52 protein-coding genes (1 of these 52 running past the window's edge) are annotated in these 56,720 nt (G+C 65.5%); 31 read left to right on the forward strand and 21 right to left on the reverse strand.

Annotated features, from left to right (window positions below; translation table 11 throughout):
* Together GR167_RS20410 and GR167_RS10285 are read right to left on the reverse strand one after the other, a co-directional pair.
* A partial coding sequence (locus GR167_RS20410; protein ID WP_212769938.1) for a biotin carboxylase N-terminal domain-containing protein occupies positions 1-92 on the reverse strand: 92 nt, incomplete at its 3' end.
* Between the two features lie 216 nt (positions 93-308).
* Complete coding sequence (locus GR167_RS10285; RefSeq protein WP_160973410.1) at positions 309-1,439, reverse strand: alpha-hydroxy acid oxidase; 1,131 nt, start codon at positions 1,437-1,439, stop codon at positions 309-311.
* 197 nt (positions 1,440-1,636) lie between these two features.
* On the opposite strand from GR167_RS10285, the gene GR167_RS10290 reads away from it, so the two are divergent.
* The gene (locus GR167_RS10290; protein ID WP_160973411.1) at positions 1,637-4,066 is read left to right on the forward strand and encodes an ATP-dependent helicase; all 2,430 of its coding nucleotides are present in this window, start codon (positions 1,637-1,639) and stop codon (positions 4,064-4,066) included.
* A gap of 589 nt (positions 4,067-4,655) precedes the next feature.
* Here GR167_RS10290 and GR167_RS10295 read toward each other — a convergent pair.
* A complete protein-coding gene (locus GR167_RS10295; RefSeq protein ID WP_160973412.1) occupies positions 4,656-4,874 on the reverse strand; it encodes a DUF1127 domain-containing protein in 219 nt (72 codons plus the stop codon).
* Between the two features lie 303 nt (positions 4,875-5,177).
* On the opposite strand from GR167_RS10295, the gene GR167_RS10300 reads away from it, so the two are divergent.
* Positions 5,178-6,248, forward strand: coding sequence for an Mrp/NBP35 family ATP-binding protein (locus GR167_RS10300; protein WP_160973413.1), 1,071 nt, complete (start codon positions 5,178-5,180; stop codon positions 6,246-6,248).
* A 62-nt stretch (positions 6,249-6,310) separates the two neighbouring features.
* On the opposite strand, the gene GR167_RS10305 is transcribed toward GR167_RS10300, so the two are convergent.
* A complete protein-coding gene (locus GR167_RS10305) occupies positions 6,311-8,398 on the reverse strand; it encodes a DEAD/DEAH box helicase (RefSeq protein WP_160973414.1) in 2,088 nt (695 codons plus the stop codon).
* A gap of 189 nt (positions 8,399-8,587) precedes the next feature.
* On the opposite strand from GR167_RS10305, the gene GR167_RS10310 reads away from it, so the two are divergent.
* From GR167_RS10310 to murD, 9 genes are all read left to right on the forward strand, one after another.
* Positions 8,588-8,842: a hypothetical protein gene (locus GR167_RS10310; protein WP_160973415.1), complete on the forward strand. Its 255-nt coding sequence runs from the start codon at positions 8,588-8,590 to the stop codon at positions 8,840-8,842.
* A gap of 380 nt (positions 8,843-9,222) precedes the next feature.
* Positions 9,223-9,726: a division/cell wall cluster transcriptional repressor MraZ gene (mraZ, locus tag GR167_RS10315; protein ID WP_160973416.1), complete on the forward strand. Its 504-nt coding sequence runs from the start codon at positions 9,223-9,225 to the stop codon at positions 9,724-9,726.
* A 1-nt stretch (position 9,727) separates the two neighbouring features.
* The gene (gene rsmH / locus GR167_RS10320) at positions 9,728-10,717 is read left to right on the forward strand and encodes a 16S rRNA (cytosine(1402)-N(4))-methyltransferase RsmH (protein ID WP_160973417.1); all 990 of its coding nucleotides are present in this window, start codon (positions 9,728-9,730) and stop codon (positions 10,715-10,717) included.
* Between the two features lie 3 nt (positions 10,718-10,720).
* On the forward strand, positions 10,721-11,065 hold the full coding sequence (gene ftsL / locus GR167_RS10325; protein ID WP_160973418.1) for a cell division protein FtsL: 345 nt from the start codon (positions 10,721-10,723) through the stop codon (positions 11,063-11,065).
* Entirely contained in the window at positions 11,065-12,849 is a 1,785-nt protein-coding gene (locus GR167_RS10330) for a peptidoglycan D,D-transpeptidase FtsI family protein (protein WP_160973419.1), read from the forward strand. The genes ftsL and GR167_RS10330 overlap by 1 nt, the downstream gene beginning before the upstream one ends.
* Before the next feature lie 17 nt (positions 12,850-12,866).
* Positions 12,867-14,363, forward strand: coding sequence for a UDP-N-acetylmuramoyl-L-alanyl-D-glutamate--2,6-diaminopimelate ligase (locus tag GR167_RS10335; RefSeq protein WP_160973420.1), 1,497 nt, complete (start codon positions 12,867-12,869; stop codon positions 14,361-14,363).
* A complete protein-coding gene (locus GR167_RS10340) occupies positions 14,360-15,802 on the forward strand; it encodes a UDP-N-acetylmuramoyl-tripeptide--D-alanyl-D-alanine ligase (RefSeq protein WP_160973421.1) in 1,443 nt (480 codons plus the stop codon). Before GR167_RS10335 ends, GR167_RS10340 begins: the two co-directional genes overlap by 4 nt.
* A 2-nt stretch (positions 15,803-15,804) precedes the next feature.
* Positions 15,805-16,887 carry a phospho-N-acetylmuramoyl-pentapeptide-transferase gene (gene mraY / locus GR167_RS10345; protein ID WP_160973422.1) on the forward strand — a complete coding sequence of 361 codons (1,083 nt, stop codon included), beginning with the start codon at positions 15,805-15,807 and terminating at the stop codon, positions 16,885-16,887.
* A gap of 147 nt (positions 16,888-17,034) precedes the next feature.
* Positions 17,035-18,438, forward strand: a complete 1,404-nt coding sequence (gene murD, locus GR167_RS10350) for a UDP-N-acetylmuramoyl-L-alanine--D-glutamate ligase (protein WP_160973423.1) — start codon at positions 17,035-17,037, stop codon at positions 18,436-18,438.
* A gap of 78 nt (positions 18,439-18,516) precedes the next feature.
* Here the strand turns inward: murD and GR167_RS10355 are convergent, their stop codons facing one another.
* The gene (locus tag GR167_RS10355; RefSeq protein ID WP_160973424.1) at positions 18,517-18,705 is read right to left on the reverse strand and encodes a hypothetical protein; all 189 of its coding nucleotides are present in this window, start codon (positions 18,703-18,705) and stop codon (positions 18,517-18,519) included.
* Positions 18,706-18,943: 238 nt separating this feature from the next.
* Here GR167_RS10355 and GR167_RS10360 point away from each other — a divergent pair, with 238 nt between their 5' ends.
* On the forward strand, positions 18,944-19,588 hold the full coding sequence (locus GR167_RS10360) for a dienelactone hydrolase family protein (protein WP_160973425.1): 645 nt from the start codon (positions 18,944-18,946) through the stop codon (positions 19,586-19,588).
* On the forward strand, positions 19,585-20,244 hold the full coding sequence (locus GR167_RS10365) for a phosphoribosyltransferase (RefSeq protein ID WP_160973426.1): 660 nt from the start codon (positions 19,585-19,587) through the stop codon (positions 20,242-20,244). Before GR167_RS10360 ends, GR167_RS10365 begins: the two co-directional genes overlap by 4 nt.
* Positions 20,245-20,426: 182 nt before the next feature.
* Here GR167_RS10365 and GR167_RS10370 read toward each other — a convergent pair whose 3' ends face one another.
* A complete protein-coding gene (locus GR167_RS10370) occupies positions 20,427-21,608 on the reverse strand; it encodes a BaiN/RdsA family NAD(P)/FAD-dependent oxidoreductase (protein WP_160973427.1) in 1,182 nt (393 codons plus the stop codon).
* Positions 21,609-21,750: 142 nt separating this feature from the next.
* Between GR167_RS10370 and ftsW the strand changes: the two genes are divergently transcribed.
* From ftsW to recN, 13 genes are all read left to right on the forward strand, one after another.
* Positions 21,751-22,917 carry a putative lipid II flippase FtsW gene (ftsW, locus tag GR167_RS10375; RefSeq protein WP_160973428.1) on the forward strand — a complete coding sequence of 389 codons (1,167 nt, stop codon included), beginning with the start codon at positions 21,751-21,753 and terminating at the stop codon, positions 22,915-22,917.
* A gap of 100 nt (positions 22,918-23,017) precedes the next feature.
* Complete coding sequence (locus GR167_RS10380) at positions 23,018-24,115, forward strand: UDP-N-acetylglucosamine--N-acetylmuramyl-(pentapeptide) pyrophosphoryl-undecaprenol N-acetylglucosamine transferase (RefSeq protein ID WP_160973429.1); 1,098 nt, start codon at positions 23,018-23,020, stop codon at positions 24,113-24,115.
* Complete coding sequence (murC, locus tag GR167_RS10385) at positions 24,112-25,509, forward strand: UDP-N-acetylmuramate--L-alanine ligase (RefSeq protein ID WP_160973430.1); 1,398 nt, start codon at positions 24,112-24,114, stop codon at positions 25,507-25,509. The genes GR167_RS10380 and murC overlap by 4 nt, the downstream gene beginning before the upstream one ends.
* 243 nt (positions 25,510-25,752) lie before the next feature.
* Entirely contained in the window at positions 25,753-26,937 is a 1,185-nt protein-coding gene (locus tag GR167_RS10390) for an APC family permease (RefSeq protein WP_235915918.1), read from the forward strand.
* Positions 26,934-27,185, forward strand: coding sequence for a DUF2484 family protein (locus GR167_RS10395; protein WP_160973432.1), 252 nt, complete (start codon positions 26,934-26,936; stop codon positions 27,183-27,185). Before GR167_RS10390 ends, GR167_RS10395 begins: the two co-directional genes overlap by 4 nt.
* A 121-nt stretch (positions 27,186-27,306) precedes the next feature.
* Complete coding sequence (gene murB, locus GR167_RS10400) at positions 27,307-28,236, forward strand: UDP-N-acetylmuramate dehydrogenase (RefSeq protein WP_160973433.1); 930 nt, start codon at positions 27,307-27,309, stop codon at positions 28,234-28,236.
* An 86-nt stretch (positions 28,237-28,322) separates the two neighbouring features.
* The gene (locus tag GR167_RS10405; RefSeq protein WP_212769928.1) at positions 28,323-29,243 is read left to right on the forward strand and encodes a D-alanine--D-alanine ligase; all 921 of its coding nucleotides are present in this window, start codon (positions 28,323-28,325) and stop codon (positions 29,241-29,243) included.
* Positions 29,240-30,094: a cell division protein FtsQ/DivIB gene (locus GR167_RS10410; protein ID WP_370741303.1), complete on the forward strand. Its 855-nt coding sequence runs from the start codon at positions 29,240-29,242 to the stop codon at positions 30,092-30,094. Before GR167_RS10405 ends, GR167_RS10410 begins: the two co-directional genes overlap by 4 nt.
* Positions 30,095-30,098: 4 nt before the next feature.
* Entirely contained in the window at positions 30,099-31,433 is a 1,335-nt protein-coding gene (gene ftsA / locus GR167_RS10415) for a cell division protein FtsA (RefSeq protein WP_160973434.1), read from the forward strand.
* 481 nt (positions 31,434-31,914) lie between these two features.
* Positions 31,915-33,537, forward strand: coding sequence for a cell division protein FtsZ (gene ftsZ, locus GR167_RS10420; RefSeq protein WP_160973435.1), 1,623 nt, complete (start codon positions 31,915-31,917; stop codon positions 33,535-33,537).
* A gap of 209 nt (positions 33,538-33,746) precedes the next feature.
* On the forward strand, positions 33,747-34,667 hold the full coding sequence (gene lpxC, locus GR167_RS10425; RefSeq protein ID WP_160973436.1) for a UDP-3-O-acyl-N-acetylglucosamine deacetylase: 921 nt from the start codon (positions 33,747-33,749) through the stop codon (positions 34,665-34,667).
* A gap of 126 nt (positions 34,668-34,793) precedes the next feature.
* On the forward strand, positions 34,794-35,642 hold the full coding sequence (locus GR167_RS10430; protein ID WP_160973437.1) for an outer membrane protein assembly factor BamD: 849 nt from the start codon (positions 34,794-34,796) through the stop codon (positions 35,640-35,642).
* Between the two features lie 27 nt (positions 35,643-35,669).
* A complete protein-coding gene (recN, locus tag GR167_RS10435; RefSeq protein WP_160973438.1) occupies positions 35,670-37,322 on the forward strand; it encodes a DNA repair protein RecN in 1,653 nt (550 codons plus the stop codon).
* A gap of 203 nt (positions 37,323-37,525) precedes the next feature.
* Here the strand turns inward: recN and GR167_RS10440 are convergent, their stop codons facing one another.
* Positions 37,526-38,899, reverse strand: coding sequence for an FAD-binding oxidoreductase (locus GR167_RS10440; protein ID WP_160973439.1), 1,374 nt, complete (start codon positions 38,897-38,899; stop codon positions 37,526-37,528).
* Between the two features lie 157 nt (positions 38,900-39,056).
* Between GR167_RS10440 and GR167_RS10445 the strand changes: the two genes are divergently transcribed.
* Positions 39,057-40,667, forward strand: coding sequence for a chloride channel protein (locus tag GR167_RS10445; RefSeq protein WP_235915936.1), 1,611 nt, complete (start codon positions 39,057-39,059; stop codon positions 40,665-40,667).
* A 6-nt stretch (positions 40,668-40,673) separates the two neighbouring features.
* Here the strand turns inward: GR167_RS10445 and GR167_RS10450 are convergent, their stop codons facing one another.
* The 8 genes from GR167_RS10450 to infC all read right to left on the reverse strand — a co-directional run bounded on the left by GR167_RS10450 (position 40,674) and on the right by infC (position 49,118).
* Positions 40,674-41,141 carry a DUF2269 family protein gene (locus GR167_RS10450; RefSeq protein ID WP_160973441.1) on the reverse strand — a complete coding sequence of 156 codons (468 nt, stop codon included), beginning with the start codon at positions 41,139-41,141 and terminating at the stop codon, positions 40,674-40,676.
* Positions 41,138-42,430 (reverse strand): DoxX-like family protein, encoded by a 1,293-nt coding sequence (locus tag GR167_RS10455; protein ID WP_160973442.1) that lies wholly within the window; start codon positions 42,428-42,430, stop codon positions 41,138-41,140. Before GR167_RS10455 ends, GR167_RS10450 begins: the two co-directional genes overlap by 4 nt.
* Before the next feature lie 12 nt (positions 42,431-42,442).
* A complete protein-coding gene (locus GR167_RS10460) occupies positions 42,443-42,784 on the reverse strand; it encodes a DUF427 domain-containing protein (protein WP_160973443.1) in 342 nt (113 codons plus the stop codon).
* 62 nt (positions 42,785-42,846) lie between these two features.
* Positions 42,847-44,649: an aminopeptidase P family protein gene (locus tag GR167_RS10465; RefSeq protein WP_160973444.1), complete on the reverse strand. Its 1,803-nt coding sequence runs from the start codon at positions 44,647-44,649 to the stop codon at positions 42,847-42,849.
* A 192-nt stretch (positions 44,650-44,841) separates the two neighbouring features.
* Positions 44,842-46,716, reverse strand: coding sequence for a cobaltochelatase subunit CobT (gene cobT / locus GR167_RS10470; protein WP_160973445.1), 1,875 nt, complete (start codon positions 46,714-46,716; stop codon positions 44,842-44,844).
* 74 nt (positions 46,717-46,790) lie between these two features.
* A complete protein-coding gene (locus GR167_RS10475) occupies positions 46,791-47,060 on the reverse strand; it encodes a hypothetical protein (RefSeq protein ID WP_160973446.1) in 270 nt (89 codons plus the stop codon).
* Between the two features lie 289 nt (positions 47,061-47,349).
* Positions 47,350-48,351 carry a cobaltochelatase subunit CobS gene (gene cobS, locus GR167_RS10480; RefSeq protein ID WP_160973447.1) on the reverse strand — a complete coding sequence of 334 codons (1,002 nt, stop codon included), beginning with the start codon at positions 48,349-48,351 and terminating at the stop codon, positions 47,350-47,352.
* 212 nt (positions 48,352-48,563) lie between these two features.
* The gene (gene infC, locus GR167_RS10485; protein WP_442478244.1) at positions 48,564-49,118 is read right to left on the reverse strand and encodes a translation initiation factor IF-3; all 555 of its coding nucleotides are present in this window, start codon (positions 49,116-49,118) and stop codon (positions 48,564-48,566) included.
* Between the two features lie 186 nt (positions 49,119-49,304).
* On the opposite strand from infC, the gene GR167_RS10490 reads away from it, so the two are divergent.
* Complete coding sequence (locus GR167_RS10490; RefSeq protein ID WP_160973448.1) at positions 49,305-49,943, forward strand: hypothetical protein; 639 nt, start codon at positions 49,305-49,307, stop codon at positions 49,941-49,943.
* A gap of 79 nt (positions 49,944-50,022) precedes the next feature.
* Here GR167_RS10490 and GR167_RS10495 read toward each other — a convergent pair whose 3' ends face one another.
* From GR167_RS10495 to GR167_RS10515, 5 genes are all read right to left on the reverse strand, one after another.
* Positions 50,023-50,877, reverse strand: coding sequence for a ferredoxin--NADP reductase (locus GR167_RS10495; RefSeq protein ID WP_160973449.1), 855 nt, complete (start codon positions 50,875-50,877; stop codon positions 50,023-50,025).
* 78 nt (positions 50,878-50,955) lie between these two features.
* The gene (locus GR167_RS10500; RefSeq protein ID WP_160973450.1) at positions 50,956-51,366 is read right to left on the reverse strand and encodes a DUF934 domain-containing protein; all 411 of its coding nucleotides are present in this window, start codon (positions 51,364-51,366) and stop codon (positions 50,956-50,958) included.
* On the reverse strand, positions 51,363-52,106 hold the full coding sequence (locus GR167_RS10505; RefSeq protein ID WP_160973451.1) for a phosphoadenylyl-sulfate reductase: 744 nt from the start codon (positions 52,104-52,106) through the stop codon (positions 51,363-51,365). The genes GR167_RS10500 and GR167_RS10505 overlap by 4 nt, the downstream gene beginning before the upstream one ends.
* Entirely contained in the window at positions 52,096-53,763 is a 1,668-nt protein-coding gene (locus tag GR167_RS10510) for a nitrite/sulfite reductase (RefSeq protein WP_160973452.1), read from the reverse strand. Before GR167_RS10510 ends, GR167_RS10505 begins: the two co-directional genes overlap by 11 nt.
* Positions 53,763-54,065, reverse strand: coding sequence for a DUF2849 domain-containing protein (locus GR167_RS10515; RefSeq protein WP_160973453.1), 303 nt, complete (start codon positions 54,063-54,065; stop codon positions 53,763-53,765). Before GR167_RS10515 ends, GR167_RS10510 begins: the two co-directional genes overlap by 1 nt.
* 146 nt (positions 54,066-54,211) lie before the next feature.
* On the opposite strand from GR167_RS10515, the gene GR167_RS10520 reads away from it, so the two are divergent.
* Both GR167_RS10520 and GR167_RS10525 read left to right on the forward strand, forming a co-directional pair.
* Positions 54,212-54,673 carry an Lrp/AsnC family transcriptional regulator gene (locus GR167_RS10520; RefSeq protein WP_160973454.1) on the forward strand — a complete coding sequence of 154 codons (462 nt, stop codon included), beginning with the start codon at positions 54,212-54,214 and terminating at the stop codon, positions 54,671-54,673.
* Positions 54,670-54,966, forward strand: coding sequence for an Rdx family protein (locus GR167_RS10525; RefSeq protein WP_160973455.1), 297 nt, complete (start codon positions 54,670-54,672; stop codon positions 54,964-54,966). Before GR167_RS10520 ends, GR167_RS10525 begins: the two co-directional genes overlap by 4 nt.
* Before the next feature lie 23 nt (positions 54,967-54,989).
* On the opposite strand, the gene GR167_RS10530 is transcribed toward GR167_RS10525, so the two are convergent.
* A complete protein-coding gene (locus GR167_RS10530) occupies positions 54,990-56,171 on the reverse strand; it encodes a cytochrome P450 (RefSeq protein WP_160973456.1) in 1,182 nt (393 codons plus the stop codon).
* Positions 56,172-56,230: 59 nt separating this feature from the next.
* On the opposite strand from GR167_RS10530, the gene GR167_RS10535 reads away from it, so the two are divergent.
* Positions 56,231-56,720, forward strand: the 5' portion of a protein-coding gene (locus GR167_RS10535; protein ID WP_160973457.1) for a sensor histidine kinase. The gene runs 1,262 nt beyond the window's last position; only the first 490 of its 1,752 coding nucleotides appear in the window; its start codon is at positions 56,231-56,233; its stop codon lies beyond the right edge, outside the window.

Consider the following 56,720-nt stretch of genomic DNA (forward strand, 5'->3'; position numbering starts at 1 on the left):
ACGGTCTTCTTGCCCAGCTCGTTCGCGGCCCGCATGATGCGGATCGCGATCTCGCCTCGGTTCGCTATCAGGATCTTGGTGAAATCGGCCATGGAGGGTCCCCCGGTCTTATAGAGTGTGCACGAAACGTACACTTTGTCATGCTGCGATGCAGCGCTCGTCGTTTTGCGACATATCGGTAACAATTCCTGACCAATGTCAAGTTGCTTGGCGCGGCGATTAAGTTGCGCCCGATGCAATCAGTCGATTGCTTTGCAGGAATGCAAAACCGTTATCGCAAACGTGCCGCGCCACAGGCGGCGATACCTCTATGTCAGCCGTCCCGGCAGATCGGCAAGCCGCGCAACGCCCATCTGGCCCAGGTTGGACTGCAGGTCCTTTGTCAGCATATCGACCAGGTGATCCGGCCCCGCCGCGCCAAGCGCGCCAAGGGCATAATGCCAGGCCCGGCCCATCATCACGAAATCGGCGCCAAGCGCGAGGGCGCGGCAGATATCCAGGCCCCCCTCGATGCCGCTGTCGAAAATCACCGGCAGCGTCGTTTCGGCGCGGATCGCCGGCAGCACCTCGATGGTGGCGGGAGCGGCGTCGAATTGCCGCCCGGCATGGTTCGACACCCAGATCGCATCGACCCCGGCCTGTTCCAGCGGTTTCACGTCGCGCGCATTCAGCACGCCCTTCACCACCAGCGGCCCGTCCCAGCCGTCGCGCAGCGCCTTCAGGTAATCCCAGTCCGGCGAGGTGCGCAGCAGATACCCCGCATGTTCCGTCGATCCCAGCCCGGTGACGTTTTCGGCATAGCTGTCGATCAGCCGCATCCGCGGCATGCCGGTGCGGGCGGTGCCAAGCGCCCAGGCCGGGCAGCGCGCCACCTGCGTCAGCAGGCGCGGCGTCAACCGCGGCGGGCTGGTCAGGCCGGAGCGCACCTGCCGCTCGCGACGACTCGCCACCGGCACGTCGACGGTCAGCACCAGGGTGGAAAACCCCGCGTCGCGGGCGCGTTTGAGCATATCGGCGCGGATATCCGGGTCGCGCGGCGGATAGATCTGGAACCAGCCATTGCCATCGAGGCAATCGCCGACCTCTTCCGGCGTCCGGCTGGCCACGGTCGACAGCCCATAGGGAATCCCGTGCCTGGTTGCCGCCTGCGCTAGCAGACGTTCCGCCTGCGGCCAGAACAGCCCCGACATGCCCACCGGGCTGACCCCGAAGGGCAGCGGCAGGCGCTTGCCGAACAGGTCCACCGACAGGTCCGGTTCCATCTCGCCATGCAGGATTGAGGGCATCAGCTCCACCGCGTCCAGCCTTTCGCGGTTGCGCTTCTGCGCCGCCTCCACCCCGGTGGCGCTGTCGAGATATTCGAACACGAACCACGGCATCCGCTTGCGGGCGCGGGCCTTCAGGTCGCTGATGGCGGGATATTTCCGATGCAAATCCATCCCCGCATTTGGACGCTCCGCGCGGCAAATGTCCAGCAAACTCGTTGTTTCTTCTTGGCAAAAATACTCCGGGGGTGAATGGGCCAGCGGCCCAGAGGGGGCAGCGCCCCCTTGCCCTGCTTTTGGCCGCAGAAAACCTGGGGAACAGAATGAGAACGTCCCTTTATCTCGCCCGCCGCCCGCGCTAGATTGTCCACATGAGCAGTTTCGACGAACATGACGCCTTCGAGGGCGCCTCGCTGTCGGCCCGCGCCATGGCGGCGCGGCCGCAACCTTACCTTGACGAATTAAACCCCGCCCAACGCGCGGCGGTCGAGGCGCTGGACGGGCCCGTGCTGATGCTGGCGGGCGCCGGCACCGGCAAGACCAAGGCGCTGACCGCGCGGATCGTGCATCTGCTCAATACCGGAAGGGCGCAGCCCAACGAAATCCTCGCCGTCACCTTCACCAACAAGGCGGCGCGGGAAATGAAGGAACGGGTGGGCCGGATGCTGGGCCAGGCGGTCGAGGGGATGCCGTGGCTGGGCACCTTCCACGCGATCTGCGTCAAGCTGTTGCGCCGTCACGCCGAACTGGTGGGGCTGAAGTCGAACTTCACCATTCTCGACACCGACGATCAGATCAGGCTGCTGAAACAGCTGATCGCGGCCAACAATATCGACGACAAGCGCTGGCCTGCGCGGCAACTGGCGGGAATCATCGACCACTGGAAAAACCGCGCCTGGACGCCGGAAAACGTGCCGGGGGCCGAGGCGAACGCCTTCAACGGCCGCGGGATCGAACTTTACGCCCAGTACCAGACCCGGCTGCGCGAATTGAACGCCACCGATTTCGGCGACCTGCTGCTGCATGTGGTGACGATCTTGCAGCAGCATGACGACGTGCTGCAGCAATACCGCCGCTGGTTCAAATACATCCTGGTGGACGAATACCAGGATACCAACGTGGCCCAATACCTGTGGCTGCGGCTGCTGGCGGGCGGGCACAAGAACATCTGCTGCGTCGGCGACGACGATCAGTCGATCTATGGCTGGCGCGGCGCTGAAGTGGGCAATATCCTGCGGTTTGAAAAGGATTTTCCCGGCGCGCAGGTGGTGCGGCTGGAACAGAATTACCGCTCGACCGAACATATCCTTGCGGCGGCAGGCGGTGTCATCCGCGGCAACCAAGGCCGCTTGGGCAAGGAGCTTTGGACCGAGGCGCAGGGCGGCGAAAAGGTCCGCCTGATCGGCCATTGGGACGGCGAAGAAGAAGCCCGCTGGATCGGCGAAGAGATCGAATCGATGCAGCGCGGCACCCGCGGCATGCGCGCCTTCGACCTCGACGATATCGCGATCCTTGTGCGGGCCTCGCACCAGATGCGCGCCTTCGAGGACCGGTTCCTGACCATCGGCCTGCCGTACCGCGTCATCGGCGGCCCGCGCTTTTACGAACGGATGGAAATCCGCGACGCGATGGCCTATTTCCGGCTGGTGGTCAGCCCCGAGGACGATTTGGCGTTTGAGCGCATCGTCAACACGCCCAAGCGCGGGCTTGGCGACAAGGCGCAGCAGACCATTCAGGCGGTGGCACGCGCCCATGGCGTCGGCCTGGTCGACGGCGCGCGGATCGCGCTGGACAATGGCGATATCAAGGGCAAGGGCGGCGCCGCCCTGCGTCAGCTGGTCGACGGTCTGGCGCGCTGGCACGGCATGACCCGCGGCCCGGTTCTGGCCTTTGACGAAAACGACGACGCGGTGATCGATGACGGCGCCGCGCCGCAGGTTCGCTATGGCGAACCGGACCTGTCGCATATGGAGCTGGCCGAAATCATCCTGGACGAATCCGGCTACACCGCCATGTGGCAGAACGACAAGACGCCCGAGGCGCCGGGTCGGTTGGAAAACCTCAAGGAACTGGTCAAGGCCTTGGAACAGTTCGAAAACCTTGCCGGGTTCCTGGAACACGTCGCGCTGATCATGGACAATGACAAGGGCGATGACGGCGCCAAGGTGTCGATCATGACACTGCACGCGGCCAAGGGGCTGGAATTCCCCGCCGTGTTCCTGCCGGGCTGGGAGGACGGGCTGTTCCCGTCGCAGCGCTCGATGGACGAAACCGGGTTGAAGGGGCTGGAGGAAGAACGCCGCCTTGCCTATGTCGGCATCACCCGCGCCGAGGAGATTTGCACGATTTCCTTCGCCGGAAACCGCCGGGTCTTCGGCCAGTGGCAATCGCAGCTGCCCTCGCGCTTCATCGACGAACTGCCCGAGGAACATGTCGAGGTGCTGACACCGCCGGGGCTCTATGGAGGCGGCTATGGCGCGGCGGCGCCGGCGCGGTCGGGGATCGAAACCCGCGCGTCGGAGGCAGATGTTTACAACTCGCCGGGCTGGAAACGGATGCAGGAGCGTAGCTCCGCCCGCCCGGCCAGCCAGCCCAGCCAGTCGCGCGGGGCGCGCAGCACGGTGCTCGATCTGGAAGCGGTCAGTTCTCATACGGTCGGCGAACGGGTGTTCCACCAGAAATTCGGCTACGGCGCGATCCTGGGCATCGAGGGCGACAAGCTCGAGGTGGATTTCGAAAAGGCCGGGGTGAAGAAGGTGGTGGCGCGCTTCGTGACCGGCGCCGACGACGTGCCGTTCTGACGGTCGCCTGAAGCTTCAGCCTGCAAATCACATCTTCCTATCTGAACAGTTGCCCGGCGGCGCTGCCGGGCAAGGCCCGCCCGCGCGGGCGGGCACTTCTGCATCGATGATGCAGTCCTCGCCGGTGCTTCGGCCCGCACAACCCCGTTTTCTTCTGCTTTTCGAAATGCCTCCCCGCAGCCGCAACAACCCTGCGGACAATAAAAAAACGGCGGCGCCCAGGGAGGAGGAGGGGCACCGCCGTCTTTGGTCCGGCACCCTCAGGGAGGAGGAGAGAGGCTGCCGTATCTGGGGCAAGGCGCGGTGACCCTAAGGGAGGAGGAGAAGGGCCACCGCTCTTGCAACGATCGGGATCCAGGGAGGAGGAGAGGATCCCGTCGAATATGTGTGTCAGGCGCGACGATCCCCAGGGAGGAGGAGAGGGGACCGCCGCTCTTGACAACGCAACCTCAGGGAGGAGGAGAGAGGTTGCGCATCTCTTTGGACCATTCAGGTCCGAATTTGGTGCGGCGACATCAGGGAGGAGGACGATGTCGCCGCCAGTTCACAGAAGCGCCAGGGAGGAGGAAGGCGCGTCTGATCCGTGAATTCAGTGTTCGCCGTAGGCGTGTTCCCAAGCCACCGAGCGCAGTTGCGACCGGCACAGGCCCAGGTCACGCAGTTCGCGGTTGCTCAGCGACGCCATTTCGTTCAGCGTCTCGCGATAGGTTTTGTAGCGGGCGTAACGCGCGCCCACTTCGTTGAAGAAGGCGGCGACGCGATCGACGACACCGGTGTTGTTGGTGCGGATATCGGATGCAGTTGCCATGTTCATCTCTTTCGTATTCTTAGCTGCCCGTTGGGCCGTGTTCGTTCTGTTGAGCCATATTTGGACCTTTTGCTGCGACTGCACAATGACCGATGCTGCAATGCAGCTATGCACGAAATGCATACGCAATACTGACCTATTCTTCGGGGTGCGGAGTTTTTGACCAATCGGTAAGCACAGGGCGATTTGTCGCTCCCACTTTCGTAGGGTAATCGCGGGGAACTGGCGCATTGGGGCTTGTGCTCGGGGCTTGTCACTGCCGCAAAACCGCCTTCTATTGCGACGAATCGTAAGGAGAGAGTCATGGCAGTCACGCGGGAAGAAATAGAATCGGCGCTGGAACAAATCGAATTGCCCGGCGGCGGCACCCTGGTCTCGCGCGACATGCTGCGGGCGCTGAGCATCGAGGGCGATACCGTGCGTTTCGTCATCGAGGCCCCCAATCCGGACGCCGCTCGCGCGATGGAGCCGCTGCGCGCCGCCGCCGAACGCTGTGTCGCTTCGCTTGACGGCGTGAATACGGTCACGGTGGCGCTGACCGCGCATGGCCCGGCGCCGCAGAAGCCTGCGCCCAGCCTGAAGGTCGGCGGTCACCCCAAGCCGCAGGCCGAGCCGCTGAAACCGGCCGGCGTCGACCGCATCCTGGTGGTCGGATCGGGCAAGGGCGGGGTGGGCAAATCCACCGTATCGTCAAACCTTGCCGTGGCGCTGGCCAAGCAGGGCCGCAAAGTGGGGCTGCTGGATGCAGATATATATGGTCCCAGCCAGCCGCGCATGATGGGCGTCAACAAGCGCCCCGCCAGCCCCGACGGCAAGACCATCGAACCGCTGCATGCCCATGGCGTCACGCTGATGTCGATCGGGCTGATGCTGGACCCCGACAAGGCGGTGGTCTGGCGCGGGCCGATGCTGATGGGGGCGCTGCAGCAGATGCTGGGTCAGGTGAACTGGGGCGAGCTGGACGTTTTGATCGTCGACCTGCCGCCGGGCACCGGCGACGTGCAGCTGACCCTGTGCCAGCGCGCGGTGCTGGAAGGCGCGATCATCGTGTCGACGCCGCAGGACGTGGCGCTGATCGACGCGCGCAAGGCGATCGACATGTTCAACACGCTGAAGACGCCGATCCTGGGAATGGTGGAAAACATGTCCTTCTTCCAATGCCCCGAATGCGGTCACGAGGCGCATATCTTCGGTCATGGCGGCGTCGCGGATGAGGCCGAGAAGCTGGGCGTGCCGCTGCTGGCGCAATTGCCGATCGACCTGGATACCCGCCTTGCAGGCGACACCGGCACGCCGGTCGCCGCCGGGAACGGCCCGATGGCCGAGGCTTACGCGAAACTGGCCGAGCGGCTGATCGAGGGCGGCATGGCGTAAGGTGGCTACCGCTTCGGCAAGGTAGAAAAGAAGAAGGCGGCCCGCTGGGGCCGCCTTTTTTATTACTTCTTCCGCCGGGGCATCGCGTCGGGGCCGCGGTCGGGGCCCGCGCCGCGGCGCTTGGGCTTGCCCATGCGGGCAGACGGGTCGCTGGCGCCCTTCTTGAAGGTGGAAGCGGGGCGGGCGGCCGGTTTGGCACCGCCTTCGGGCTTGCCGGGCCTGCCGCTGGGTTTTCCACTGGGCTTTCCGCCGGGCTTTCCCTTATGGGGCGGTTTGCCCTTATGGGCGGGTTTGTCGCCGCCCGCGGGCTTGTCCCATTTCTTGTTGCCGCGCGGCTTGTCGGCGAAATCGCGGTCATCGGCCTTGGCGCGGGGTTTGCGCGGCGCGTGCACCTCGTCGTCGCGTTTGACGTAATTGTCGTCACGCTTCTTATAGGGCTTGTCACTCTTATAGGGTTTGTCGCTCTTGTATGGCTTGTCACGCGGGCCCTGGCCCTCGGGCTTGCCCCAGACGCGCTTGGCATGGGCGCCGGGTTTCGGGGCGGGGCGAGAGGGCAGGTCGGGGGCGGCGTCCAGCACGATCACCCGGATGCCCTGTTCCAGCACCGCCTCGGCGCCGATCTTGTCCATGAACCGATCCCGCGCGGCGGCCTTCATTTCGACGAAGGTTTCCTTGTCCTGGATGCGGATCGCGCCGATATCGTCCTTGTCGATCGATCCTGCGCGGCACAGCATCGGCAGCAGCCAGCGCGCTTCGGCGCGCTCGGACTTGCCGATGGTCAGCCCGATCCAGGCCGAGGGACCGAAGGGCGTGCGTTCGCGCTTTTCCACCTTTTCCGGCACATCCAGGTCTTCGGGCGCCGAATGGCGCGCCTCGTACAGCGCCAGGTAGGCCTTGGCGAGCTGTTCGGCGCTGAACGTGTCGGTCAGGGTCTGGATGAAATCCAGTTGCGCCTCGGGCGCCGGATCGGTCCAGACCGGATCGGCCAGCATCCGTTCGCGATCCTTTTCGCGCACGTCATCTGCCGAGGGCGGCGGGCCCCATTCGGCCTTAACCTTGGCGAAACGCAGCAGGCGGTCGGCCTTCTTGTGGCTGCGATGGGTGACGATCAGTGCCGACACGCCCTTGCGCCCGGCGCGGCCGGTGCGGCCCGAACGGTGCAGCAGGGTTTCCGATCCGGTCGGCAATTCGGCATGCACCACCAGGTCCAGCTTCGGCAGGTCGATGCCGCGCGCCGCCACGTCGGTCGCCACGCAGACCCGTGCCCGGCCGTCGCGCATCGCCTGAAGCGCGTGGCTGCGTTCGCTCTGGCTTAGCTCGCCCGACAGTGCCACCACCTGGAAGCCGCGGTTCGACAGTCGCGCGGTCAGCCGGTTCACCATCGCGCGGGTGTTGCAGAACACGATGGCGTTTTGCGCATCGTAATAGCGCAGGGTGTTGATCACCGCGCCCTCGGTCGCTTGCGGCTGGGCGGTGAAGGCGCGGTATTCGATATCGCTGTGCTGCGGCGTGGCCGAGGTGGTTTTCACCCGCTCGGCGTCGTCGCGCATGAAGCTTTTCGACAGCCGCTCGATCTCGTTCGGGACGGTGGCGGAAAACATCAGGGTGCGGCGGGTGTCCGGCGCGGTGCCCAGGATGAATTCCAGGTCTTCGGCGAACCCGAGGTCCAGCATCTCGTCGGCTTCGTCCAGCACCACGGCGCGGATCGCGGACAGGTCGATGCTGTCGCGCTGGATATGGTCGCGCAGACGCCCCGGCGTGCCGACGACGATATGCGCGCCGCGTTCCAGCGCGCGCTTTTCGGTGCGCATGTCCATGCCGCCCACGCAGGAGGCCAGAACCGCGCCGGTGCCCGCGTAAAGCCATTCGAATTCGCGCCGCACCTGCAGCGCCAGTTCCCGCGTCGGCGCGATGATCAGCGCCAGCGGCGTGGCGGCGAAGGGCAGGCGGTCTTCCTCCCCCAGCAGGGTCGGCGCCAGCGCCAGCCCGAAGCCCACGGTCTTGCCCGACCCGGTCTGCGCCGAAACCAGCAGGTCGCGTTCGGCCAGGTCGGGGCGGATCATTTCCTGTTGCACAGGGGTCAGCGTGTCGTAACCGCGCGTGCTCAGCGCCTCGGCCAGTGCCGCGGGAAGATCAGAAGGAAGCGTCATGTCGGAATAGTGTCCTTGGCGGTGGCGACAGTCCCGAAGGGCCGGAAAAGGGCGGGCCGCGTGAATAAGCCGTGCGACCTATCCGGTTTTGCCGGGAAAGAGAAGCGGAAAGTTCTGTGGCTGCCACTATAGGCACTTTTGGGGTGAACCGGGAAGGAAATCCGTCCGGGCGCCTGCATTTGGGAAACCATGGGAACGGTGCGGGATCTGTTGGTCCGTCGCGCGAAGGTGATTTGCTTTTGGGGCGCGACGGGCCGGAATGCCATGGGAAATCCCGGCGAATTCTCGGCATTTCCCATCGCGCGCCGCGCTGCAGGACAGGGTTTTGAGGTGTTGATGAAAATTTTTTGGGACTTTATGGGATCGCTCGGCCCTGCCAAATCGAAACTATATGTAGTGGTCTGGTTGGCTTTTGATTCTACCACTGCCAAATTATCGCCATAATTCAGCACTTTCCCTGACTGTCACATTGCTGCTAAAAGCATGAATCGCCGAGTCGTGGGGAAATTTCCTGTTGATTTCCATGAATTCCCATGGCACTTCTAGTTCACACGATGAGGACGGGAACAATAAGGGGCAACAAGACCCCGCGAAAATCCCAAGTCAGGTTTCATACAGGCACCCGCTTTCATCGAAATTAGAGAGATCCGGCGCGCGGGCGAGCAGACATCCCCCCAGGTGGCGCGCGCAGCTGGACACCCCGCGAGGCGGGACGAGGGCGGCGGATTGGGCAGTGGCAGCAGCTCAATCCGCCGTTTCGTTTTCCGGACCCGCGGGTAAGCGCCAACAAGCCTGGGCGGGCAACAAAGGGACGGGCCAAGACAGTGGGTCTGAGTTTCAGAGGCGAGTTCAGCCAGAAGGTTGACGGCAAGGGTCGGATGTCGATCCCGGCTGCTTTTCGCCGTGTGCTCGAAGACGGCGACCCGGACTTCCCGCAAAATCCCAATCCGCGCATGGTGGTGCTTTACGGCCCGCATCTGAAGGGCTGCCTGCACGCCTACACGATCGAGGCGATGGCCGAGATCGAGGCCGACATCAAATCCCTGCCGCGCGGATCGAAGAAACGCCAGATGGCAAGCCGGATGATCCTCGGCAAATCGCTGGAAACCGAGATCGACCGCGACGGCCGGATCGTGCTGCCGAAGGAACGGCGCGCGCAGATCGGGCTGGAAGGCGAGGCGACGATGGTCGCGATGGGCGATTATTTCGAAATCTGGAACGCCGATACCTATACCGCCGAAGAAGCTGCCGAGATCGACGAATTCCTGTCCGAACAGGACGAGGATTTCGATCCGTTGACGCTGCTGGATGGTGCGGAGGGGGCATAACATGACCGACACGGTCCCGACCCCCGATGACGCCCCGCATATCCCGGTTCTTCTGCGCCCGCTGATCAAGGCGGTTTCCCCCGTTTCCGGTACCTGGCTCGACGGCACGTTTGGCGCTGGCGGCTATTCCCGCGCCTTGCTGGACGCGGGCGCCGACAAGGTGATCGGCGTCGACCGCGACCCGCTGGCCTTTGAAATGGCTGCGCCCTGGGCCGGTCAGTACGGCGACCGGCTGGAACTGGTGCAGGGGGTGTTTTCCCGGCTGGACGAATACGCGACCGACCTCGACGGCGTTGTGCTCGACCTCGGCGTCAGCTCGATGCAGCTCGACATGGCCGAACGGGGCTTTTCCTTCATGAAGGAAGGCCCGCTCGACATGCGGATGAGCCAGCAGGGCCGGTCGGCGGCGGATATCGTCAACGAGGCCAGCGAAAGCGACCTGGCCGATATCCTGTTCCATTACGGCGAAGAACGCGCCAGCCGCCGCATCGCCAGGGCGATCCTGCGCGAACGCGAAATCGAACCGATCACAACCACCCTGCGCCTTGCGCAGATCATCGAGGGTTGCCTGCCGCGGTCGAAACCGGGGCAATCGCATCCCGCCACCCGCAGTTTCCAGGCGCTGCGCATCGCGGTGAACGACGAATACGGCGAGTTGATCGGCGGGCTGGAAGCCGCCGAACGGGCGCTGAAGCCGGGCGGACAACTGGCCGTGGTCACCTTCCATTCGATCGAGGACCGGATGGTGAAGCGGTTCTTCCAGCAGCGCTCGGGCGGCGGCGGACGCGGCAGCCGCTATGCGCCGGAACAGCAGGAAGAGGCGGCCCAGTTCACCCTGAAGACCCGCAAGGCGATCGGCCCGGACGATCAGGAACTGGCGGAAAACCCCCGCTCGCGCAGCGCCAAGCTGCGGGTGGGGATCCGCACCGAGGCCCCGGCGGGGCCGTGTGACCGCAAGGGATTGGGCATGCCGATGCTGAAAGGGAAATAAGCGATGCGCAGTTTCTTTTATATCGTGACCGCCCTGTCGGTGATCGGGCTCGCCTTCTGGGCCTATCAGGAAAATTACAAGACCCAGGCGGCTCTGGATCAGACCGAGGACCTGCAGGCCCGGATCGGCGCCACCCGGTCGCGGCTGGCGATGCTGCGGGCCGAATGGGCCTATCTCAACCGGCCCGACCGGTTGCGCGAACTGGCCGAGATCAATTTCGACCGGCTGGGGCTGCTGCCGCTGGCGCCGGAACAGTTCGGCAAGGTCGATCAGGTCGCCTATCCGGCGCAGGTTTCCAATTTCGTCATCACCGAACCGGTGGACGTGTCGTCGCGCGGGGGGATGTGATGATCCGGACACCGCTGCGCCCGCTGGCCCGTATCCTCGAAGCCCGTCAGAAGGGCGAAAACCCCGACGCGATCGAGCGTGAAAACATCCGCCTGCGGCACGAGGAAATGCGCGACCGCGCCCGGCAACGGGCCGAGGGCCGGCTGCTGGTGCTGGGGCTGTTCTTCCTCTGCGCCTTTTCGGCGGTGGGCGGACGGATGGCGATGCTGTCGGCGTCGGAACCGACCGAACCGCGCGCCAGCGCCGCTGGGGCCGGGATCGTGGCGCAGCGCGCCGATATCGTCGACCGGCAGGGCCGTATCCTGGCCACCAACCTGGAAACCTATTCGCTTTATGCGCAGCCGCCGCAACTGATCGACCCGCAGCATGCCGCCGAGGAACTGGCGCGCATCTTCCCCGATCTGGACCGCGATGAATTGCTGGAAGATTTCACCGGAAAACGCAAATTCCTGTGGATTCGCAAGAAGCTGAGCCCCGAACAGAAACAGGCGGTGCACGATATCGGCGATCCCGGCCTGATGTTCGGCCCGCGCGAAATGCGGCTTTACCCCAACGGCCATCTGGCCGCCCATGTGCTGGGGGGCGCCGGGTTCGGGCGCGAAGGCGTGCACGCGGCCGAGGTGATCGGGGTGGCGGGCGTCGAACGCCGCTTCGACGACATGCTGCGCGACCCCGCCAACGAGGGCAAGGCGTTGCAACTGTCGCTCGACCTGTCGGTGCAGGCGGCGGCCGAACGGGTGCTTTACGGCGGCATGAAGCTGATGAACGCCAAGGGCGCGGCGGCGGTTCTGCTGGATGTGCATACCGGCGAAATTGTCTCGCTCGTCTCGCTGCCCGATTTCGACCCGAACGACCGGCCACGGCCGCCGACCCAGGGCCACGCCGCCGACAGCCCGCTGTTTAATCGCGCGGTTCAGGGCGTCTACGAGCTGGGGTCGACCTTCAAGATCTTCGCCGCGGCGCAGGCGATGGAACTGGGGCTGGCGCAGCCCGAAACCGTGGTCGATATCCGCGGCCCGCTGCGGTGGGGGCGCTTCCGCATCCGTGATTTCCACAATTACGGCAAGGAATTGAGCCTGACCCAGATCATCGTGAAATCCTCCAACATCGGCACCGCGCGCATCGCGCAGGAAATCGGTGTTGAGCGGCAGAAGGATTTCCTCAAGAATCTCGGCTTCTTCGAGGCCACCCCGGTCGAGCTGACCGAGGCGGGCGGCGGCACGCCACTGCTGCCGCCGAAATGGTCGGAACTGTCGACGATGACGATTTCCTACGGCCACGGGTTGTCGGCGACGCCGATGCACCTGGCCGCCGCCTATGCCGCCATCGCCAATGGCGGCACCAAGGTGACGCCGACGCTGCTGAAACAGGATGCCCCGCAGATGGGCCCGCGGGTGATGTCGTCGCAAAGCGCCCGCGCCGCGCGGATGATGCTGCGCAAGGTGGTCAGCGAAGGCACCGCCAGCTTCGGCGAGGTGCCGGGCTACGCGGTGGCGGGCAAGACCGGCACCGCCGACAAGCCCAAGGAAAACGGCGGCGGGTATTACGAGGACCGGGTGATCGCCACCTTCGCCTCGATGTTCCCGGCGCATGATCCGCAATACGTTCTGGTGGTGACGCTGGACGAACCGTCGGAAAATTCCGGTCCCGAACCGCGCCGCACCGCCGGCTGGACCGCCGTGCCGGTGGCCGCCGAAATGATCCGCCGCATCGCGCCGCTTCTGGGGCTGCGGCCCGAGATTGAACCCGCCACACTGGCTGATATAACCCTGACATCGAACTAAGCCGGGAAAGGCGCACGATGGCAGAGCAGGGCAAATCACAAGGAAAGTCGCTGGGGGAACTGGGGCTGACCGCGCAAGGCGGCCGCAATCCCTTCATCGCAGGGCTGGCGGTGGACAGCCGCGAGGTGCGCAAGGGTTACCTGTTTGCCGCGCTGCCGGGCACCAAGGTGCATGGCGCGACTTTCGTTGAAACCGCGCTGGAACTGGGCGCCGGTGCCATCCTGACCGATGCCGAGGGCGCCCGGATCGCCGCCGACGCGCTGTCGCGCAGCGAGGCCGCGCTGATCGTCGCCGAGGACCCGCGCCAGACGCTGGCCTATACCGCCGCGCTGTGGTTCGGCGGGCAGCCCGAAACCATGGTTGCCGTCACCGGCACCAATGGCAAAACCTCGGTCGCCACCTTCGCGCGGCAGATCTGGACGGAACTGGGTTTCGACGCGGTCAACCTAGGCACCACCGGGGTCGAGGGCGCCTATCAGGCGCCGCTGCATCACACCACGCCCGAACCGATCACCCTGCACCGGATGCTGGCCGCCTGCGCCGATGCCGGCATCACCCATGCCGCGATGGAAGCCTCCAGCCACGGGCTGGCGCAGCGGCGGCTGGACGGGGTGCAGCTGAAGGCGGCGGGGTTCACCAATTTCACCCAGGATCACCTGGATTATCACGCCACGTTCGACGATTATTTCCACGCCAAGGCGGGGCTGTTCACAAGGGTTCTGCCCGAAGACGGCGTCGCGGTGGTCAATATCGACGACCCGCGCGGGCAGGACATCGCCGAACTGGCCGCCGAGCGCGGCCAGCGGGTGATCCGCGTCGGCCGAACGCCGCTGGCCGATCTGCAACTGCAGGGCCAGCGTTTCGACGCCACCGGGCAGGAACTGCGCTTCGGCTTCGAGGGCAAATCGCATCTGGTGCGGCTGCCGCTGATCGGCGGCTTCCAGGCCGAAAACGTGCTGCTGGCCGCCGGTCTGGTGATCGGCGCGGGCGCCGATGCCGACCGTGTGTTCGAAACCCTGCCGCATCTGGGCACCGTCCGGGGCCGGATGCAGCTGGCCGCGACGCGCGCCAACGGCGCCACCGTCTTCGTAGACTTCGCCCATACACCCGACGCGGTGAAAACCGCGCTGACCGCGCTGCGCCCGCATGTGATGGGCCGTCTGGTGGCGGTGGTGGGCGCGGGCGGCGACCGCGACCGTACCAAGCGGCCGCTGATGGGGCAGGCGGCGGCGGAAAACGCCGATCTGGTGATCGTCACCGACGACAACCCGCGCAGCGAAGACCCCGCCGCGATCCGCCAGGACGTGATGATGGGCTGCCCCGACGCGATCGAGGTCGGCGATAGGGCCGAGGCGATCCTGCGCGGCGTCGATGCTTTGGGGCCGGGTGACGCGCTGCTGATCGCGGGCAAGGGGCATGAAAGCGGCCAGGTGGTGGGCGACGTGACCTATCCGTTCGACGATGCCGAACAGGCCAGCGTCGCGGTGTCGGCGCTGGACGGGGGGATGGCATGACGCTTTGGACCGCAGATGAGGCCGCGAAGGCCACCGGCGGGCGCGCCACTTGCGACTGGCAGGCGGATGGCGTTTCCATCGACACCCGCACGATCCGCCCGGGCGACCTGTTCGTCGCGCTGAAGGCGGCGCGGGACGGGCATGATTTCGTGGCGCAGGCGCTGGAAAAGGGCGCGGCGGCGGCTTTGGTTTCGTATGTGCCCGAGGGCGTGGCCGAGGATGCGCCGCTGCTGATCGTGCCCGATGTTCTGAAGGGGCTTGAGGACATGGGCCGCGCGGCGCGCGCGCGGACCGATGCCAGGGTCGTGGCGGTCACCGGATCGGTCGGCAAGACCTCGACCAAGGAAATGCTGCGCACCGTTCTGACCGGGCAGGGCAAGACCCACGCGGCCGAGGCCAGTTACAACAATCAATGGGGCGTGCCGCTGACGCTGGCGCGGATGCCGCGCGACACGGATTTCGCGGTGATCGAGATCGGCATGAACCACGCGGGCGAAATCGCCCCGCTGGCGCGGATGGCGCGGCCGCATGTGGCGATGATCACCACCGTCGCCGCCGCCCACCTGGAGGCGTTCGAGAATATCGAGGCGATCGCGCGCGAAAAGGCGGCCATTTTCGACGGGCTGGAACCGGGCGGCGTGGCCGTCACCAATGGCGATCTGGATACCGCACCGATCCTGGAAGACGCGGCGCGCCAGCACGGCGCGCGCATCATCACCTTCGGCGAGGCGGCGCGCAATCACCACCGGCTGACCGAGGTAACCCTGGTCGATGACGTCACCGTGGTGCGGGGGCGGCGCTGGCGCAGCCCGATATTGTTCAAGATCATGGCCGCGGGGCGGCATTTCGCGGTCAACGCAATGGGCGTCATGGCGGTGATCCACGCGCTGCGGCTTGACCCGACGATGGCAGCCGCCGACCTGGCGCGCTGGCAACCGCCTGCGGGGCGGGGGATGCGCGAACGTATCCAGCTTGATCCGGTGACCGAGGATCAGGCGCTCGAGCTGATCGACGACGCCTTCAACGCCAACCCCACCTCGATGGCCGCCGCTTTGGAAGTTCTGGCCGCGGCGCAGCCGCGCGACGGGATCGGCCGCGTCGCCAAGGGACGGCGGGTGGCGATCCTGGGCGACATGCTGGAACTGGGCGACGACGAGATCGAGATGCACGAAGACCTGGCCGATCTGCCCTGGATTGCCGATATCGACGTGATCCATTGCGTCGGGCCGCGGATGAACCGGCTTTGGGCGCGTCTGCCCGCGCAGCAGCGCGGCGATTGGACCGAAACCGCCGGCAAGCTGGCCGAGCGGGCGCACCGGCTGATCGATGCCGGCGACGTGGTGCTGGTGAAGGGATCGAAAGGGTCGAAAGTGTCCAAGGTTGTTGACGCGATCCGAAAACTGGGCCATGCCGCGCCCCAATCTGAACAAGGGGCCTGAATATGCTTTACTGGTTGACCGGACTTTCGGACGGTGGCGACTTCTTCAACCTGTTCCGCTACATCACCTTCCGGTCGGGCGGGGCCTTCATGACGGCGCTGATCTTCGGCTTCATCTTCGGGCGGCCGCTGATCGACGTGCTGCGCAGGCGGCAGGGCAAGGGCCAGCCGATCCGCGACGACGGCCCCGAGGGCCATTTCGTCAAGGCCGGTACGCCGACCATGGGCGGGCTGCTGATCGTGGGGGCTTTGCTGACCTCGACCATCCTGTGGGCGCGGCTCGACAATCCCTTCGTCTGGCTGGTGTTGTTCGTCACGCTGTCCTTCGGGCTGATCGGGTTCGCTGACGATTATGCCAAGGTGTCCAAGCAGAACACCAAGGGGGTTCCGGGCAAGCTGCGGCTGCTGCTGGGCTTCGTGATCGCCGGGATCGCCGGGTACTGGGCGACCGTGTACCACCCCGAGGCGCTGCAATACCGGCTGGCTTTGCCGGTGTTCAAGGACACGCTGATCAATCTCGGCCTGATCTTCATCCCCTTCGCCATGATCGTGATCGTGGGCGCGGCCAACGCGGTCAACCTGACCGACGGTCTGGACGGGCTGGCGATCATGCCGGTGATGATCGCCGCCACCGCCTTGGGCATCATCGCCTATGCGGTGGGCCGGGTCGACTTCACCGATTATCTGGATGTGCATTACGTGCCCGGCACCGGCGAGATCCTGATCTTCGTCGCGGGGCTGGTCGGCGGCGGCCTGGGCTTCCTGTGGTACAACGCGCCGCCGGCGGCCGTCTTCATGGGCGATACCGGGTCGCTGGCCCTGGGCGGGGCTTTGGGCGCGATCGCGGTGGCGACCAAGCACGAAATCGTGCTGGCCATCGTCGGCGGTCTGTTCGTGGTCGAGGCGCTGAGCGTGATCATCCAGGTGCTGTATTTCAAGCGCACCGGCAAGCGGGTGTTCCTGATGGCGCCGATCCATCACCATTACGAGAAAAAGGGCTGGGCCGAGCCGCAGATCGTGATCCGGTTCTGGATCATCGCGCTGATTCTGGCGATGATCGGGCTGGCCACGCTGAAGGTGCGCTGAGGCTGTTGTTCAATTGTGCGCGCCCGTTGCGCGCGCGCAGTTTTGTCTCGTCGCGGGCCCTTGGCCCACTCCTCGGGATTTCGCGCTCCGCGCGGGAGTATTTGGGCCAAGAAGAAACGCGAAGATGGTGAGAGTTGGGGATAAGGCATGATACCTGTCACGGGATTTGAAGGGCGCAGCGTTGCCATTCTGGGGCTGGGCCGGTCGGGGCTGGCGGCGGCACGGGCGCTGCGGCTGGGCGGGGCGATCCCGGTCTGCTGGGACGACAACGCGCAGGCGCGCGGCCGGGCCGAGGCGGAAGATTTCGACATCCGCGACCTGACCCGCCTGGGCGCCTTCGACGATATCGCCTGGCTGGTGGTCAGCCCGGGCATTCCGCATCTGTACCCCGAACCGAACAAGGTCGTCGCCGCCGCCTGGGAGGCGGGCGTGCCGGTGGATAACGATATCGGGCTGTTCTTCCGTTCGCTGGGATCGGGCGACTGGGATCATTACGACACCCCGCCGCGGGTGATCGCGGTGACCGGGTCGAACGGCAAATCGACCACCTCGGCGCTGATCCATCACGTTTTGGTCGAAGCCGGCAAACCGGCGCAGCTGGCGGGCAATATCGGCCGCGGGGTTCTGGATATCGACCCGCCCGTCGATGGCGAGGTGATCGTGCTGGAGCTCAGCAGCTACCAGACCGACCTGGCCCGGGCGCTGACCCCCGACGTTGCGGTGTTCACCAACCTGTCGCCCGATCACCTGGACCGGCATGGCGGCATCGGCGGTTATTTCGCAGCCAAGCGGCGGCTGTTCGCCGAGGGCGGGCCGGACCGCGCCGTCATCGGGGTGGATGAAAACGAAGGCCGCTACCTGGCCAACCAGATGGGGCAGGGCGCGGCGGACGACCGGGTGATCCGGGTGTCGGCCGATAGCAAACTGACCGGGCCGGGCTGGAACGTCTTTGCCCGCAAGGGATATTTGAGCGAATACCGCAAGGGCCGTCAGGCCGGGTCGATCGACCTGCGCGGGATCACCGGGCTGCCGGGTGCGCATAACCACCAGAACGCCTGCGCGGCTTACGCCGCCTGCCGCACGCTGGGGCTGGCGCCACGGATGATCGAACAGGCGTTCCAGAGCTTCGGCGGGCTGCCGCATCGCAGCCAGACCATCGCCGAACAAAACGGTATCCGCTTCGTCAACGACAGCAAGGCCACCAATGTCGATAGCGCCGAAAAGGCGCTGCGGGCGTTTCCCAACATCCGCTGGATCTGCGGCGGTTTGCAGAAGGAAGGCGGGCTGGGGCCGCTGCTGGACGCTTTGGGATCGGTGAAGAAAGCCTATGTGATCGGCCGCGAGGCGGCGGGTTTCGCATTGCAGCTGGAAGGCTGCGAGGCGGAGGTCTGCACCACGATGGAGCAGGCGGTGGCCCGCGCGATGGAAGAGGCGGAAGAGGGCGACACCGTGCTGCTGGCCCCGGCGGCGGCGAGTTTCGACCAATACGACAATTTCGAACAGCGCGGCGAGGATTTCACCGCCTGCGTGAAAGCGGCGCTGGCGGGCTGAGCTAGGGGCGGGCGCCGGGCCTTTCGGCGGCAGGCATTGGCAGGTTCCGATGCGGCGACGCCCTGGTGCCGCGCGTCTTCAGTGAACCAGCTTGGGCGGCTCCGGCAGGCTGATGCTTGCCTCGCCAAGCGATGCGCCGAGAGCGGTCCAGCCGATGACGCCGATTGCCAGCAGGGCTGCGGCGAATACGGCGCCGTTCAGAAGGGCGCGTTGGACGGATTTCGCGATCCGGTTACGCTCGAGTTTATCACCATAGTCAACGTACATGGTCTCGCCTCTCTTTCGCCCCGATGTGAACCATAAAGCGTGAATGCGGCTTTTTCGGGGCTAAGCCGGGTATCACGCACCAAGCAGTCGGGCGCATCGCTGCAAGTCCAGTGCCGACCTGCGCGGGCCTCGCCAAGACAACATGACCTCGGTCAAAGACACCCTTTCCGCGATCCGTCACCCTTCCTGCACGCATTGCCACTCAGGACAGGCCGCAGCGCGCGGCGAAGGGGGGAACATGACGCAGCAGGGGATCGTTTCGGTCGGCCCGAAACAGCTGGAAGGAATCTTGCGGGTGCCCGACGATCCGATCGGGCTGGTGATCTTTGCCCATGGCGCAGGCAGCAGCCACCGCAGCCCGCGCAACAACCACGTGGCCGAGGCCCTGGGGCAGCGCGGCATCGCCACGCTTCTGTTCGACCTGCTGACCGAGGAGGAGGCGCTGGACCGGCGCAACGTCTTCGACATCCCGCTGCTGGGCGGCCGGATGGTCGCGGCGGTGGATTGGGCGATGGGGCAACCGGCGCTGGCCGATCTGTCGGTGGCGCTGTTCGGGTCCAGCACCGGGGCGGCGGCGGCATTGGTCGCGGCGGCGCAGGCGCCCGACCGCTTCGCCAGCGTGGTATCGCGCGGCGGGCGGCCCGATCTGGCCGGGCAGGTGTTGCCTGAGGTGCGCGCGCCGGTGCTGATGATCGTGGGCGGCCATGACGGGCCGGTGATCGACCTGAACGAGGCGGCGGCGGCGCAGATGACCTGCCCGCATGAGATCAAGATCGTGCCGGGCGCCACCCATCTGTTCGAGGAACCGGGCACGCTGGACCAGGTGATCGACCTGGCGGGCGACTGGTTCGAGACGCATTTTTCCGGGGAGGATCAGCAATGAGCCGTTTTCTCAATCGCACCGAGGCGGGCAAGGCGCTGGCCGAGGTACTGGCGGAAAAGAATTACGACGACCCGGTGATCCTGGCGCTGCCGCGCGGCGGCGTGCCGGTGGCGATCGAGGTGGTGCGCGCGCTGAAGGCGCCGCTGGACCTTGTCATGGTGCGCAAGATCGGCGCACCGGGGCAGCAGGAACTGGCGGTGGCGGCGGTGGTCAATGGCGACGATCCGCAGATCGTGGTGAACGAGAGCATCGCGCAGGCCTTCGGCCTGACCGATGAGGATATCGAGAAGATGTCGCATTCGCGGCTGGATGAAATCCGCCGCCGCCGCGGCGTTTACCTCAGCGGCCGGACCCAGGTGCCGATCAAGGGCCGCACGGTGATCGTGGTCGATGACGGTATCGCCACCGGCGCGACGACGCGGGCGTCCTTGAAGGCGGTGCGGCGGCGCGAGCCGGCCAAGCTGGTGCTGGCGGTACCGGTGGCGCCGCAGGACGTGGTCGAGGAAATGCGCGCCGAGGTGGACGAGTTGATTTGCCTGTCGACGCCTTCCCCGTTCCAGGCCATCGGGCTGCATTACGTCGATTTCGGTCAGACCTCGGACGAGGAGGTGGTGCAACTGCTGGACGAGGCGGCGGAGCTGATCGGGCAGGGGTGAGGAAGTCCCGGCCCGGAACAAGGCCCTCAGGCCGCCGGGCCAGCGCCAGTCCGCCCGGACGGACTGGCGCTTCTGCGAGGCTTGTTCCCACGCCGATGGGACGCACGGATTTGGCGGGATAAAGTGCCATGCTCAGAGGTGAGCAGCGCCACCCCGCGGACTGGCGCTGGCCCGGCTTCTCGCTATGCCTGTGCGGCGATTGCGGTGCCTGCCGCGACCCCCGACGACCACGCCCATTGGAAATTATAGCCGCCGAGCCAGCCGGTCACGTCGACGCATTCGCCGATGAAATAAAGCCCGGGCACGGCCTTCGCCATCATCGTCTTCGATGACAATCCATCGGTATCCACCCCGCCCAGGGTCACCTCGGCGGTGCGGTAGCCTTCCGATCCGGTCGGAACCAGCTCCCACCCCGTCAAGCGCTCGCACAAGGCGGCAAGCGCCGCGTCGCTCTGATCGGCCAGGTTGCCGGTAAGCTTCCACTCGCTCGACAGATATTCGGCCAGCCGCGACGGCAGCATCTGCGCCAGCACCGTTGACAGGTTCTTGCGCCCGGCCTGCTGCCGCTGGGCGCGCAGCGCCTCATAGGGGTCGGAATTGGGGAACAGGTTCACCGTGATCGCATCGCCCTCGCGCCAGTAGGAGGAGATCTGAAGCACCGCAGGGCCCGACAACCCGCGATGGGTGAACAGCATCGCCTCCTCGAAGCTCGCCCCGTTGCAGGTTGCCCGCACCGGCAGCGACACGCCGGACAGGCCGGAAAACCGCCCGTCGGGGAAGGTCAGCGGCACCAGGCCGGGGCGCGTTTCGGTAATGGTAAGCCCGAATTGCCGCGCGATGTCATAGGCCAGCCCGGTCGCCCCCATCTTGGGGATCGATTTGCCGCCCGTGGCGACGACGAGGTTGCGGCAGGTCACGGTCTTGCGCTTGCCTTCGCTTTCGATCAGCAGACGGAACCCGTCTTCGGTCTTCTCGACCGATGTAATCTCGCTGCGCAGCCACATTGTCGCGCCCGCCTGCGCCATTTCATCCAGCAGCATCGCCACGATCTGCTTGGCGCTGTCGTCGCAGAAAAGCTGCCCCAGCGTCTTTTCGTGCCAGGCGATGCCGTGCCGCCCGACCAGGTCGAGGAAATCCCACTGCGTATAGCGCGCCAGCGCCGATTTGGCGAAATGCGGGTTCGAGCTGAGGAAATTGCCCGGCCCCGCATGCATGTTGGTGAAATTGCAGCGCCCGCCGCCCGAGATGCGGATCTTTTCGCCCGGCGCCTTGGCATGGTCGAGCACCAGCACGTCGCGCCCGGCATGGATCGCGCACATCATGCCGGCTGCCCCGGCGCCCAGGATGATCGTTTCATATTGCATGGCGGGGGCCTGCCCGAAACGGCGGGTTTTGGCAAGTCTGGCCTAGACCATTCAAAACGCTGGTCAGCGAATCGCATTCGCGTTAGACTGACCGCAGACCCCGAAAAGGGGCGATGACAGAGGCAGTAACGGCAGTAATCCAATGACGGCTATGGTGCATGGTTCCGCCCCGGCAAGGGACGTGGAGCCGGTTCTTCCCAAATGGTGGCGGACGATCGACAAGTTGACGATGTCCTGCATCCTGATCCTGTTCGGGGTCGGGCTGCTGCTGGGTTTCGCCGCCTCGCCGCCGCTGGCGGAAAAGAACGGCTTCGGCCCGTTCCATTACGTCGAACGGCAGGCGTTTTTCGGCGGCGTCGCTTTGACCGCGATGTTCATTACATCGATGATGTCGCCCACGTTGGTGCGCCGGCTGGCGGTGATCGGTTTCGCGGTCGCGCTGCTGGCGGTGCTGGCACTGCCGGTTCTGGGCACCGATTTCGGCAAGGGCGCGGTGCGCTGGTATTCGCTGGGCTTCGCCTCGATCCAGCCGTCGGAATTTTTGAAACCCGGTTTCGTCGTGGTGGCGGCCTGGCTGCTGGCGGCGGCGCAGGAAATCAACGGCCCGCCGGGGCGGCTGTGGTCGTTCTTCCTGACCGTGTTCATTGTCTTCATCTTGGCGCTGCAGCCCGATTTCGGTCAGGCTTCGCTGATCCTGTTTGCCTGGGGCGTGATGTATTTCGTCGCCGGGGCACCGATCCTGCTGCTGGTGGGGATGGCGGGGATGGTGATCCTGGCGGGCACCTTCGCCTATAACAATTCGGAACATTTCGCGCGCCGGATCGACGGGTTCCTGAACCCCGATATCGATCCCACCACGCAGATGGGCTATGCCACCAAGGCGATCCGCGAAGGCGGCTTCCTTGGCGTCGGTGTCGGCGAGGGCGAAGTGAAATGGTCGCTGCCCGATGCCCATACCGATTTCATCATCGCCGTGGCGGCCGAGGAATACGGGCTGGTGCTGGTGCTGATCATCCTGGCGCTGTTCACCCTGATCGTGCTGCGGTCGTTCTACCGGCTGGTGAAGGAACGCGATCCGTTCATCCGGCTGGCGGGCACCGGGCTGGCGGCGATGTTCTGCGTGCAGGCGCTGATCAACATGGGGGTGGCGGTGCGGCTGCTGCCCGCCAAGGGGATGACGCTGCCCTTCGTCAGCTACGGCGGCTCGTCGCTGATCGCGGGTGGCATCGCCGTGGGGATGCTTCTGGCCTTCACCCGCACCCGGCCGCAGGGCCAGATCGGCGATATCCTGCGCGGGCACATGCGGTGAGCCGCAAGGGGCGTTTCAACGGGGATGCGTTTTCTTTAGAAGACAACGCCACGGAAAATTGCAAATTCCCGGCCCTACGGGGCCGGACAGGAGGCCATAGATGACCGCTCCGCTTCTCGTTATCGCCGCTGGCGGCACCGGCGGGCACATGTTCCCCGCCCAGGCTCTGGCCGAGGTCATGCTACGCCGGGGCTGGCGGGTGAAGCTCAGCACCGACGCGCGCGGCGCGCGCTATACCGGCGGCTTCCCGCATACGGTCGAGATCGAACAGGTGTCGAGCGCCACTTTCGCCCGTGGCGGCATCCTGGCCAAGGCGATGGTGCCGTTTCGCATCTTCGGCGGAGTCGCGGGCATGGTGGCGCGGATGAAGCGCGACCGCCCCGACGTGGTGGTGGGTTTCGGCGGCTACCCGTCGATCCCGGCCCTTGGCGCGGCCACGATCCTGGGCCTGCCGCGGATGATCCATGAACAAAACGGCGTGCTGGGGCGGGTCAATCAGATTTTCGCGACCCGGGTCGACGACATCGCCTGCGGCACCTGGCCCACGACCCTGCCCGAAGGGGTCGAGGCGCGTCACGTGGGCAACCCGGTGCGCGCCGCCGTTCTGGAACGGGCGGGCGCGGGTTACATCGCGCCGGGCGATTACCCGATGTCGATCCTGGTGATCGGCGGCAGCCAGGGCGCGCGCATCCTGTCCGATGTGGTCCCCGCCGCCATCGCATCGCTGCCCGAGCAACTGCTGGCCAATATCCGCGTTGCCCATCAGGCCCGCGACGAAGACGGCGAACGGGTGGCGCAATTCTACGCCGAACAGGGTATCGCCGCCGATGTGCAGCCGTTTTTCCACGACGTGCCCCGCCGGATGAGCGAGGCGCAGCTGGTGATTTCGCGCTCCGGCGCGTCCTCCGTCGCCGATATCAGCGTGATCGGCCGCCCGTCGATCCTGATCCCCTTCGCCGCCGCCACCGGCGATCACCAGACCGCCAACGCGCGCGGGCTGGTCGATGCGGGCGGCGCGATCCTGATCCCGGAAAACCGGCTTGATGTTCCCACCCTGGCAGAGCAGATAACCACCGTGCTCACCAACCCGCGCGGGGCGTCGATGATGGCGCAGGCGGCGCTGTCGCGCGGCAAGCCCGAGGCGGCGCAGGAATTGGCGGGCATGGTCGAGGCGCTGGCACAGAAAGGCAAGTCATGACTGCGGCAACCAAACTTCCGGTCGATATCGGCCCGATCCATTTCGTGGGCATCGGCGGCATCGGCATGTCCGGCATTGCCGAGGTGCTGGTCAACCTGGGCTACACCGTGCAGGGCAGTGACCTGAAGACCTCGAAAATCACCGATCGTCTGGCCGCGATGGGGGCGACGATCTTCGAAGGCCAGCGCGCCGAGAACCTGGAAGGCGCCGAGGTGGTGGTGATTTCATCGGCCATCAAACCGGGCAACCCGGAACTGGACGAAGCCCGCCGGATGGGCCTGCCGGTGGTGCGCCGCGCCGAAATGCTGGCCGAACTGATGCGGCTGAAATCCAACGTCGCCGTCGCGGGAACGCATGGCAAGACCACCACGACGACGATGGTGGCGACGCTCTTGGATGCGGGCGGGGTCGACCCGACCGTGATCAATGGCGGCATCATCCACGCCTACGGGTCGAACGCGCGGGTCGGCGCATCCGACTGGATGGTGGTGGAGGCCGATGAAAGCGACGGCACCTTCAACCGGCTGCCCGCGACCATCGCCATCGTCACCAATATCGACCCCGAACATATGGAACACTGGGGCACGATCGAAAACCTGCGCAAGGGGTTCCTCGATTTCGTGTCCAACATCCCGTTTTATGGCCTCGCCGTCTGCTGCACCGATCACCCCGAGGTGCAGGCGCTGGTGGGCAAGATCACCGATCGCCGCGTCACCACCTTCGGCTTCAACGCGCAGGCCGATGTGCGCGCGATCAACCTGACCTACAAGGCGGGCGTGGCGCATTTCGACATCGCGTTGCAATCCGAGGATATGCTGATCGAGGGCTGCAGCCTGCCAATGCCGGGCGATCACAACGTGTCGAATGCCCTGGCCGCGGTGGCGGTGGCCCGTCACCTGGGCATGACCCCCGATCAGATCCGTGAAGCGCTTGCCGGTTTCGGCGGCGTCAACCGGCGCTTCACCAAGGTGGGCGAAGTGAACGGCGTCACCATCATCGACGATTACGGCCACCACCCGGTGGAAATCGCCGCCGTGCTGAAGGCCGCCCGCCAGGCGACCGAAGGCCGGGTCATCGCGGTGCACCAGCCGCACCGCTATTCCCGTCTGCATTCGCTGTTCGACGATTTCTGCAGCTGTTTCAACGACGCCGACGTGGTGGGCATCGCCGAGGTCTTCGCCGCCGGCGAGGACCCGATTGAGGGCGCCAGCCGCGACGATCTCGTCGCCGGGCTGATCCGCCACGGCCACCGCCACGCCCGCGCGGTCACCTCCGAGGACGATCTGGAACGGATGGTGCGTGAACAGGCCGGGCCGGGCGACATGGTCGTCTGCCTGGGCGCCGGGACGATTTCGGCCTGGGCCAACCGGCTGCCGGAGCGGTTGAAGGGGTAGGGCGGGGAACCACCGCTTACCCGCTTTGCTGTTCTCTCACATTTCCTGATTTTGCCATGACCCTTCCCCGCCGGGGGAAGGGCCGTTGCGGTTGTGCCTCGGCATATCTTCTTTGGGGGCGGCGGCTTACCCTTCGTTAAGACCGCCGAAGACCGGGTTCCGGTCCCCGGCAAGATCGGGCATGATCGCCGCGAAACAATCGGGCATCTGAAAAACGAAGAAGGGCAAAGCGTGGGCGAGGGGTTGAAAAGACGGATCGGTCCGGTCGTGCTGACGCTCTACGGCATCGGCATCATGGTGGGCGCGGGGATCTATGTGCTGACCGGGGCGGCGGCCGGGGCGGCGGGGATGTGGGCGCCGGTGGCCTTCCTGCTGGCGGGCGTGATCGCGATCCCCTCGGCGCTGTCCTTTGCCGAATTGTCGGGCCGCATTCCCGAAGCGGCGGGCGATTCCGCCTATATCGAACACGGGCTGGGGCTGCATTGGCTGGCGGTGCTGGTCGGTCTGGTCAACGTCGTGGTGGGCACCGTGGCGGCCGCCGCAGTGCTGCGCGGCGGGGTCGGATACCTGCTGGCGCTGGTCGACATTCCCTTCGTCTGGGGCGTCGTTGGGCTTGGCGTTGCGCTGACCATCGTGGCGCTGATCGGGGTGATGGAAAGCCTGAGCTTCGCCGCGATCCTGACGCTGATCGAGGTGACGGGCCTTGGCATGGTGATCTGGGCCGGGGCCAATGCCGCGCCGGTCGAGGCGTTCCACCTGCCGATGCCCGCCCCGGAATGGGGCGGCATCGCGCTGGCCACGATCTTCGCCTTCTTCGCGCTGATCGGCTTCGACGATATCGTCAACATGGCCGAGGAAACCCGCAATCCCGGCCGCAACCTGCCGCTTGCGGTCATGGCCTCGCTGGTGGTGACGGCGCTGCTTTACGCGCTGGTGTCGCTGGCGGCGGTGCGCGCGGTCCCGCGCGAGGTGCTGGCGGGTTCGGACCGGCCGCTGGCGCTGGTCTGGGAAGCGGGCAGCGGCCAGCCGGGCTATTTCCTCAGCGCCATCGCGGTGGCGGCGGCGTTGAACGGGGTGCTGGCGCAGATCGTGATGGCGAGCCGGGTTCTTTACGGGCTGGGCAAGCGGTCGGTCTGGCTGACAATGTTCCGGCGCACCAATGCGCAGCTGGGCACGCCGGTTCTGGGCACGGTGCTGATCGCGGCGGCGACGATCGCGGCGGCGCTGGTCCTGCCGGTGGCGGTTCTGGCCGAAGGCTCGACCCTGGCGCTGCTGGTGGTCTTCGCTATCGTCAACGCCTCGCTGATCGGGGTGAAGCGCAAACGCGGCGATGAGGGCGGATTCACCGTGCCGGTCTGGATGCCCTGGCTCGGCGTGCTGTCCTGCCTCGGCACCCTGGCGGCGTCCGTGCTGGGGCGGCTGGGATGAGCCTGTCGGTGGTGCTGGCCTGTGGATGGCTGGTGCTGACCAACCTGTTGGGGATGATCCCCAGCAAACGCAATCACTGGCCGCAGGCCTATGCGATGATCGCGCTTGGCCTGCCGGTGCTTGGTCTGGTGTTCTGGCAGCACGGGGTCTGGATGGCGCTGCTGTTCCTCGCCGCCGCGCTGTCGGTGCTGCGCTGGCCGGCGATCTATCTCGGCCGCTGGGTGAAGCGGAAGCTGGGGCGCGGATGATCCCGGCCCGAACAGCGGCGCTTTGCGCCGCCGGGCCAGCGCTGAGGGGCGGCGCCAGAGGCATTTGCCCCTTCCGGGTTTTGTCTTTAAGACGCTTTCAAACCAATTCGAGGGCGCGAAGATGATCGAGAATTTGCCGGAAGTGCGCGGGCGGCTGACGCAGGACAAACCGCTGTCCGAACTCACTTGGCTGCGCGTGGGCGGTCCGGCGGATGTGCTGTTCCAGCCCGCCGATCTGGCCGATCTGCAGGATTTCCTCAAGGCGCTCGATCCCGCGATCCCGGTCTTCCCAATGGGGGTGGGCAGCAACCTGATCGTGCGCGATGGCGGGTTGCGCGCGGTGGTGATCCGGCTGGGGCGCGGCTTCAACGGGATCGAAATCGACGGCGACCGGGTCACGGCGGGTGTTGCGGCGCTTGACGCGCATGTGGCGAAGAGGGCGGCCGAGGCGGGGCTGGACCTGACCTTCCTGCGCACCATTCCCGGCAGCATCGGCGGCGCGGTGAAGATGAATGCGGGCTGCTACGGGACCTATACGGCGGATGTTTTCGTCTCGGCCCGCGCGGTGACGCGGCAGGGCGAACTGGTCGAACTGAGCCCCGAGGGTTTGAAGTTCGAATACCGCCAAAGCGACCTGCCCGACGGCTGGGTCCTGGTCGAGGCCACGTTTGAGGCGCCGCAGGGCGATCCGCAAGAACTGGCCGACAGGATGGAGGCGCAGCTGAAAAAGCGCGACGAGACCCAGCCGACCAAGGATCGCAGCGCGGGCAGCACTTTCCGCAACCCAGCCGGGTTTTCCAGCACCGGGCGCGCCGATGACGTGCACGACCTGAAAGCCTGGAAGGTGATCGACGACGCCGGCATGCGCGGCGCCCGCAAGGGCGGCGCACAGATGAGCGAGAAGCATTCCAACTTCCTGATCAACACAGGTGACGCCACCGCAACAGACCTCGAATCCCTTGGCGAAGAGGTGCGAAAAAAGGTTTACGAAAACAGCGGGATCACGCTAAAGTGGGAAATCATGCGGGTCGGCGAACCGGCCCCGGAATAAGTGCCGTCAAAAGGCGCAATCAGGCAGGGCCGTAACGGTCCATATATAAAGCAAAAAGGCCGCCCAAGCGGCCATGATTGAGGCAGATGGGTATGTCGAGCAGGGCAAACCCGGTAGTGGCAGTGTTGATGGGCGGTCCCTCGGCCGAACGCGAGGTGTCGCTGGCAACCGGACGCGAATGCGTCGCGGCGCTCCGGGAAGAAGGTTTCGAAGTGATCGAGCTCGATGCGGGCCGCGATCTGGCCATGCGCCTCGACGATCTCAAACCCGATGTGGTGTTCAACGCCCTGCATGGCCGCTGGGGCGAAGACGGCTGCGTGCAGGGGATGCTGGAATGGATGCAGATCCCCTATACCCATTCCGGCGTACTGGCCTCGGCCATCGCGATGGACAAGGAACGCAGCAAACAGGTTTACCGCGATGCCGGCCTGCCGGTGGTGCCCAGCCTTCTGGCTTCTAAGGCCGAGGTCGGCGCGCGCCACGTGATGGCGCCGCCCTATGTGGTCAAACCCTATAACGAGGGATCGAGCGTCGGCGTCTATATCGTGCACGAAGCCGCCAACTCCCCGCCGCACCTGTCGCAGGACATGCCCGACACCGTGATGGTCGAGGAATACGTTCCCGGGCGCGAACTGACCGCGACGGTGATGGGCGACAAGGCGCTGACCGTCACCGATATCTATGCCGAGGGCTGGTACGATTACCACGCCAAGTATTCCGAGGGCGGATCGCGCCACGTGGTGCCCGCCGAGGTGCCGCAGGAGATCTTCGACGCCTGCCTCGATTACGCGCTGCGCGCCCACCATGCGCTTGGCTGCAAGGGGATCAGCCGCACCGATTTCCGCTGGGACGAAGCCCGCGGCCTCGACGGGCTCTACCTGCTGGAAACCAACACCCAGCCGGGGATGACCCCCACCTCGCTGAGCCCGGAACAGGCGCAGGCGGTGGGGATCAGCTTCGGCAAGCTGTGCCGCTGGCTGGTGGAGGACGCATCTTGCAACAGGTGACCCGCCCCGATCCGGCGCCGTCGCGTTGGGCCTACCGGCTGCAGCGGCTGATGCTGACGCCGCTGTTCCGGACGCTGATCCGGGTCGGGCTGCCGATGCTGGCGGCCTTTATCGGCGCGATGATCTATTTTTCCCAGCAGGACAACCGCGATGCGTTCCGGCTGTGGCTGGTCGATATCCGCAACGAAATCCAGACTCGGCCGGAATTCATGGTCAAGCTGATGGCGATCGACGGCGCCGATGCCAGCGTGGCCGAGGATATCCGCGAAATCACCCCGATCGATTTCCCGATCAGTTCCTTCGACCTCGACCTCGACCAGATGCGGCGCACCATCGCCGACCTGCCGGCGGTCAAGGATGTCAGCATCCGGGTCCGCCCGGGCGGCGTGTTGCAGGTCGATGTGGTCGAACGGGTGCCGGCGATCCTGTGGCGCGATGCCGACGGGTTGGCGCTCTTGGACGAACACGGGTTCTACGTCGGTCAGGCCGGGGCACGGGCAGACCATGCAGACCTGCCGCTGGTCGCGGGCGAAGGCGCCGACAGGGCGGTGCCCGAGGCGCTGTGGCTGTACCGCGCGGCGGGGCCGCTGCGCGACCGGCTGCGCGGGTTGGTGCGGATCGGCGATCGCCGCTGGGACCTGGTGCTGGATCGCGGTCAGCGCATCCTGCTGCCCGAAGACCGGGCGGTGCAGGCATTGGAACGGGTGATCGCGCTGCATCAGGCGCAGGACGTGATGGCGCGCGACCTGGCGCAGGTCGACATGCGCATCGGCGCGCGCCCGACCATCCGGATGAACGAAGCCGCTGTCGAGCAGTGGTGGCAAATAAACAAGATCGGTTTCAAGGACTGACGGCATGATTGAGCTTTATGAATCCCAACGGGCGATGCGGGCGATGCGCAAGGCGGCGATGCAAAGGGGCGTTGTCGCCATCCTCGATGTCGGCAGTTCCAAGATCGCCTGCCTGGTCTTGCGCTTCGACGGCACCGATGGCGGTTTCGAAAGCGAAGGGGTGGGGCCGCTGGCGGGACAGGCCGGGTTCCGGGTGATCGGCGCCGCCACGACCCGCTCGCGCGGGGTGAAATTCGGCGAAATCTCCGCCATGCCGGAAACCGAACGCGCCATCCGCACCGCGCTGCAGGCGGCGCAGAAGATGGCCAATATCCGCGTCGATCACGTCATCGCCTGTTTCTCCGGCGCCGATCCGCGCAGCTACGGGCTGACCGGTCAGATCGAGGTCGAGGATCAGGTCGTCACCGAACAGGATATCAGCCGCGTGCTGTCGGCCTGCGAGTTGCCCGATTACGGCATGGGCCGCGAGGTGCTGCACGCGCAGCCGGTCAATTTCGCGCTCGATCACCGTTCGGGCCTGTCCGACCCGCGCGGCCAGCTGGGCAGCAACCTGTCCACCGACATGCATATGCTGACCGTCGACGCGGCGGCGGTGCAGAACCTGGCCCATTGCGTCAAGCGCTGCGACATGGAACTGGCGGGCATCGCCAGCTCGGCCTATGTGTCGGGCATCTCGGCGCTGGTCGAGGACGAACAGGAACTGGGTGCGGCCTGCATCGACATGGGCGGCGGCGCCACCAGCATTTCGATCTTCATGAAGAAACACATGATCTATGCCGACTCTGTGCGCATGGGCGGCGATCACGTGACCGGCGACATCTCGATGGGCCTGTCGGTGCCGTACAACACCGCCGAGCGGATCAAGACCTTCTATGGCGGCGTCGTCGCCACCGGCATGGACGACCGCGAAATGATCGAAACCGGCGGCGATACCGGCGATTGGGAACACGACCGCCGTTCTGTCAGCCGGGCCGAACTGATCGGCATCATGCGCCCGCGGGTCGAGGAAATCCTCGAAGAGGTGCGCGCGCGGCTGGATGCGGCCGGGTTCGAACACCTTCCCAGCCAGCAGATCGTGCTGACCGGCGGCAGCAGCCAGATCCCCGGGCTCGACGGGCTGGCCAGCAAGATCCTGGGCCAGCAGGTACGCCTGGGCCGTCCGCTGCGCGTCCACGGTTTGCCGCAGGCCGCGACCGGACCGGGATTCGCCAGCGCCGTGGGCATGTGCCTGTTCGCCGCCCATCCGCAGGACGAATGGTGGGATTTCGACCTGCCGGTCGATCGCTACCCGGCGCGGTCGCTAAAACGCGCGGTGAAGTGGTTCCGGGACAACTGGTGAGCGGCGCGCCCGCTTTCCGCCTTCGGCGGGAATATTTGCACCAAGCAGAAACCTGAAACGCCCTTGCGCTTCTTCTTGGCCGAAATACTCCGGGGGTTTGGGGGCTGGCCCCCAATCTTCTCTTTCCGCCGGGGGATGCGAATTCAGGGGATGACGCCCGAAACGATCTGCGCTAGGCTGTGGATAACCACCGGGAAAAGGTGGGGATAACGAGGACCGGGCAGGCCCTCCAAACATCGTCGCAAGGGATCGCAACGCAGCTTTCGGGCCGCGCGTTTCCGGTGTCTTGTGGTGCGCGGGTACGAATCCGCAAAATCTGCGGGGGATCGGCAAGATCCCGCGGATGCGCGCCTTATTTTGTCCATATTTCGTGGTGATTTTGCGTTTTTTTGATGACGCATGGGTTGGTTCCCGCTACCATCGGCGCTAATAGGCAGAAAAGCCCCGCATAGGCGGCGGACAATAACAGGCGGACAGATCCATGACATTGAATCTCTCGGTGCCCGGGCACGACGATTTGAAACCTCGTATCACTGTATTTGGCGTCGGCGGGGCCGGCGGCAACGCTGTGAATAACATGATCCAGCAGGAACTCAGCGGTGTCGACTTCGTGGTCGCCAACACCGACGCGCAGGCGCTGCAGCAATCGCACGCGACCAACCGCATCCAGCTGGGCGTGAAAGTGACCGAAGGTCTGGGCGCGGGCGCCCGGGCCAGCGTCGGCGCGGCCGCGGCCGAGGAAAGCATCGAACAGATCGTCGATCAGCTGGCTGGCGCGCATATGTGCTTCATCACCGCCGGCATGGGCGGCGGCACCGGCACCGGGGCGGCCCCGATCATCGCGCAGGCGGCGCGGGAACTGGGCGTGCTGACCGTCGGCGTCGTGACCAAGCCGTTCCAGTTCGAAGGCGCCAAGCGGATGCGCCAGGCCGAGGAAGGCGTCGAGACGCTGCAGAAGATGGTCGACACGCTGATCATCATCCCGAACCAGAACCTGTTCCGCCTCGCCAACGAGAAAACCACCTTCACCGAAGCCTTCAGCATGGCCGACAACGTGCTGTACCAGGGCGTGAAGGGGATTTCCGACCTGATGGTGCGCCCCGGCCTGATCAACCTCGACTTCGCCGACGTCCGTTCGGTGATGGACGAGATGGGCAAGGCGATGATGGGCACCGGCGAAGCGACCGGCGAAGACCGCGCCATCCAGGCCGCCGAGAAGGCGATCGCCAACCCGCTGCTGGATGAAATCAGCCTGAAGGGCGCCAAGGGCGTTCTGATCAACATCACCGGCGGTCACGACCTGACCCTGTTCGAACTGGACGAGGCGGCCAACCGCATCCGCGAAGAAGTGGACGCCGATGCCAATATCATCGTCGGCTCGACCCTGGATACCGACCTGGACGGCGGCATGCGCGTCAGCGTGGTCGCCACCGGCATCGACGCCTCGGAAAACCTGGGCGACATGCCGGCGCCGCGCCGCTCGATGGCCGCGCCGCTGAGCCAGCCCGCCCAGGTCGAAGCGCCGGTCGCCGAACAGCCGGCCCCGGTCGCCGAGGCCCAGGTTGCCGCCGAAGCCCCGGCCGAACCCAGCCTGTTCGAAGACCTGGACGCGCAGCGCACCGCCGCCGAAGAGCAGATGGAAGACATCTTCGAGGAAGAATACGAAGCCGAGGGCGAATTGCCGCCGCCGGCCTATCAGCCTCAGGTGGCCGAATTCAATCCGCAGCCCGACGCGCTGAACGCCGAGCCGCAATCGCTGGAAAGCTTCGTCGCGCCGCAACCGCGCCCCGCCGGTCAGCCGTCGGCCGAAGCCCTGGCCCGTCTGCAGGCCGCCGTGCATAACGTGCCGTCGCAGCAGGCCCAGCCGCAGCGCCAGCAGGCCCCGGTTCACGAACAGCCCGCCGCGCAGCAGCCGGCCGGCCGTTTCGGTCTGAATTCGCTGATCAACCGGATGACCGGCCACGCCGCCGAAGGTGCGGTGCAGCCGCAACAGGCGCGCCAGCAGCCGCAGATGCGCGCCCAGCAGCCGCTGCAGCAGCCCGAGGCGGACCCCGATCAGGAACGGATCGAAATCCCCGCCTTCCTGCGTCGCCAGGCAAATTGACGTTAAGTTAACGATCAAGGAATAGGCCGCCTTCGGGCGGCCTTTTTCGTTGCAGGGCAGGGGGTTACGCGTGAAATGGGCAATTTTCAGCCCATCTGTTTCAGCCATGTTTCAGTACGTTACAAAGATTGAGTTGAGCATACTTTTTGGTGGGGGTACCAAGACCGCGCGGTGCACAACGACGCATCGACAAGAAATTGGGGAAAATCTTGCAGACAACGCTCAAAGGGCCGGTCACCTTCACCGGAGTCGGATTGCATTCGGGAAAACCTGTGCGCATGATCCTGCGCCCTGCAATGGCCGATCACGGTATCTGGTTCCGCCGCACCGACGTCCTGTTCAAGGATGCGCTGGTGCCTGCCCGCTGGGACGTGGTGAACCAGTCGCCGCTCTGCACCCTGATCGAAAACGGCGCCGGCGTTTCGGTTTCCACCATCGAACATGTCATGGCGGCCCTGGCGGGCTGTGGCGTGCATAATGCGCTGATCGACATCGACGGCCCCGAAGTTCCGATCCTCGACGGCAGCGCGGCCAGCTTCGTGCGCGGCATCCTCTACAAGGGGTTGCGGGTGCAGGACGAACCGGTGCGCGCGATCAAGATCCTGAAACCCGTCGAAGTGACCCGCGGCGAAGCCTGGGCGCGGCTGGCCCCGCATGACGAATTGAAGATCGATTTCCACATCGATTTCGCCGACGCGGCGATCGGTGTGCAGCAGAAATCCCTGAAGATGGGCAATGGCAGCTTCGTGCGCGAACTGTGCGATTGCCGCACCTTCTGCCGTCAGGCCGATGTCGACGCGATGCGCGAAAACGGGCTGGCCCTGGGCGGTTCGATGGAAAACGCCGTGGTGGTCGATGGCGACAAGGTGCTGAGCCCGGGCGGTCTGCGCCGGGCCGACGAACCGGTGCGCCACAAGATGCTCGACGCGCTTGGCGATCTGGCGCTGGCGGGGGCCCCGGTGGTGGGGCTTTACACCGGCCACCGTGCCGGTCACGCGCTGACCAACGACCTGCTGCGGGCGCTTTTCGCGCGCCCCGACGCGTTCCGCATGGTCGAATGCGACGCCGATCTGATGGCGCGCCTGCCCGGTGTCGGCGTTCATCTGGGCGAGATCCCCGCGGTCGCCTGATCACGACTCCGCGTCAGGTGCAGAAATCCGCCCAAAGCCGTTTTGCAGCGCGATTTTCTGTGCTAGGACCGGATCAAGCATTGGGCCGTTACGGCCCGGAACGGTCCAGACGAGGGTGAGACAGTAATGACAGGTGGCGGGTCGCGCAAAAGGGTGATCGGTGTTCTTCTGCTGGTCGGGCTGTTGGCCGGATGCAGCGGGCAGGGTGCGTTGGACCGCGGCGAAGTTCCGCTGGAAGAATACACCGCCGAACAGATTTTCGGCCGGGGCGAATTCGAACTGGACCGCAATCGGCCGGAACAGGCGGCGTTCTTCTTTTCCGAAATCGAACGGCTTTACCCCTATTCCGACTGGGCCAAGCGGGCGCTGATCATGCAGGCGTTTTCCTATCACCAGGATCAGGATTACGAAAACAGTCGGGCGGCGGCGCAGCGGTACATCGATTTCTATCCCACCGATGACGACGCGGCCTATGCGCAATATCTGCTGGCGCTGAGCTATTACGACCAGATCGACGAGGTTGGCCGCGACCAGGGCCTGACCTTCCAGGCGCTGCAGGCGCTGCGCACGGTGATCGAACGCTACCCCGACAGCGAATATGCCCGTTCGGCGATTCTGAAATTCGAACTGGCCTTCGATCACCTGGCGGCCAAGGAAATGGAAATCGGCCGCTATTACCTGCGCCGCGATCATTTCGCCGCCGCGATCAACCGGTTCCGCGTCGTGGTCGAGGATTTCCAGACCACCACCCACACCGCCGAGGCGCTGCATCGCCTTGTCGAAGCCTACCTGTCGCTGGGCCTGACCGACGAGGCGCAGACCGCCGGCGCGATCCTGGGCCACAATTTCCGCTCCACCGAATGGTATCAGGACAGCTACCGCCTGCTGACCGGGCAGGGGCTGGAAATGAAGCCGCGCGGCGACAACTGGCTGAGCAAGATCTACCGCCAGATGGTCAAGGGGGAATGGCTCTGACCGGCCGTTTCGATCGGGAGAGGCAGGATGCTGCGCGCGCTTGAAATCCGCGACATGCTGATCATCGACCGGCTGGAATTGGATTTCCAGCCGGGGCTGAACGTGCTGACCGGGGAAACCGGGGCGGGTAAATCTATCCTGCTGGATTCAATGGGCTTCGTGTTGGGCTGGCGCGGTCGGGCGGAACTGGTCCGCTCCGGCGCCGATCAGGGCGAAGTGGTGGCGGTGTTCGAACTGCCCGCGGGCCACGCTGCCCATGCCGTTTTGGAAGAGGCCGGGTTGCCCGGCGGCGATGAGCTGATCCTGCGCCGGGTCAACAGCCGCGACGGCCGCAAGACCGCCTGGGTCAACGACCGCCGCTGTTCCGGCGAGGTGCTGCGCGGGCTGTCGGAAACCCTGATCGAGCTGCACGGCCAGCATGACGACCGCGGGCTTCTGGATCCCAAGGGGCACCGGGTGCTGCTGGATGTCTTCGGCGCCTATCCCGAATTGCAGGACGCCACCCGCGCCGCCTGGCGCGGGCTGTCGCAGGCCCGCAAGGAATTGACTCAGGCCGAGGCCGCGCTGACCGAGATGCGCGCCGAGGAGGATTTCCTGCGCCATGCGGTGGCGGAACTCGACAAGCTCGACCCGCAGCAGGGCGAGGAGGCGGAGCTCGACAGCCGCCGCCGCCAGATGCAGGGCGCCGAGCGTATCCGTGAAGACGTCGCGCGCGCGTTGCAGGCGCTGTCGGGCGAGGGCGCCGAGGGCGCGATGGGAGACGCTTTGCGCTGGCTCGAAGGGGCCTCGGAAAAGGCCGAGGGGGTGCTGGACGGCGCCATCGACGCGCTTGGCCGCGCCTTCAACGAACTGGGAGATGCCGTTCAGGGGGTGGAAACCGCGCTGGACGGGCTGAACTTCAACCCGCATGAGCTGGAACAGACCGAGGAGCGTTTGTTCGCAATTCGCGGGCTGGCTCGCAAGCACGGCGTGGCGCCGGACGATCTGGGCGGCTTTGCCGAGGGGCTGCGTACCCGGCTGGCGGCGCTGGACCGGGGCGATGCCGATATGGCGGAGTTGCAAAAGGCGCTGTCGCAGGCTGAATCCGCTTACGACAAGGCTGCCGGGGCGCTGAGCGCGGCACGGCGCGAGGCGGCGGGGCGGCTGGACAAGGCGGTGGCGGGCGAACTGGCGCCGCTGAAGATGGAACGCGCGGTGTTCACCACCGAGATTGCCGATACCGATCCGGGACCGGACGGGCGCGACGCAGTGGCCTTCACCGTCGCCACCAACCCCGGCGCGCCGTCGGGGCCGCTGGCCAAGATCGCCTCGGGCGGGGAGTTGAGCCGCTTCCTGCTGGCGCTGAAGGTCAGCCTGCATCAGAAGCAATCGGGCGTGACGATGATCTTCGACGAAATCGACCGCGGCGTGGGTGGGGCGACCGCCGACGCGGTGGGTCGCCGCCTGGCCGACCTGGCTTCGGGCGCGCAGGTTCTGGTGGTCACCCATTCGCCGCAGGTCGCTGCGCTTGGCGCACATCACTGGCGGGTGGAAAAGCGGGTCGAGGACAACGTGACGACCTCGACCGTGGTGCCCTTGGACGCGGACGAACGGGTAGACGAGATCGCCCGCATGGTCGCCGGTGATACGATCACTGAGGAAGCCCGTGGTGCGGCGCGGGCGCTGTTGGCGGCGACTTAATACGCTTCAACACAAGCGGTTCGCTTAAATCTAAGTGCCGCCCGGCTGAAGGCCGGGCAGCCCCCGACCGCCCCCATGGGCGGGGGCTTCACCCCCACCCGCGGCCGGGGGCTGCCCTTAGTTTTGTGTGTTTTTTACGTGAGATTGCCTGTCTGGAATTGGACCCGACCGGCTGGGGGCGGAATTTGACGCCAAATTCCGCCTCAGTTCCCGCGCAGAATCTTGCCGGGGTTCATGATGTTCTGCGGGTCGAGCGCCTGTTTCACGTCGCCCATCACGTCCCAGGCCGCGCCGTGCTCGGCATCCATGTATTTCTTCTTGCCCACCCCGATGCCGTGTTCGCCGGTCGCGGTGCCGCCCATCGCCAGCGAGCGTTCCACCATCCGGTGCGACAGGTCCTCGACCGCCTGCACCTCGGCGGGATTTTCATCGTCGAACAGCAGGATCGCGTGGAAATTGCCGTCGCCCACATGGCCCAGGATCGGCCCGGTGATCGGCGAGGCCTCGATATCGGCGCGGGTTTCATTGACCGCGTCGGCGAGCCGCGAAATCGGCACGCAGATATCGGTGACCAGCGCCTTGGCACCGGGTTTCGACGCCAGCACCGCCCAATGGGCATGGTGGCGCATCTTCCACAGGGCGGTGCGGTCTTCGGGCTTGGTGGCCCATTCGAACCCCTTGCCGCCGTGATCGGCGACGATTTCGCCGAAGATCTCAGCCTGTTCCTGCACGCCTGCTTCCGAGCCGTGGAATTCCACCATCAGGTGGGGACACAGCGGCATGTCGGACCCCGAATAGCCGTTGAAGGCCGCCGCCGTCGCTTCGTCCACGAATTCGATCCGCGCCATCGGGATGCCCATCTGGATCGTCGCGATCACCGCCTGCACGGCATCGTCTAGCTTGTCGAAGGCGCAGACCGCCGCCGTCACCGCCTCGGGCTGGCCCTGCAGCCGCAGGGTCAGTTCGGTGATAAGGCCAAGCGTGCCCTCGGCGCCGACGAACAGCCCGGTCAGGTCATATCCGGCCGAGGATTTGCGCGCCCGCGTGCCGGTGCGGATGATCCGCCCGTCGGCCAGCACCACCTCGAGCCCCAGAACGTTGTCGCGCATGGTGCCGTAGCGCACCGCCGTGGTGCCGCTGGCCCGGGTTGAGGCCATGCCGCCGATCGAAGCATTCGCCCCGGGATCGACCGGGAAAAACAGCCCCGTCGCGCGCAGCTCGGTATTCAGCGCCTCGCGGGTGATGCCGGGCTGGACGGAGACATCCATATCCTCGGCGCCGACCCGCAGCACCTTGTTCATGTTGCGGAAATCGACCGAGATACCGCCCTGGAACGCCTGCGCCTGACCTTCGAGCGAGGTGCCCGCGCCCCAGCCCACCACCGGGCAGCCGTTGCGGGCGCAGATTTTCACGATCTCCGACACTTCCTCGGTGCTTTCGGGATAGGCGACCGCATCGGGCGGGGTCAGCGGGAAATGCGATTCCGAGGCGCCATGCTGCTCAAGATCGGACTTGGAGCGGCTCAGGCGTTGGCCTAGTAAGGAAGAAAGCTCTTCAAGTGCGGTCTCGATCGTCATTATGGGCCTCCCGTGGTAATCGCGGGGAACCTATGCCAACGGGATCGGCGGGAAAAGGGCGAAAGCGCAGAGAGAGGCGATGGCAGAGCGGATCACCACCCAGCTGGCGAAACTGACGGGGGCCTGGATCGGGTCCTTTGCCGATCCGCTTCGGCTGATGCGCCGCAGCGGCCACAGCCAGGTCCGGTTCTGGTTCCTGGCCGCGCTGATCGGTGCGACGGCGGGATTTGCCGCGCTGTTCTTCCGCAAGGGGATCGAAACGCTGCAGGCCTACCTGTACGGCACCGACGACACCCTGCACCTGCACAGCTTTGCCGAAACGCTGCCCTGGTACTGGGTGCTGGGCCTGCCGATCGTCGGCGGGCTGGTGACCGGTCTGATCCTGCACCTGTTCACCCCCGACGCGCGGGTGCGTTCGGTCGCCGACGTGATCCACGGCGCGGCGATGCAGGACGGTCGGGTGGAAACCCGCGAAGGCGTCGCGTCAGCCTTCGCCTCGCTCATCACGCTCAGCACCGGCGGGTCGACCGGGCGAGAAGGCCCGGTTGTGCATATGGCGGCGGTGATCGCCAGCCGGGTCAGCAAATGGATCGGTGCCGACGGGCTGACCGCGCGCGACCTGCTGGGCTGTGCCGTGGCCGCCGCCGTGTCGGCCAGTTTCAACGCCCCCATCGCCGGGGCGCTGTTCGCGCTGGAGGTGGTGCTGCGCCATTTCGCTGTGCATGCCTTCGCCCCGATCGTGATCGCCAGCGTGGCAGGCACCATCATCAACCGGCTGGAATATGGCGGCATCACCGAATTTCACCTGCCGGAGGGCAACGTGTTGGAATTCTATGTCGAACTGCCTGCCTTCGTGATGCTGGGGCTGGTCTGCGGCGTGGTGGCCAGCGTGGTGATGCGCTCGGTCTTCTTTGCCGAGGACCTGGGCAACGCCATCGAGGACCGCACCGGGATGCCGCGCTGGTTGCGCCCGGCACTGGCCGGGGCGGCCCTGGGCGGCATCGCGATCTGGTTCCCGCATATCATCGGGGTCGGTTATGAAACCACCTCGGCCACGCTGACCGGGCAGATCGTGCTGGGCCAAGCCATCGGGTTTGCAGTGGTCAAGGTGATCGCGGTGGCGATCACCATGGCGGGCCGGATGGGGGGCGGGATGTTTTCACCCTCGCTGATGATCGGGGCGCTGACCGGGCTGTCCTTCGGGCTGATCGCGACGGGGGTGTTTCCCGAAGTGTCAGGCTCGCACACGCTTTACGCGCTGGCCGGGATGGGGGCGGTGGCCGCCGCGGTGCTGGGCGCGCCGATTTCCACCACCATGATCGTGTTTGAGCTGACCGGCGACTGGCAGACCGGGCTGGCGGTGATGGTGGCGGTGTCGCTGTCCACCGCGCTGGCCTCGCGGCTGGTCGACCGGTCCTTCTTCCTGACCCAGCTGGAACGGCGCGGCGTGCACCTGGCCGCCGGGCCGCAGGCTTATCTGCTGGCGATGTTCCGTGCCGCCACCTTGATGCGCCGCAACGACGATCCCGGCGCCGCCGACGCCACCCGTTGCGAGGAAATGATCGAGGACGGCATCTTCATCGACGGCGAGGCGACGCTGGAAGAGGCGATGCCGCTCTTTGACAAGGCCGGCGTGCCCTTCATTCCCGTGGTGGGCCGCCCCGACGCCGAAGGCGAACGCGAATTGCACGGGGCGTTGTTCCATGTCGATGCGCTGAAAACCTACAACAGCGCCCTGGCCGCCACCGCGGCCGAGGAACACAGCTGATCCGGATCAGAAGACGGGCTTTTCCAGCATAAGCCAGACGATCCCCAGCACCGCGAAGAAGGCCGGGAAGCCGCAGGCGAACCACAGCCGGTACAGCCGGTGATAGGCCGCGGGCAGGGGGGCGCCCCGATCACGCGCGGTGCGCGCCAGGTTGCGCATCCTGATCTGCATCCACACCACCGGCAGCCAGAACGCCCCGACGAACAGGTAGAGCAGTAGCGATACGGCCACCCAGCCTTCGAACAGGGGGTATCCTGCAGCGCGCGCCAGAAGATAGCCGGTGATCGGCTGCGCGATGGCGGCGGTGGCAGTGAACACGGTATCGGCCAGCACCACGATCCCGGCGACATGGGCGATCAGCGCCGGATCGCGGCTGCGGTTCGAAATCACCATGAAAAAGGCGATCCCCGCCCCGGTGCCCAACAGAACCGTCGCCCCGATCACGTGCAGGTATCTCAGAACTTCATAGCTCATCTGTCATCCGCCAGCCCAAGCACGACCAGCGCCAATCCGATCCCGGGCAATACCTTGACGAAGGGGCCGAGCGGGTCGGCCCAGATATCCGGGGTCAGGACGGTGCCGAAGATCAGGTATCCCAGCGACACCGTGATCATGCCGATAAGGCCCGGGCGCAGCCAGCGCCGCGACAGCACCGCCAGGCCCAGCAGCAGATCGGCCAGCGCGCCAAGGGCGACCGCGCCCTGGGCAAGCCCCGTCGCCACGCCCCGTTCGGTCAGGACCGCGACGGCGGCGTCGAAGCGGATCAGCCCGATCGCGCCCGACAGGGACCAGAACAGCGCCAGCAGCAGGACCAGCAGCGGAAACAGCAGGAACATCCGGGCGAACCAGCGTTCCTGCACCGTGGCGGGCAGCGCCGCCAGCGTTTCGTCAAGCGACCGGCAACGGAACCCGCCCGCCGCCTGCCAGGCGCCCGGATCGCCCGCGATCCCGTCCGACAGCGCCCGGATCGCGGTGCTGCGCAGCGGCGACCGCCAGCCCAGATGGCCCAGCAGGTCGGCCACGGCAGAAGACGCTTTCAGCAAGACACCGGGCAGCGGCAGGCGCAGTTTCGGATCGGATCCCCCCTGCCAGCGCCGGACCGTCTGCACCAGTTCGGGAAAGCTGCGGCTGTCGTCCTCGGTCAGGTCGGCGACGGTGCCGGAGGGGATCGCGCCCTGTGCGGCTAGCACAACCGCCCGCGCCAGATCGTCCAGCGCCACGGTCTGCACCTGCGCGCCCGGCAGGATCTGCAGCCCGACAAAGGGGATCGCTGCCGCCGCCCGCAGCAAGGCCGTGCCGCCATAGGCGGCGGGGCCGATCACCAGAACCGGCCGCAGGATCACATGGTCCAGCCCGGACCCTTGCAGGATCGCGTCGCCACGCGCCTTGGAGCGGAAGAATTCGGTCGAGGCGTGGGCGCTGACGCCGGCGGCGGAAATCTGCACCACGCGGGTCGCACTGCCCTCCAGCGCGGCGGTTATCCGTTTGACGGCGACCTCGTGAATGGCGCTCAGGTCGTCGCGCCCGCCATCCTGCAGGGCGCCCGCCGCGTTGACCACCACATCGGCATCGCGCAGCAAATCGCGCCATTCAGGGGTGTCGACCGACGGGATGTCGCGGATGATCCAGTCAAACCCCGGCCCCATCCGCCGGGCCGCCGCCGCCGAGCGTCCCATACCGGTCACAGCGAACCCGGCCCCGGCAAGCGCGCGCATCACGGCCGACCCGATCAGCCCATAGCCGCCCAGGACCACCGCTTTCATGTCAAGGGCCGCTCAGACCCGTTCGACGGCCAGCGTATCGGACCGCGCGAAGGCCAGGTAATCCTTGATCTGCGCGATCTCCGGCTTGGGGTCTTCATAGGACCAGGCGGCGTTTTCCAAGGTCGTGCTCTTGGTGACGATGGAATAATGGGTCGCCTCGCCCTTTTTCGGGCTGGTGGTGACCTGATCGGTCTTGTCGAGGAAGGGCATCGCCACATCCCCACGCGGGAAATAGATCACCGGGGCCAGCGCCCCTTCGCTCAGCTCCAGCGCATTCTTGGTCTCGCCCAGAACGGCGCCGCCTGCGCGGACAACCCAGGTGCCTTCGGCCTTGCGGATGGTGATATCGGTCATGTCTCTCTCCCTCGTGTCTTCTTTGCCCATACCCTGTGCCCCGTCAGTATGACAGGCATATGTCACAGCGGTTGGGTGGCATCGCGCAACCATATACGGGCCGGGCCGCTAAGCCGAGGGCCGATTTTGTCGCGGCAGGCGTCGTGATAGGCGTTGATCCAGTCGCGTTCGCCCTGGCTCAGCATATCGGCGCGGATCAGGCGGCGGTCGATCGGCACCCAGGTCAGGGTCTTGAAGCTCAGCATATCGCGATCGTCGGCACCGTCCAGCGCGGCGGCGTCTTCGACCACGATCAGGTTCTCGATACGGATGCCGAAGGCGCCTTCGCGGTAATAGCCCGGCTCGTTGGAGAGGATCATGCCCGGTTTCAGCGCCACCTCGGACACCCGGCTGATCCGCTGCGGCCCTTCATGGACGCAGAGGAACACGCCAACCCCATGGCCGGTGCCGTGGTTGTAATCCAGCCCCGCCTGCCACAGCGGCGCACGCGCGATGGCATCGATATCGCGCCCGGCCAGCCCGGCGGGGAAGCGCAGCCGCGAAATCCCGATCATGCCCTGCAACACGCGGGTGAAGCAGGTCTTTTCCTCGTCCCCAACATCGCCGACAGGCAGGGTGCGGGTGATGTCGGTGGTTCCGTTCAGGTACTGCCCGCCGCTGTCCAGCACGATCATCTGGCCGTTTTCCAGCGTGGCGTTGCTGTCATGGGTCACCCGGTAGTGGATCACGGCGCCGTTCGGACCGGTGCCCGAAATGGTGTCGAAGCTGATATCGCGCAGCGCATTGGTGGCGCGGCGGCGGTTTTCCAGCTCGGTCACCATGTCGATTTCGGTCAGGCTGCCGATGGGCTGTTCGTCGTACCAGCACAGGAATTCGCAGATCGCGGCGGCATCCATCAGGTGCGCCTCGGCCGTGTTGGCGATCTCGGTGGCGTTCTTGCAGGCCTTGGGCAGGATGCACGGATCCTGGCCCCAGGCGATCTCCACGCTCGCCGCTTGCAATTCGCGCGACACCTGCAGCGGCGCCGATCCCTTGTCGACCCGCACCGGGCCTGAAAGAGCGCGCAGCGCGCCAGCAAAGGCGTCGGGCGCTTGAATTGTGACGTCTTCGCCCAGATGCGCGGGCTCATCGTCACCGACCTTGGCCGGATCGACGAACAGGTCCAGCTTGCCATCGTCATGCAGGATCGCCACCGCATGGGGCACCGGGTTGCGCGGGATGTCGCTGCCGCGGATGTTCAAGAGCCAGGCCAGCGAGTCGGGCAGGGTGATCACCGCCGCCCGCTGCCCGTCCTGTGCCAACCGTCCGGCCAGCCGCACGCGTTTCGCGGCGTGGCTTTCCCCGGCCAGATCGTCGGGATAGGGAAAAATCGCGCCCATCGGCGGCTCGGGCTGATCGGTCCAGATCGCGTCGACAAGGTTGCCGACTGGGCGCAGCTCTATCCCGCTGTCCTGCAACGCTTTTTCCAGCTTGCCGATTTCTTCGGCCGTGTGCAGCCAGGGATCGAAACCGACCACGCCGCCCTGCGGCAGCTGTTCAGGCAGCCACTCGGCCAGCCCGGTTTCGGGCCAGGGCACCGGGGTGAAATGCTCCAGATCGACCTGCGCCTTGACCTGGGTGCGATAGCGCCCATCAATGAACACGCCCGCGACCTGCATCAGTGCGGCGCAGAACCCGGCCGAACCGGTGAAGCCGCTGAGCCAGGCCAGACGGCTGTCGCGCGCGGAGACATATTCGCCCTGATACATGTCCGCCCGCGGCACCAGGAACCCGGCCAGCCCTTCGGCCCCCATCGCCGCGCGCAGCGCCGCCAGCCGTGCCGCGCCCTGCGCCGGATCGGCGGTTTCTTCAAAGCTCTGGAACATTGCGTCTCCCAAATTCTCAATTCCCCCGGACAAGGCCATGACGCCGCCGGGTCAAACCCCAAGTCACCCCCGGGTTTCTTCTTGGCGAAAATACTCCCGCCGGAGGCAAATACCGAAGGAAAATGGCAGGGCCATTTTCCTGAGATATCAAGCGCGCCCGGAACGGGCGCACAATAAAAATCGGCTGGCTGCTCAGCTGGCCTTCTTGATGCCGATCATCCGCGCCCTGGCGCGGGGATCGTGATCGAACAGGCCCGCCAGTTGCTCGGTCATCGCGCCGGCTAGTTGCTCGGCATCGGTGATGGTGACGGCGTGCTGGTAATAGCGCGTCACGTCGTGGCCGATGCCGATGGCGATCAGTTCGACCTGCTTGCGCTTCTCGACCATGGCGATCACGTCGCGTAGGTGCTTTTCCAGGTAATTGGCCGGGTTCACCGACAGGGTGGAATCGTCCACCGGGGCGCCGTCGGAAATCACCATCAGGATCTTGCGCTGCTCGGGCCGCGCCAGCATCCGCCGATGCGCCCATTCCAGCGCCTCGCCGTCGATGTTTTCCTTCAGCAGACCTTCCTTCATCATCAGGCCCAGGTTGGCCTTGGATCGCCGCATCGGCGAATCCGCCTTCTTGTAGATGATGTGGCGCAGGTCGTTCAGCCGCCCGGGCTGCTGGGGCCGGCCCTCGGCCAGCCATTTTTCGCGGCTCTGACCGCCCTTCCAGGCGCGGGTGGTGAAGCCCAGAACCTCGACCTTCACGTCGCAGCGTTCCAGGGTGGAGGCCAGAACGTCGGCGCAGATCGCCGCGATCGAAATCGGGCGGCCGCGCATCGACCCGGAATTGTCCAGCAGCAGCGTCACCACGGTGTCGCGGAATTCGGTGTCCTTTTCGACCTTGAAGGACAAGGGCGTGGTCGGGTTGGCGATCACCCGCGCCAGACGCCCGGCATCGAGAATGCCTTCCTCCATGTCGAACAACCAGGACCGGTTCTGCTGCGCCTGCAGGCGGCGCTGCAGCTTGTTGGCCAGACGGCTGACCGCGCCCTTCAGCGGCTCCAGCTGCTGGTCGAGATAGGCGCGCAGCCGTTCCAGCTCGGCGGGTTCGGCCAGGTCCTCGGCGGCGATTTCCTCGTCGAAGCTGCTGTCGTAGACGACGTAATTCGGATCGGCCTCGGATACCGGCGGGGCGGGCGGCTCCATCGGCGCTTCGCCATCGGGCAGCTCGGTTTCCTCGGACATTTCGTCCTCGGCCATCTCGTCCATGCTGACCTGGGCTTCGGAACTGTCCTGGGTTTCGTCCTGCGACCGTTCCGGTTCGGCCTCGGCGTCCTGATCGTCCTGGTCGTCCTGACCGGAGCTATCGGGTTCGGGCTGGTCTTCGCTGTCTTCCTCGGCGTCGTCCTGCTGGTCTTCGTCTTCCTGATCGGGATCTTCGCCCAGCTGGTCGCCATAGCCCAGATCGTCGATCACCTGGCGCGCGAAACGGGCGAAGGCGGCCTGGTCCGACAGGGTGTCCTGCAGGTTTTCCAGCGTGTCGCCAGCTTGATTTTCAATGAAGCCGCGCCACAGTTCCATCACGTTGTCGCAGGCCGGCGGCAGCGGCCGCCCGGTGGCGAGGTGACGGATCAGGTAACCGGCGGCGGTGGCCAAGGGCGCGTCCGAGGGCTGGGTGATCTGGTCAAAGCCGGCGCGGCGCGCTTCGGCTTCCAGCTTCACGTCGATATTGCCGGCGGTGCCGGGCATGTCGCGCGCGCCCATCGCTTCGCAGCGGGCGGTTTCCATCGCCTCATAAAGGGTGCGCGCCATGTCGCCCGGCGGGGCGTAGCGGGCATGGGTCGCGTCGTCATGGTAACGGCGCTGCATCGCCAGCGCGTCGGCGGTGCCGCGGGCCAGCAGAACCTCGTCCCGCGTCATCCGGCGGCTGACCTGCGGCAGGCGCATCGTGTCACCGGCGAGCCCCGCGGGATCGACCGAATAGGCCACATTCAGTTCAGGGTCGTCGGCCATCACCTTGGTCGCTTCGGCGAGGGCCTTCTTGAACGGATCGGCGGGATTGTCGGACGGTTTCTTCATGAGATTGATAAATCACGTCCCCGGCGGAAAAGGCAAGGCGGGAATCTGTCCCAAGGGCCTTTCCGCAGCGGCGTTCAGCCCAAAAGCAGCGATCGGCAGGCGTCGATCTGGCGCCGGGCGATCCGCCCGGCCATCTGCGCGTCGTGACGATCCGAGTTGAACACCGCCCGGTCCAGCAGCGCGGCCTGGGCCATTTTCGCCTCGATCCGCCAATGCATCACCTCGGGGCCCTGATCGATCGGGGTGATCGCGTCGAGGATGTCGATCAGCGCGGCGCGGGCGGTTTCGGTCGCCTCGGACGCTTCCGTGTCGAACATCCACTGATATTCCATCTGCGCCGACATCCGCCCGGTGCAGGTGGCAAAGAAATGAAGCTGATCACGGGGCGCGGCGGCAGCGTCCGAAGGAATTGGGGCGCCGACCGCTGCCGCCAGCGCAAATGGGAGGAAAGTTTTTAATGCGCCCATAATAAAATCATTATGGCACAAAATTCGCCATAAAAGAAGGCGTTTTGAAAACTATAGCTGAGACCCGTTCGGCGGGGCGGGATTCCCGCCGCGTGTCAGCCGGTCAGCCGGGCAAAGAAAAAGCCCCGCAAATTGCGGGGCTTGTCCTGTTTCATGCCGGTCGCGATCAGGCCAGCGCGTTGCTGGCGGCGCTTTCGGGCAGTTCCTCGTCGAAGCAGCGCTGATAGAACTCGGCCACCGTCTGGCGTTCCAGTTCGTCGCATTTGTTGAGGAAGGTCAGGCGGAAGGCGTACCCGACATTGCGGAAGATCTCGGTGTTCCAGGCCCAGTTGATCACGGTCCGCGGGCTCATCACCGTCGACAGTTCGCCGTTCATGAAGGCGGTCCGGGTCAGGTCGGCCAGGGTCACCATCTGGGCCACGGTCTTGCGGCCCTTTTCGGTGTTGAAATGCGGCGCCTTGCCCAGAACGATCATGGTTTCGGCGTCATGCGACAGATAGTTCAGCGTGGCGACCAGAGACCAGCGGTCCATCTGTGCCTGGTTGATCTGCTGCACCCCGTGATAGAGCCCGGTGGTGTCGCCCAGGCCAACGGTGTTGGCGGTGGCGAACAGGCGGAAATAGGGGTTCGGCGTGATCACTTCGTTCTGGTCCAGCAGCGTCAGCTTGCCGTCATGTTCCAGGACCCGCTGGATCACGAACATCACGTCGGCGCGGCCGGCATCGTATTCGTCGAACACGATCGCGGTCGGGTTGCGCAGCGCCCAGGGCAGGATGCCTTCGTGGAATTCGGTGACCTGCTTGCCGTCGCGCAGCTTGATCGCGTCCTTGCCGATCAGGTCGATCCGGCTGATATGGCTGTCGAGGTTGACCCGCACGCAGGGCCAGTTCAGCCGTGCCGCGACCTGTTCGATATGGGTCGATTTACCGGTGCCGTGATAGCCCTGGATCATCACGCGGCGATTGCGCGAAAACCCGGCCAGGATGGCCAGCGTGGTGTCGGGATCGAATTTGTAGGTGGGGTCGATCTCGGGCACGCGGTCGGTGGTCTCGGCAAAGCCCTTCACGACCATATCGGTATCGAAGCCGAATACGTCGCGGACGGAAATGTCTTCGGTCGGTTTTGCTGTGCTGTCCATCGTGCCGTCTGCCTTATCAAAAAAACTCATGCGTCGCGGAACCGAAGGTTCCGACCGTTGTGGTGCAACATATAGGGGCCGAGGGCAAGGGGGCGCGACATTTTCCGCCACGTTCCGGCGGTCTGCGGCGTCAAATCCGCCCGCTTACCCGGCATCGGCGGTCTTGGCGCGCGCCCGGAACAAAAAACGCCCCCAGCGGTCTGCCGACCCGGGGGCGTTCGAAATGCGTCGAAAAGACCGGCTTACTTGCTCAGCGGCCCGATCATCATGATCATCTGGCGGCCTTCCATCTTCGGCATGTTTTCCACCTTGCCGATTTCCTTGATGTCCTCGGCCACGCGTTCCAGCAGTTCACGGCCCAGGTTCTGGTGCGCCATTTCGCGGCCGCGGAAGCGCAGGGTGACCTTCACCTTGTCGCCGTTTTCCAGGAACTTGATCACGTTGCGCATCTTGACCTGATAGTCGTGCGTATCGGTGTTGGGGCGGAACTTGACCTCTTTGACTTCGATGATCTTCTGCTTCTTCCGCGCCTCGGATTCCCGCTTCTGCTGTTCGTACTTGAACTTGCCGAAGTCCATGATCTTGCATACGGGCGGCGTGGCGTTGGGCGAAATCTCCACCAGGTCCAGGCCTGCCTCTTCGGCCATGGCCATGGCGCGGGCAGGGGTCACGACGCCGACATTTTCGCCTTCGGCTCCGATCAGGCGGATTTCCGTGGCGCGAATGCGGTCGTTGACGCGGGGGCCGGTGTCGCGCGTCGGGGGCGCGTTATGAGGTCTGCGGGCTATGGTTTCGATCCTTCGATTATTGGCGAATTCGAAACCGCAAGGTAACGATTGCGGGCGGCTACTTCAAGCGGCAAATCCTCGCTCATGCTTTTATTTTTAGCGCTTTCCCCTTGTCGCCGCCGCGGTTGAGCGGCATCTGGGCGGCCCAAGCATACCGGGTTGAATATCCACCCGGGGAAGAAAGGAAAAGGTATCATGAAAAACCTGATTTGGGTCGCTTTGGCGACGATTGTCATCGCTGCGGCATATTTCGTATTCGTGAAGCCGAAGTCGGAAACCGGCATCAGCCCGGTCGTTACATCTCCGGTCGTCGAAACCCCGGTCGATGACGCCCCGGCCGCCGCGCCGGAGCCGAGCGCCGAGGAAGCCGCGCCGGTGGAAGAGGCTGCTCAAGAGATGCAGGATGCCGCCCAGGACGCGGCAGAGACCGTGCAGGGCGTGGTAGAGGACGCGGTTGAAAGCGTCGTCGAAGACGGTGCCACCGTGGCCGGCGCGGTCGAACAGGCCGTCGAAGGCGCAGCCGGGGCCGCCGAACAGGCCGTGAAAGATGCCGTTCAGAGCGCCGTTGACGCGGCCGGGGCCGCCGCGGACAGCGCAAGCGAAGCGACGGACAGCAGCAATCAGGCCACCGAAGAGGTTTCTGAACTGACCGATCCGGCCGATCTGTTCACCGTCGAAGGCTTCGTGCTGGACCAGGCGCTGGATTATGTCGACGCCTCCGGCCTGGACGCGGTGACCAAGATGGCGACCAAGACCGCGATCGAGAAGGCCAAGGACAATCCCGAGCTGCTGAAAGCGGCGCTGCAGGCGGCCCGGGCCAAGCTGGGCCTGTAATCCTCCCGCCGGACGAAACAGAAACGCCGCGCAAGCGATTGCGCGGCGTTTATTATTTCCGGGTTTCAGTGCGGCCGGATCAGTCCAGGAAGGCCTTTTCGACCACGTATTGCGCAGGCTTCGAATTGGCCCCTTCTTCCAGCCCGTAACCTTCCAGCATGTCCTTGATTTCCAGGTTGAAGGCCAGGTTGCCGCAGACCATCGCGCGGTCGTCTTCGGGGTTGATCGGCGCCACGCCCAGGTCCGCGAACGCCTCGCCCGAGCGCATCAGGTCGGTGATGCGGCCCATCTTGGGGCTCTCTTCGCGGGTGGTGGTGGGGTAATACTTGATCTTCTTCCAGAACCCTTCGCCGATCACCTCGTTCAGCAACTCGTCGGTTTTCAGCGCCTCGATCAGTTCGCGGCCATATTGCAGCTCGCCCACTTCGCGGCAGGTATGGGTGATGATCACCTCGTCGTAATCCTGATAGGTCTGCGGTTCGCGCAGCAGCGACGCGAAGGGCGCAAAACCGGTGCCGGTGGCGAAGAACCAGATGCGCTTGCCGGGCAGCAGCGCGTCATGCACCAGCGTGCCGACGGGTTTCGGGCGCAGGATGATTTCATCGCCCACCTTGATGTGCTGCAGTTTCGAGGTCAGCGGCCCGTCCTGCACCTTGATCGAATAGAACTCCAGCTCCTCGTCCCAGGAGGGCGAGGCGATGGAATAGGCGCGCAGAAGCGGCTTTTGCTTGCCGGTCTTCGGGTCCGGGTCGCCCATCAGCCCGATCATCACGAATTCGCCGGAACGGAAGCGCAAGGCCGCGGGCCGGGTGCAGCGGAAGGAAAACAGACGGTCGGTCCAATGCTTGACCTCGGTGACGGTCTGGGCATCGGGCAGGGTGGGAACTTTGGGCGCGGGGGCTGCGGCTTCGGTCACTGTGCTCATCTCGGTCATAATGTCTCTGGCCGGTGACTAAACCGGCATCCCTCAGTTAGCTTTGATCCATGTCAGATGAAAGGGGCCATCGCGATTTCAGTCCTTGCGCAGCCGCGCCTGGTAATCGTGATTTTGCCAATCGGCGCGGAACATCCATTCGGTTTCGGGCTGGCGCGCGGCTTGCTCGGCGCTGATTTCCACCTCGTCGAAGCCGGAACGGCGCGCCATCGCGTATTGATCGGAAATCACGTGGCCGCGCGCCCGCAACCGGCCCTGATAGCCCATCCGCCGCAACTGCCGCGCGATGGTGAAACCGCGCCCGTCGGCGAAGCTGGGGAAGTTGATGGCGATCAGCTTCAGCGCGGTCAACCGGCCCACCAACGCCTGGGGATCGGCGTCGGGGGCCAGTTCCACCGAGACGGCCGCTTCGGCCGCCTCGGCAAGGGGGATGATGTCGCCGTCAAAATCATCGGCCCGGAAACCGATATCGGTCACGATCACGCTCATTGCGTCGCTCCTGTCCTTACCATTTTGCCATCCACCAGGTGGATGCCGCATTCCACCTTGTCGCTGCCGCGCCAGCGGCCCGCGCGTTCGTCCTCGCCGTCCCTGACCGGCGAGGTGCAGGGTTTGCAGCCGATCGACGGAAATCCCTTGGCCACCAGCGGGTGACGAGGAAGCCGGTTGTTGATCATGTAGTCCTGCACGTCGCCCTTGTCCCAATGGGCCAGCGGGTTGACCTTGATGCGCCGGTCGTCCTCGTTCTCGAAGAAATCCAGCGCCGCGCGGGTGCCGCCCTGGAACCGCTTGCGTCCGGTGATCCAGGCGTCGAAACGGCCAAGCGCCTGTTCCAGCGGCCGGGTCTTGCGCAGGTCGCAGCAGGCGTCGGTGTCGCGCAGATGCAGCGCGCCGTAAGGGTCTTCGGCTTCCAGCGCGACCTTGTCGGCGCGGATGATGCGCAGATCGGTCAGCCCGAGGAATTCCGCCACCTCGCGCTGATACTCGAGCGTTTCGGCAAACAGCATCTGGGTGTCGATGAACAGCACCGGAATGGTCCGGTCGACCTGCGCCACCATATGCAGTAGCACGACGCTTTCGGCGCCGAAGGAACTGACCATGGCGATGCGGCCGACCTGCGGGTCGGATAGGGCGCGTTTCAACACGGCGCTGGCGGCGTGATGCCGGTAGCGCCGGTTGAGATGCGCGACCCGTTCCTCGACGGGGCTGAGGGGGGCCTCAAGCGGCATTTTTCTTCGCCGCTTCAGGGTAAAGCGCCGCCTTGAACGGCTCGGCGCCCAGCCGGCGATAGGCCGCCAGGAAGGTTTCGCCCGGGTCCTCGCGCAGCTCCAGGTAGGCGCGGATGATCCGCTCGATCGCGTCCACGATTTCGTCATAGGCGAAACCGGGGCCGGTGCGCTGCCCGATTACCGCGTCCTCGGTGCCGTCGCCGCCGAGGGTGATCTGGTAGTTTTCCACCCCCGCGCGGTCCAGCCCCAGGATGCCGATATGGCCGACATGGTGATGGCCGCAGGCGTTGATGCAGCCCGAAATCTTGATCTTCAGCGGGCCGATATCGTGTTCCAGCTTCAGCGCGTCGAAGCGTTCGGCGATCTGTTGCGCCACCGGGATCGACCGGGCGGTCGCCAGCGCGCAGTAATCCATCCCGGGGCAGGCGATGATATCGCTGATCAGCCCGATATTGGCGGTGGCGAGCCCGGCGGGTTTCAGCGCCGCGTGCAGTGCGGGCAGGTCGGATTTATGCACATGCGGCAGGATCACGTTCTGTTCGTGGCTGATGCGCAATTCGCCGTGGCCGTAACGGTCGGCCAGATCGGCCAGCAGCCGCATCTGGTCGCTGGTCGCGTCGCCCGGCGTCTGGCCCTGCGCCTTGAGCGAGATCGACACGATGGCATGGCCGGGCGCCTTGTGGGCGGCCAGGTTGGTATCGGCCCAGGACCGGAAGACGGGATCGTTGGCATAGGCCAGCGCGTAGGGGGCTTCGTCGCGGGGCGCGAATTCGGGGGCGGCGAAATGCGCTTCGATCTGCGCCAGCAATTCCTGATCGACGCCCTTGAACAGCGGCCGCAATTCGTTGAAACGCGCCTCCACCTGGTCGCGCACCGCGTCGATCCCGTTTTCGTTGACGGTGATCTTGATCCGCGCCTTGTACTTGTTATCGCGCCGCCCCAGCGTGTTGTAGGCCGACACGACCGCCTCAAGATAAGGCAGCAGATCGGCGCGGGGCAGGAAATCGCGGATCACCTTGCCCACCACGGGGGTACGGCCCAGACCGCCACCGACGATCACCTCGAAACCCGCTTCGCCATCCCGTTCCACCATCCGCAGCCCGATATCGTGGGCGCGGGTGACGGCGCGGTCGTTGGGCGATCCGGTGATGGCGATCTTGAACTTGCGCGGCAGGAACTGGAATTCCGGGTGGTCGGTGGACCATTGCCGGATCAGTTCGGCCACCGGGCGGGGATCGGCGATCTCATCCGCTGCGGCCCCGGCGAAATGATCGGCGGTCACGTTGCGGATCGTGTTGCCGCTGGTCTGGATCGCGTGCAGCTTCACCTCGGCCAGCGCGTCGAGGATATCGGGCACCTCGGGCAGTTTCGGCCAGTTGTACTGGATGTTCTGCCGGGTGGTGAAATGGCCGTAGCCCTTGTCGAACTTGTCAGCGATCAGCGCCAGTTGCCGCATCTGATCGCTGGAAAGCGTACCGTAGGGGATCGCAACCCGCAGCATATAGGCGTGCAGTTGCAGGTAGAGCCCGTTCATCAGCCGCAGCGGCTTGAATTCATCCTCGGTCAGCGACCCGTCGATGCGGCGCTGCACCTGGGCGCGGAACTGGGCGTTGCGGGCGGCCAGGAAGGCGTCGTCGAATTCGTTGTAGCGATACATCAGCTCAGCTCCGCCTGTTTGCCGTGGAAATAGTTGGAAGGCCCGCTGCGGCGGAAATTTTCGCGAAAATGCGCCGGTTCCGGGCCGTCGGGGCCGTTGATCACGTCGGCCATATAGACGCCGACCGCTTGGGCCTGCTGCCGTTCGGCTTCCAGCAGGCGCAGCTGGGCATGGGCTTCGTCCTCGATCACCTCGGCGTCGCACAGCATCGGCGACCAGTCGTCATTCGCGGTGAAATAGACGACATCGCCGTTCAGAAGGGCGTTGGCGGTGATGACTTTGGGCGTAAAGGGACGTGCCATGACAGGGCCTTTTCCTTTGGTTGACTTGGGGGTGAATATAGAAAATATTCCCCCCATTGCGCCATATCGCGGAACAAATAAGGACTTGATCCGGGTGTGGCGGCGGAAAACGAATATATTGTTCCAAAATGACGAAAGGGGGCGAAATGACGGTTCGATTGGATCAGACGGATCGGAAAATCCTGGCCGAGCTGCAGCGGGACGCGGGCCAGTCGCTTGACGAAATCGCCCGCAAGGTGGGGTCGTCCAAGACCCCGGTATGGAATCGCATCCGCAAGATGCGCGAAGCCGGGATCATGGGGCCGCAGACGGTGGTTCTGGATGCCGAGAAGCTGGGTTTCGAGGCGTGTTTCTTCGTGCTGATCCGTACCTCGGAACACGAAGCCGAATGGCAGGAAAAATTCCTGCGCGCGCTGCAAAACCGCCCCGAGGTGATGGAGGCGCACCGGCTGGCGGGCGACATCGATTATATCCTCAAGGTGCGGGTGAAGAACGCGCGCGCCTATGACGAATTCTACCAGGCGCTGATTTCCGAGGTGAGGGTGAACAACATCACCGCGCTGCTGTCGATGGAGGAAATCAAGTCGACGACGGAGCTGCCGCTGTGAGCGATGCGCCGAAGCCCGTAGTCACCATTGAATATTGCACCGGCTGCAACTGGCTGCTGCGGGCCGGGTGGATGGCGCAGGAACTGCTGCAGAGCTTCGGGGAGGATCTTGGCGGGGTGACGCTGAAACCCGGCTATGGCGGCGTTTACGAAGTGCGTGTGGACGGGGCGCTGTTGTGGGAACGCAAGCGCGACGGCGGATTCCCGGACGCGAAGGAGCTGAAGAAGCGGCTGCGCGACGTGATCGAACCGGAACGGGACCTGGGGCATCTGGACCGGCACGGCGCTGGGTAGGCCTGGCCCGGCTTGCGATCCGCTCAGTAGGTGACCTTCAGCGCTTCGAGGCCGTGGAAATGATAGACGTCGCCGTAGCGCGGCACCTCTGCCAGGGCGAGGCCGGGCAGGCGGTCGAACAGCGCGGGCAGGGCGATCTTCAGCTCCAGCCGCGCCAGCGGTGCGCCGACGCAGAAATGCAGGCCGCCGCCGAAGGCGGCATTGGTGACGATGGCGCGGGACGGGTCGAACCGGTCCGGATCGGGCCAGACGGCAGGGTCGCGGTTCGCCGCCCCCAGCAGCAGCGCCACCTGATCGCCGCGCCGGAAGGTGTGGCCGGAAACCTCGATCTCCTCATAGGCATAGCGGGTGAACATGTGCAAAGGCGGATCGAAGCGCAGGCATTCCTCGACCGTCTGGTCGATCTTGTCGGGGGCCAGGAACGCCCGCTCCATGCCGGTTTCCAGCAGCGTCTTCACCGCGTTACCGATGGAATGCACCGTCGCTTCGTGGCCGGCGTTCAACAGCAGGATACAGGTGGTGATCAATTCGTCGGTGGAAAGTTTCTCGCCATCCTCCTCGGCCGCGATCAGTTGGCTGATCAGGTCGTCGGCCGGGCTTTGCCGCCGCGTGTCGATATAGCCGGTGATGAAATCGCGGAACTCAAGGCTGGCCTGCATGGCGGCGTCTTCGATTTCCCGCGTGCGCCGCGCTTGGTACATCGCCACCATCGCGTTGGACCAGCGCAGCAATTGATCGGCCATATCCTCGGGCACGCCAAGCAGGCGGCAGATCACGATCACCGGCACCCGCGTGGCATAGGCGGGCAACAGATCGCAGCCACCCTCGGGCAGGTCGTCGATCAGCCGGTGACACAGGTCCTCGATCTCGGGCGCCAGCGCCGCGATCCGGCGCGAGGTGAAGGCGCGCAGCACCAGCGAGCGCAACCTTGTGTGGCGCGGCGGTTCCAGTTCCAGCATCGAATGCGCCTCGATATCGTAGAACGGGCGCAGCCGGTCGGGGATCGCAGGCGCAAATTCCGGCGGGCATTCGCGGCCCATCCGGCGGTCCTTGAAAAGCGCCATCACCAGATCATGCGACACCGCGCAGGGCATCCGGTACTCACGCCAGTACACCAACCCGCCCGAGGCGCGGGCGCGGTCGTAGAACGGGTAGGGGTTCTGGACGAATTCGGGATCGGTGGGCGATTGGGAAAATTCCTGCATGGCGCGACATTCTCCAAGCCCTCTGGTCAATGCAAGCCCCGGGGCGCTAGGTTGACGCCATGAAACCCGCGCTGCTTCGCCGCCTGATCCTTGCCGTGCTGTTCCTGCTGTCGGTGATCGCCGTCGCCGGCGGTGTGTGGCGCTATGGCTATGTGCAGGCGCTGGCGCAACTGGCGCAGCGGGGCGAGGCGGACCTGACGCTGGCCACCGACCGGCTGACCGGGCAATTGCAGCTGTATCAACAGCTTGCGGTGCTGACGGCGGATCACCCGGCGGTGGTCGCGGCGCTGAAGGGCGGCGATACGGGCGATCTGCGCGAATTGCTGCTGAATGCGGCCGACAAGACGTCGGCGCTCGACCTGTTCCTGGTCGATGCGCGGGGGCGGGTCCTGGCCTCGGCCAATGCGACCGAACCGGATGACGTGGCCGATACCCCCTATTTCCAGCGCGCCTTGCAGGGGGCATTGGGCGAACATCACGGCATCGGGGCCAGCAGCGGCTTGCGCACCTATTATTTCGCTGCCCCCAGTTTCGGCCCCGCGGAACAGG

The organism is Thalassovita mangrovi, assembly GCF_009857745.1.
GTDB classification, from domain to species: Bacteria; Pseudomonadota; Alphaproteobacteria; order Rhodobacterales; family Rhodobacteraceae; genus Thalassobius; species Thalassobius mangrovi.

Bases quoted from the DNA above. Each gene is read 5' to 3' on its own strand.
- GR167_RS10285 (WP_160973410.1), bottom strand. From the start codon at position 1,439: ATGGATTTGCATCGGAAATATCCCGCCATCAGCGACCTGAAGGCCCGC.
- GR167_RS10290 (WP_160973411.1), top strand. From the start codon at position 1,637: ATGAGCAGTTTCGACGAACATGACGCCTTCGAGGGCGCCTCGCTGTCG.
- GR167_RS10295 (WP_160973412.1), bottom strand. From the start codon at position 4,874: ATGGCAACTGCATCCGATATCCGCACCAACAACACCGGTGTCGTCGAT.
- GR167_RS10300 (WP_160973413.1), top strand. From the start codon at position 5,178: ATGGCAGTCACGCGGGAAGAAATAGAATCGGCGCTGGAACAAATCGAA.
- GR167_RS10305 (WP_160973414.1), bottom strand. From the start codon at position 8,398: ATGACGCTTCCTTCTGATCTTCCCGCGGCACTGGCCGAGGCGCTGAGC.
- GR167_RS10310 (WP_160973415.1), top strand. From the start codon at position 8,588: ATGGGAACGGTGCGGGATCTGTTGGTCCGTCGCGCGAAGGTGATTTGC.
- rsmH (WP_160973417.1), top strand. From the start codon at position 9,728: ATGACCGACACGGTCCCGACCCCCGATGACGCCCCGCATATCCCGGTT.
- ftsL (WP_160973418.1), top strand. From the start codon at position 10,721: ATGCGCAGTTTCTTTTATATCGTGACCGCCCTGTCGGTGATCGGGCTC.
- GR167_RS10330 (WP_160973419.1), top strand. From the start codon at position 11,065: ATGATCCGGACACCGCTGCGCCCGCTGGCCCGTATCCTCGAAGCCCGT.
- GR167_RS10335 (WP_160973420.1), top strand. From the start codon at position 12,867: ATGGCAGAGCAGGGCAAATCACAAGGAAAGTCGCTGGGGGAACTGGGG.
- GR167_RS10340 (WP_160973421.1), top strand. From the start codon at position 14,360: ATGACGCTTTGGACCGCAGATGAGGCCGCGAAGGCCACCGGCGGGCGC.
- mraY (WP_160973422.1), top strand. From the start codon at position 15,805: ATGCTTTACTGGTTGACCGGACTTTCGGACGGTGGCGACTTCTTCAAC.
- murD (WP_160973423.1), top strand. From the start codon at position 17,035: ATGATACCTGTCACGGGATTTGAAGGGCGCAGCGTTGCCATTCTGGGG.
- GR167_RS10355 (WP_160973424.1), bottom strand. From the start codon at position 18,705: ATGTACGTTGACTATGGTGATAAACTCGAGCGTAACCGGATCGCGAAA.
- GR167_RS10360 (WP_160973425.1), top strand. From the start codon at position 18,944: ATGACGCAGCAGGGGATCGTTTCGGTCGGCCCGAAACAGCTGGAAGGA.
- GR167_RS10365 (WP_160973426.1), top strand. From the start codon at position 19,585: ATGAGCCGTTTTCTCAATCGCACCGAGGCGGGCAAGGCGCTGGCCGAG.
- GR167_RS10370 (WP_160973427.1), bottom strand. From the start codon at position 21,608: ATGCAATATGAAACGATCATCCTGGGCGCCGGGGCAGCCGGCATGATG.
- ftsW (WP_160973428.1), top strand. From the start codon at position 21,751: ATGACGGCTATGGTGCATGGTTCCGCCCCGGCAAGGGACGTGGAGCCG.
- GR167_RS10380 (WP_160973429.1), top strand. From the start codon at position 23,018: ATGACCGCTCCGCTTCTCGTTATCGCCGCTGGCGGCACCGGCGGGCAC.
- murC (WP_160973430.1), top strand. From the start codon at position 24,112: ATGACTGCGGCAACCAAACTTCCGGTCGATATCGGCCCGATCCATTTC.
- GR167_RS10395 (WP_160973432.1), top strand. From the start codon at position 26,934: ATGAGCCTGTCGGTGGTGCTGGCCTGTGGATGGCTGGTGCTGACCAAC.
- murB (WP_160973433.1), top strand. From the start codon at position 27,307: ATGATCGAGAATTTGCCGGAAGTGCGCGGGCGGCTGACGCAGGACAAA.
- GR167_RS10405 (WP_212769928.1), top strand. From the start codon at position 28,323: ATGGGTATGTCGAGCAGGGCAAACCCGGTAGTGGCAGTGTTGATGGGC.
- ftsA (WP_160973434.1), top strand. From the start codon at position 30,099: ATGATTGAGCTTTATGAATCCCAACGGGCGATGCGGGCGATGCGCAAG.
- ftsZ (WP_160973435.1), top strand. From the start codon at position 31,915: ATGACATTGAATCTCTCGGTGCCCGGGCACGACGATTTGAAACCTCGT.
- GR167_RS10430 (WP_160973437.1), top strand. From the start codon at position 34,794: ATGACAGGTGGCGGGTCGCGCAAAAGGGTGATCGGTGTTCTTCTGCTG.
- recN (WP_160973438.1), top strand. From the start codon at position 35,670: ATGCTGCGCGCGCTTGAAATCCGCGACATGCTGATCATCGACCGGCTG.
- GR167_RS10440 (WP_160973439.1), bottom strand. From the start codon at position 38,899: ATGACGATCGAGACCGCACTTGAAGAGCTTTCTTCCTTACTAGGCCAA.
- GR167_RS10445 (WP_235915936.1), top strand. From the start codon at position 39,057: ATGCGCCGCAGCGGCCACAGCCAGGTCCGGTTCTGGTTCCTGGCCGCG.
- GR167_RS10450 (WP_160973441.1), bottom strand. From the start codon at position 41,141: ATGAGCTATGAAGTTCTGAGATACCTGCACGTGATCGGGGCGACGGTT.
- GR167_RS10455 (WP_160973442.1), bottom strand. From the start codon at position 42,430: ATGAAAGCGGTGGTCCTGGGCGGCTATGGGCTGATCGGGTCGGCCGTG.
- GR167_RS10460 (WP_160973443.1), bottom strand. From the start codon at position 42,784: ATGACCGATATCACCATCCGCAAGGCCGAAGGCACCTGGGTTGTCCGC.
- GR167_RS10465 (WP_160973444.1), bottom strand. From the start codon at position 44,649: ATGTTCCAGAGCTTTGAAGAAACCGCCGATCCGGCGCAGGGCGCGGCA.
- cobT (WP_160973445.1), bottom strand. From the start codon at position 46,716: ATGAAGAAACCGTCCGACAATCCCGCCGATCCGTTCAAGAAGGCCCTC.
- GR167_RS10475 (WP_160973446.1), bottom strand. From the start codon at position 47,060: ATGTCGGCGCAGATGGAATATCAGTGGATGTTCGACACGGAAGCGTCC.
- cobS (WP_160973447.1), bottom strand. From the start codon at position 48,351: ATGAGTTTTTTTGATAAGGCAGACGGCACGATGGACAGCACAGCAAAA.
- GR167_RS10490 (WP_160973448.1), top strand. From the start codon at position 49,305: ATGAAAAACCTGATTTGGGTCGCTTTGGCGACGATTGTCATCGCTGCG.
- GR167_RS10495 (WP_160973449.1), bottom strand. From the start codon at position 50,877: ATGACCGAGATGAGCACAGTGACCGAAGCCGCAGCCCCCGCGCCCAAA.
- GR167_RS10500 (WP_160973450.1), bottom strand. From the start codon at position 51,366: ATGAGCGTGATCGTGACCGATATCGGTTTCCGGGCCGATGATTTTGAC.
- GR167_RS10505 (WP_160973451.1), bottom strand. From the start codon at position 52,106: ATGCCGCTTGAGGCCCCCCTCAGCCCCGTCGAGGAACGGGTCGCGCAT.
- GR167_RS10510 (WP_160973452.1), bottom strand. From the start codon at position 53,763: ATGTATCGCTACAACGAATTCGACGACGCCTTCCTGGCCGCCCGCAAC.
- GR167_RS10515 (WP_160973453.1), bottom strand. From the start codon at position 54,065: ATGGCACGTCCCTTTACGCCCAAAGTCATCACCGCCAACGCCCTTCTG.
- GR167_RS10520 (WP_160973454.1), top strand. From the start codon at position 54,212: ATGACGGTTCGATTGGATCAGACGGATCGGAAAATCCTGGCCGAGCTG.
- GR167_RS10530 (WP_160973456.1), bottom strand. From the start codon at position 56,171: ATGCAGGAATTTTCCCAATCGCCCACCGATCCCGAATTCGTCCAGAAC.